Raw genomic sequence first — 56,537 nt, forward strand, 5'->3', positions numbered from 1 at the left:
TGGCCTACCACATCCTGCACATCATTGAACACAAGCTGCGCCTGTGTGGCGACCATCGTTCATGGCTCACTGTCCGAGATATCCTCTCGACCCACCAACGCCTGACCATCGAGTTCAATGTCAAAGAACAGGATACGGTCCAGCGCAAGCATCTGCGCCTCTGTAGCAGCGCTGAACCCGAACATCAGGAAATCTATCAGCACCTCGGGCTAAAGGAGGTCCCCATGCCGAAAAAAATCGCGACCGTAAAATGAGTAGTGACCATAAAATCGACTAACATACTGAAATATCAGCTTTCGGTAAAAAAAATGGCAAACTTGGGATAGGCATTCTGCCTTACGTGCTCTGGGGAGGGCCCTTCACCTTGACCGATGCCTGGTTCGAGAGCGTCTCCGGATTTACGACGACAGGTTCCACCATCCTTGAAGATATCGAATCCCTGCCCGGCGGTCTGCTCTTCTGGCGCGCCACCACCCATTGGATCGGCGGCATAGGCATCATCGTGTTCACGCTTTCGGTCATTCCTTCCATAGGCCGGGCAGGCATGGTCCTCTACCGGAGCGAAATGTCCAGCCTGGCAGCTGAGTCCTTCCGCTACAGGACGAAAAAGACGCTGCAGATCATCGTCATGACCTATGTCAGTCTCACACTTGCCGAAACCGTCGCACTTTGTTTTTGTGGTCTGACCCTCTTCGATGCCGTGACCCACGCGTTTGCAACCATTGCGACAGGCGGTTTTTCAACCAAGAATCTCAGCGTCGCTGCATTTCAAAATCCAGCGGCGGAGGCAGTGATCCTGCTCTTCATGCTCCTATCCGGGCTTCACTTCGGGCTTCTCTTCGCCGCCTTAAAGGGGCAGCCCTGTGAACTCTGGAGGTCGCCTGTCGCGCGGTACTACCTATCAGCCATGGTCATTGGGGTCGCCCTCGTCACATCGGTGGTGCACGGCACCGTTTTCCCGGGCTGGGGGGAATCACTACGCCATGGGGCCTTTCAATTGATTTCTCTTGGGACCTCCACCGGCTTTGCCACTGCGGACTCCGCCAACTGGCCGGGCTTCGCCCAATTGATCATGGTCTTTTTCACCCTGCAGTGCGCCTGTGCCGGCTCGACTTCCGGAGGAATCAAGACCGACCGCATCCTCATCTTCTGGAAAGGGATCCTCAAGCGCGTAAAACTGACACGTCATCCCCATGCAGTCATCACGACAAAAATAGGCGGAACCACCATAGAAGATGACGTCCTGGAATCCGTCCTCCTCTATATCGGCCTTTACCTGGCGATCGTTTTCCTGTCCACCCTGCTCCTTTCGGCCATGGGTGTAGACGTGCTCTCTGCCTTCTCCGGATCAGCCGCAGCTATGGGTAATGTAGGGCCAGGTTTTGGGACGGTCAGCTCTTTAGGAAATTTTGCCGGCATGCCCCAGGCGGGCAAATGGGTCCTCAGCTTCGCCATGCTGATGGGGCGTCTGGAGATCTTCGGGGTGATCCTTTTTGTCAGCGCATGGTCTAAACGATGAATCCTTCTCCCCCCTTGAACTAATCAAAATCCCATCAGTCTTTCCGAGACCGTGATTTTCAGAGAATGACCTCCTCCCGCCGGAACGTATCGACCTCCTCCCTGCTGCAGACTTCCCCCAGCAGGATCTCGTCGGTGTGCTGCCCCGGACCTGGGTCGGCGCGCGTACAGTACGCTTGCATGGAGCCCGAAAAACAAAAAAAGGGGCTACGGCTTGTGACCGTAACCCCTTGATTTTCCTGGTAGCGGGGGCCGGATTCGAACCAGCGACCTTCGGGTTATGAGCCCGACGAGCTACCTGACTGCTCCACCCCGCGGCAATCCTTAATTTATAACATCACTAATCCTTCCAGTCAAACAAAAAATCCAAAAGGCCCTTGCCGGCGGATTTGGTCGTGCGATGGGGCGCCTTCACGCCCCCGGCAGAAAAATAGAGAAGGTGGTACCCTGACCGGAATGGCTGAACACCGAAATGTCTCCACCATGGGCCTCCACCAGTTTGAAGCAGATGGACAGCCCCAGCCCCAGGCCCTTGTGCCTGGTGGTGTAGAAAGGTTCGAAGATCCTCTCGAGGTCACCTTCCGGAATCCCACGCCCCGTGTCGCTGATCTCTATCCGTGCTCCTCGTCTCTCACGCCGGGCCGAGAGCTTGAGGGTTCCCCCTTCTCCCATGGCCTCCAGACCGTTTCCTACGATATTCAACAAGACCTGCTTCACCTTGTCAGGGTCGCAAAGGATCGTGAGCGGCTCCGCGCCCCCCTCGAGAACGAATCGAAATTTTCCCGGCGGATGCAGGGCGGACATCACTCCTGTGACCTCCTTCAGCAAGCTGTTGATGTCCGTCGGTTTTTTTACCAACCGGTACTGCTTGGTAAAATCCCCCAGGTCTGCGACGAGCCGCTCCAACCGGCCGATCTCTTCAAAGATCAGATCCAGCTTGCGGACCGCCTTTTCGTCGGAGAGCGTCTCGCGGATCTGGCGGGAAAACCCGCCGATGATCATCAAAGGATTCTTGATCTCGTGGGCCACCTGCGCAACCGTCTGCCCGACCGCAGCCAACCGTTCATTCTGAAGAAGCTTTTTCTCCATCTGCCTCTTTTCGGAGATATCGCGGAGGATTGCCGTATAGGTCGGTTCGCTCTCTATCAACTGATAGGAAATCCCCATCTCGACGGGAAAGGATTCGCCTCCTTTTCGAAGGGCCGAGAGGGACAAAGGCCTCCGCAGGTGCTTCGGCCTCTTCGCCGAAAGAAACCGTTTCAGTTCGTGGTAATCTTCCGCCTGCTGCGGGGGAATGAACAGGCCGATTTCTTTTCCGAGCACCTCCCGGCGGCTGTACCCGAAAAGCCGGCAGGCGGCGTCGTTGAAGTGGATGATCCGCTGATCGGCATCAAGGCTGAGGATCGCATCGGTCGCCGTCTCGAGGATGATGCGGAATTTTCTCTGGGATGCCTTGACCCTTCGGACCAACTGGCGGCGTGCGGTTTCATCCCGAGTAATCTGCACAAAATACCGGGAGGCATCGCCCTGGCCGCGCACGGGATAAACGAGGCGGACGATCTCACGCATCCTCTCACGCCGCCTGTCGAACACCCGGTTGACGATCTCGACCCGCTGGTCCGACTTGCGGGCACGCTCCAAATGACAGACATCCGTCCGGCACGCCTGTTCGCTGCAAAACCCCGAAGCGACCTCGTAGCACTTGCGGCCGATCACCTGCTCTTTCGGCAAACGCAAACGTCTCAGGAAGCTCGGATTCGCGTCACGGATCACAAGATCCGCGTCCACCACCATGATCTCTTCCTGAATCCCTTCAAACAAGGTTTTCAGAACCAGATCACTGACCCCGGCGCCCTCCATGTCGGCGGCTTCATCACCGGGAAGGCGCTCCGGCATCTCGGTTGCGGATGAAAAAACTTTATCATTTTCATCACTCATGATGCATCGGCCCCACTCTCGGGCAGTAAAAAACATACCGCCGGCCGAGGATGTCAAACATGGTATCGGTGCCCTCACGAATCCGCTGGTAAAGTTCCTTCATGGTGGCGGCGCGATTCAGGGCCGCCCGATAAACAGATGCATCGTGCAAAACACGGTCGATGGGCAACAGCACTTGATCGAGCGGCCCATACCAATGGAACTGCAGCAGATCCTTCAACTCGAAGACCTTGCGGTACAGATCCCTCAGGATGTCGGTTCGCAGGATGGGGTTCACCTGGTTGATCAGGCAATCCAGAAGGCCGACAAGATAATAGGCCTCCCGCATCCTCCCCTCCTCTCCCCGGAGGCCGCACATCCCCCGGATCGTATATCCCACACCTCCCTTCAGGGTGAAATGGGGCGGCAAATCGCCAACACTGCGGCCCTCCGCGAGATCAGGAAACCCCAGTTCATCCTCCCATCGGTCGGCGACCTCCCGCAGCATCTGGACGAAATGAGACGATTCCCAGTGCGCTTTCCGAAACTCCCACGGCTTGGCGACCAGCGCATTGCGGCGGAGCGGAGCCTTGAGGGGCAATTGTATGAGTTCTCCCATTCCTGTCCTTGTCGGCCCGCTGTGGCCCTCGAACATCCAGGCCCCTGGACGGGCCGCTCGGCCGGCGGCGCCTTGACAGCGTATTGAAACATCCATTGTGCGCAGGCCGTTGAAAACAGCCGGGTGCAAAGCTTTGGAAATTCCGTGGAATGATGCGCCAGGATAAGGGCGCAGCAGTCACGGGATGAGCGCAGCGCAGCTGTCGGACGTTTTTCAACGGTCTGCTAAGGCCGCGGATGATGCTTTTCGTGCACGGCCTTCAGCCGTTCCCGAGTGACATGGGTATAGATCTGGGTGGTCGAGATATCCGCATGCCCCAGCATGATCTGCACCGATCTCAAATCCGCTCCCCCTTCGAGCAGGTGGCTGGCGAAGGAATGACGCAGCACATGGGGAGTGATCTCCTTCTTGATTCCAGCCTGTCGCCCATACTGTTTGATGAGCTTCCAGAAGCCCTGCCGCGACATCCGCCCCCCCCGCATATTGAGGAAGAGATACGGGCTGTTCGGGCCCTTCCGGAGGCTGGGGCGGCCGCCTTGCAGGTAGCCTCGAACAGCCTCGACGGCGCGCACGCCCAAGGGGACGAGCCTTTCCTTGGAGCCCTTGCCCATGGTCCGCAGAAAACCACCCTCGAGGTCCACCAGAAAAGTGCGCAGCTGGATCAACTCTGAGACCCGCAGGCCGGCGGCATAGAGGACCTCGAGCATCGCACGGTCGCGCAGCCCCTTCGGCGAGCGCCCGTCCGGCGCGGCAAGGAGCTTGTCCACTTCGTCAAGGCTCAAGATCTCCGGGAGTTTGCGCCGCATTTTGGGCAGATCCAAGAGCCTTGCCGGATTGCCGGATATCACGCCATGCCGCACCAGATACTTCAGAAAGACCCGGATGGCTGAAACATGGCGGGCGACACTGCGAAAAGAGAGGCCGCGGCCAAGATCGACAAGGTACGCGTTCAGATCATCCTGGGTCAAGCCGCCAAGGTCGAGGCCCCGGCCCCTCAGATACAGGTTGAAACGGCCGAGATCGCGGGCATAAGCCTGAATGGTGTGGTTGGATAGACCCCGCTCGAGCTCCATTTGCATCAGAAACCGGTCAATCCACTGCTCCGCGTCCATACCCGTCACCTTTCGCAGGGGTCCTGATCAAAACTGCCCCAAAAACCGCCTGGTCATCCCTCTTGGATTGCACTCGGTTCCAGGCCGAAAAGATCCTGAATGGCGCCTGACCGGGTCCCTTTCGCCCTCTGCCGTTCAGGGCTCTGCCCCAGCTACCCCCGAAAATCGTAGTAATGCGACTCCGGGGTCAGAATCCTGGCGCCCCCGGCCTCTATCAGCACCATTTCCTCCAGGCGGACACCCCCCTTTCCCGGTAGATAGATCCCCGGTTCGACCGTCACGACCATGCCCTCTTCAAGGGTGACCGGACGCAAGGGGCTGAGCCGGGGGCCCTCGTGGGTGGCCAAACCCACTCCATGGCCCAGGGCATGGCCAAAGAAAGGCCCATAGCCCGCATCGGCGATGATCCGCCGCGCCGCCGCATCGGGAAGATCGCTCCGCACACCCGGCCGGACCTCCTTCAAACCCGCCAGCTGCGCCTCGCGGACGATGGAGTAGACCTTGCGGAATTCCGGCTCGGCCTCGCCGAGAAAAACCGTCCGCGTCATATCCGAGCAATACCCGTTCAGGCGCACGCCCATGTCCAGCACGATCGGTTCGCCCGGCTGCAGCCGCCGGTCGGCAGGGACGGCATGGGGCAACGCGCCGTTCGACCCCGAGGCGACGATCGGCGGGAAAGCGACCCCGTCGGCGCCGGCCTCCGCCGCCATTCCCTCCATCGTCCATGCCACCTTCCGCTCGGTCAGCCCCGGCTTGAGATTTTCGATCAATTCGGTTACGATGGACGCTATCAGTTTGCCGGAAGCTTCCATGGCCGCGATTTCATCTGAATCCTTGACCTCGCGCATGGCCTCGACCAGGCCTCCCAAAGGGGACAGCCCCCCGGATACCTTGCCGTCAAGGGCTTGACTGACCTTATGGTGGAGGCCCCACGTCACCTGGTCCTCTTCGAATCCGAGAAGTCCGGCTCCCATCTCCAGCAGCAGGGACGGGAGAAGGTTGTGAACACCGTTCTTGACCTCGATGATCTCGAAATCGGGCGCTTCGTCCTGCGCCTGCAGGACATATCGGGAGTCGGTCAGGAGCAGGCAGCGGGTCGCGTCGATCAGGAGCGAACCGGAGGATTCGTTGATCTGCGGGTCATCGGCCCTGAAACCCGAGAGGTAACGGCGGTTGTGGGGCTCGGAGATCCAGGCCGCATCGCAAGGGGTCTTTTCACGAAGGCGGCTGCGAAAAATATCCAGGCGTTTTTTGTAAGGGCTGTCAGTCATGGGTGCCTTCAAGGCGCAGGAAGGGTTCGCAGTGGATCTGCACGGTCAAGATTCAAGATAACAAAGAAAAGAGACCAATGCAACGACGGACCTGGAAAGGTCGGAAACCCAAGGCTGAACGTCCTCGTTCCGGACCCGGCGCACGACCTTTGCCCGTATCCGTTTCCGGCCGGCAAAAAAAGACGGACATGCCAGGAATCAGAATTTAACCTTTGAAAGTGCGTCCCAAAGCGAACAAATTAAAGGTTTGAGTGAAACCACCTATCTTGGAAACGATGACACCCTGAGCCAGGACTGAGGCCTTGAAATGCAGGAGTTGAAGATTATTTTGTAAATCCAAGCCTCTGACTCCCATCTGCCCGGAAAGGGGCAGCCAGCAGCATCATTTTCCCCATTTAAGAGCGAGCCTTTTTCCGCATTCGGGAAATCGAGCGTTCGGCTGGAGGCGCCCCTTAAGGCACCCACCAGGCAGAGAGCACCTTGACTCCCGGATCGGCAAAGAAGACCCTTTCCGGATGGGACCGAATCCTAAAACCTTTTCAGCCCTACACGGACTTAACCACTTATGCACGAAGGTCAGATCATCGAATATATCGACCAGGGGAAATTCGTCTGCACGCTGTGTTTACAGGACCGCGGCAGCCGCCTCCATCTCCTGACCGCCTACAACCGCGAAGTCAACCTTTCCCACAAACGGACCCTTCTGGTCTCGAACCGCAGCATCGATCCGTCCCGGCCCCGCGAGGAACTGCTGGATATCCTGAAGCGAACGGAAGAAACCCGCGACAGGCTCAAGCAGGAGATAGACGTCAAATACCTTTGGGAACTGGTCAAAGACGAGGAGGAAAGCTTCAGCCACGGGTATCTGGCGGAGTTGATCTTCGGGGAGGACGTGCGGGACGACCACGTCTCGGCCCTTATGCGCGCCCTCTTCGACGACCACATCTATTTCAAATACAAGGACGGCCGTTTTCTGCCGCAAAGCGAGGAGCGGGTCGAACTGATCATCCGGCAGATGGAGGAGGAGGCGCTGAAGGAAGAGCGCCTTTCCGAGGGCAGTGTCTGGCTGAAGAAAGTCCTTTCAGGGGAACCGGCCGCCCCGCCCGATTGCAGCGGTTTCCTGGTGAATCTTCTCGAGCAGGTGGCGCTTTGGGGTGAGGAGGCGCAGGACCTCAAGTATGCGAAAGAACTGCTCGCCAGGGCCGACATCAGAGACATCCGCCAGGCCCGCAGCATATTGCGGCAAATCGGCATCTGGGAGGAGCACGAAAATCTGGATCTCCTGCGCTCGAGCATCAGGACCGGTTTCAGCGCGGAAGAACTGGCCGCCGCCTCGGAGCTGGCACAGGGGGATTTCGACACCCAAGACCGCGAAGATCTGACCGGCCTCCACACCCTGACCATAGACGGCGCGTCCACTGAGGATTACGACGATGCCCTGAGCCTCGAAAAGGTGGACGGCTTCTACGAGCTGGGCATCCACATCGCCGACGTCGCGGCCATGATCCCCCCGGATACGCTGCTCGATCGGACGGCTGCCGAGAGGGCGTCGTCCCTTTACCTTCCCCGCCGGCAGGTTCCGATGCTGCCTCCCGGCCTCTCACAGGACACCCTGAGCCTCAAAGCGGGATGCGACCGCCCTGCCCTCTCACTGCTCGCGCGGTTCGACGCCGAGGGGAGCCTGGCCGGTTTCACTCTCAAGCCGAGCATCATCCGGGTGAGGGACCAGTTGACCTATGAAAGCGTCAACGCGCAGCTGGAAGGGGACCCCCGCCTGCAGGACCTGCTCCGTCTGAGCCGGCGTTTCCGGGAGGTCCGCCACTCCCAGGGGGCGCTCAACATCTCCCTGCCCGAGGTCGACATCGTCTTCGGCGAGGCAGGAGAGGTCCAGCTCTCGCTCATCGATCAGGACACGCCATCACGCATGATCGTGGCCGAAATCATGATCCTCTACAACTGGCTCACGGCCCGCTTCTGTGTGGAGCACCAGATCCCGACGCTTTTCAGGACCCAGCCGGAGCCGAGCGAGAAGGTTCCCCTGGAAGAGAAAGATTATCTTTTCTACGTCTTTCAGCAGCGCCGCAAACTCGCCCCGCTGCAGATCCAGACCGCGCCCAAGCCGCACTGCGGATTGGGGGTGGACGCCTACATCCAGGCCAGTTCCCCCATCCGAAGGTATCTCGATCTGGTGGTGCAGCGTCAGATCTCGGCATTTCTTCTGGAGCGGGCCTTTCCCTACGACGCCAAAAAGCTGGAAGAAATCCGCCTCTTCACCGATCCGCTGGTCCGGGAGATCGGGAAAATCAAGCGCAACCGCCTCCGCTACTGGATCCTGACCTTCTTCTCGCTCCGCCGCGGGAAAACCTACCGCGCCGTCGTCCTTGACGAACTGAAGAGCAAATACCGCGTCGTCCTGCGGGACACCCAGCTGATCGCCGAGATCAGGAAGGCGGATGGAAAGATCTTCCAAGCGGGCCAGGAGATTCTGGTGACCGTCGGCAAGGCCGACCCCTGGGAGGACATCCTGGAACTCAAAGTGGCCGACAATCAGTGAGCCGGCTGGAGCCTGCCTTGCGCTCAGGGCCTTCCGAACACGCGCTCGAAAATCGTGTCCACATGCTTCAGGTGGTAGTTCAGATCGAAAAGCCCCTCGATCTCCTCCCGTGAAAGGACCTTCAAGATGTCCGGGTCCTCGAGCAGCAGCGATTTGAAATCCTGACCCGTTTCCCAGACCTTCATCGCGTTGCGCTGCACGAGGACATAGGCGGCCTGCCTTTCAAGACCCCTTTCGGCCAACTCGACAAGGACCTGCTGCGAAAAGATGAGCCCTCTCGTCTTGTGCAGATTCTCGAGCATCCGATCCGGATGAACCACCAGCCTGTCGAGGATACCCTTCAGGCGATGGAGCATGTAGTCGATCAGGATCGTGCTGTCCGGGCCGATGACCCGTTCGACGGAGGAATGGCTGATGTCCCTTTCATGCCAAAGCGCCATGCTCTCCAGGGCCGCCAGGGCGTTGGTCCGCACCAGGCGCGCCAAACCGGAGATGTTTTCACAACCGATCGGATTCTTCTTATGGGGCATCGCCGAGGAGCCCTTCTGCCCCTTCGCGAACGGCTCCTCGGCCTCCAGCACCTCGGTCCGCTGAAGGTGGCGGATCTCCACCGCGATCTTCTCGAGCGTCCCGGCCAAAACCGCGAGCGCCGTAAAGTACTGGGCATGCCGGTCCCGCTGGACGATCTGGGTGGAGACCTCGGCCGGCTCGAGGCCGAGCAGTCGACAGGCCCTGGCCTCGACGGACGGCGAAACGTTGGCGAAGGTTCCCACCGCCCCGGAGAACTTCCCGCAGGAAATCACCTTGCGGGCCTGTTCCAGGCGCAGCCGGTTCCGCCGCATCTCCGTGTACCACACACAGAGCTTCAGCCCGAAGGTGATCGGCTCGGCGTGAACCCCGTGGGAGCGCCCGATCATGACGGTCTGCTTATGCTCGCGGGCCCGCCGCTCGATGACCACAGCCAGTTCGTCGACCCCGGCAAGGATGCGATCCATGGCCTCGCGCAGGAGCAGGGCCAGGCTGGTGTCGAGGACATCCGACGAAGTCAGGCCCAGATGGATGAAGCGTGAATCAGGCCCGACGTGCTCGGCCACGTTCGTCAAGAAGGCGATCACGTCGTGCCGGGTCTCCTCTTCGATCTCGAGGATGCGCTGCACGGAGAACCCCGCCTTGCGGCGGATGGTTTCGAGGGCCTCACGCGGGACGATCCCCTCGTCGCTCATGGCCTCACAGGCGGCCAGCTCGACATCCAGCCACTTCGCGTAACGATTCTCGTCCTCCCAGATGCGCCCCATCTCAGGGCGGGTATACCGGCTGATCATGGTGTCGTTCCTCCCCTGTCCAAATTTTCCTTCATGCGGGTTTCATCAATCATCGGCGGGCCAGCCATCCAGCGGACACGCGGCGCAGTTCGGCCGTTTGCCGCAGCTGGTCTTGGCCGTCCGCACGATGAGGGCATGAAACTCATTGTAAAGTGCGGCATCCTGCGGCAGATGGTCCATGAAGCAGGACTGCGTCTCGTCATAGGTCGCCTCCTCGGAAATCAGCCCGTGCCTCCCAAGGATCCGGTGCGTGTAGGCATCCACCACGAAAACAGGCCGTCCGGCCGCGTAAAGCAGGATGCTGTCTGCGGTTTCAGGTCCGACCCCCTTGATGCCCAGCAGCGCCTCCCGAAGCGCCGGGGTCTCCTCGCCGAAAAGCACATCCAGGTCGCCCGCGGCGCGCTGCACGATGAACTCCGCAAGGTTCTTCAGCCGCCGCGCCTTGATATTGTAGTAACCTGCGGGCCGGATCACCTGCGCCAGTTCCTCGAAAGGGACCCGGCAGAGCGCCCCCGCGTCGATCAGCCTCCTCGACTTCAACCCCTCGATGGCCTTTTCGACATTCCGCCAACTCGTGTTCTGCGTCAACACGGCCCCGACCATCATCTCCAGGGGCCCCTCAGCGGGCCACCAGTGCTGAGGCCCGAAGGATTCGGACATCTTCTCGTACATCCGCATCAGGATCGCTTCCATATCCAAATTCCCCGAACCTCCTCGGAGCATTGCTTTCTGGTCAAGCGACTCCAGCCGCCGCGGCCGGCGTCCCCAAAAACGCTGCATCTCAGAAAGCCTGGAAAAATTCTCCTTAAAACGCGTTGGGCCCGCTGGCCGGCCAATCCGGAGCCGCTCGCCAGCATCTTGACAGTCGGGTGAAGATACCGTATTTTAAATGGTTATGTCAACGTCGCCAGGGGACGCCTTTTCCGGCATGCCCCTTACAGCTCACAGGCTTGTAAACACAGCGCCCGGCCATGACGGCCCTTTTTTACGCGAACCCTCGTAAACGTTTTTGCACACAGGATCCGAATTCATGCCGATCGCCCAGCATCTGAACACCACACGCAACATCGGGATCATCGCCCACATCGACGCCGGCAAAACGACCGTGACCGAACGGGTGCTTTTCTACACAGGCCGCCTCCACAAGATGGGGGAGGTCCACGACGGCGAAGCCACCATGGACTGGATGCTCGAGGAGAGGGAGCGCGGCATCACCATCACCTCCGCGGTCACCTCCTGTCTCTGGCACAGCCACACCATCAATGTCATCGACACCCCCGGCCACGTGGATTTTACGGTCGAAGTCGAGCGGGCCCTCCGGGTGCTCGACGGCGCCATCGGCGTATTCTGCGCCGTCGGCGGCGTGGAGCCGCAGTCCGAGACCGTCTGGCATCAGGCCGACCGCTACAAGGTCCCGAAGATCGCCTTCGTGAACAAGATGGACCGGGTCGGAGCCGACTTCAACCGCGTCGTCCGCATGGTTCGAGAGCGGTTGGGCGCCGCCCCGCTCGTGCTGCAAATGCCCTGGGGTGCAGAAGACCGCTTTCGGGGCATCATCGACCTGGTGCGGATGAAATCTGTCATTTGGGAGAACGAAGGCCTCGGAGCGCAATACATTGAAGGCCCCATCCCGCCGGAGCTCGAGGAGGAGGCGCGGGCTCGGCATGAAGAACTGCTGGAGACGCTGGCGGACAAAGACGACGCCGTCATGGAAAAGTACCTGGCCGAGGAGGAGATCCCCGAGGCCGACCTCAAGCAGGCCATCCGCAAGGCTACGATCCAGTTGCAGCTCGTCCCCGTTTTCTGCGGCGCGGCCCTGCGAAACAAAGGCATTCAGCTTCTGCTCGACGGCATCGTCGATTTTCTGCCCTCCCCGCTCGACATCCCGCCGGTCGAAGGCATCGTCCCGGCCACCGGGGAGACTATTCAGTGCCCGCCCAAAGCGAAGGCGCCTGTGTGCGCTCTGCTCTTCAAGGTCATGATGGACCAGGGCCGCAAGATGAGCTACCTTCGGATCTATTCGGGGACGCTCTCGGCAGGCGACACGGTTTTCAACTCGACCCGGAACACCCGTGAAAAGGTCGCCCGCCTGCTCCGGATGCATGCCAACAAGCGCGAGCGGATCGACAGCGCGTCGGCCGGGGACATCGTCGCTGCAATGGGACTCAAGCTGTCGACCACCGGCGACACCCTCTGCGGCGAAAACCACCCTGTGCTGCTCGAATCCATCCGCTTCAACACCCCGGTCATCAGCATCGCCATCGAGCCCAAGAGGGTCCAGGATCAGGACCGGGTGATGGACGGCCTCGCCAAACTGGCCGACGAAGACCCCACGTTCCGCTACCATGTCGATGAAGAAACAGGCCAGACGATCGTCTCGGGCATGGGCGAGCTGCACCTCGAGATCATCCTCGGAAGGCTCAAACGGGAGTTCCTGGCCGAGACGAACCAGGGCAAGCCGCAGGTGGTGTACCGGGAGACCATCACCGAGACCCTCACCCACCGGGAGGTCTTCCACCGCGAACTGGCCGGCCAGGCGTATTACGCGGGCGTCACCCTCGAGATCTCGCCGCTGCCCCGCGGGACCGGGAACCGCTTCGTGGACCGGTGCGATCACCCGGGCTTGACCGACGTCTTCCTGGAGGCGATCCGGCAGGGCGTCGCCGAGGCAGAGGAAAGCGGGGTTCTGATGGGTTATCCGGTCATCGATGTGCAGACGGCAGTCCTCGAAATCGAAATCAAGGAAAACGTCTCGGATGCCATGGCCTTCAAGGTCGCCGCGTCCATGGCCTTCCGTAACGCCTGCAGCCAGGCGGGCCCGCTCAAGCTCGAGCCGATCATGAAGGTGGAAATCCTTGTGCCGGATGAATTTGTGGGAGAGGTCATCAGCGATCTGAACACCCGTCAGGGAAGGATCGAACAGATTCTGAGCGAGGGGGCCGTCCAGGTGTTGACCGCACGCGCACCTCTTTCGAGGATGTTCGGCTATTCAACGGCCTTACGGTCGGTGTCGCAGGGGCGGGCCAACTTCACCATGCAGTTCAGCCACTACGACAAGGCCTGACCAGCCAAGCCGACCGGAGGGGAAAAGCAGGGCCCCTTGCGGGCTAGACCGGCTGAAAACGGGGTTTGCGCTTTTCCAGAAAGGCCCCTACGCCTTCATGACCGTTCGGATGGTCTCCGCATCGGGCAAGCATTTCGCGTTCACGCTCCAGCTGAAGCTCGAAAGGGTTGCCGAAAGACTCGAGCAGAAGCTGCTTCGACGCTGCAAACGAACTCGAAGAACGGGACAGGATATCCTCCATGACCTCCAGCGCACGGGCGACGCTTCGCCCCTGCTCCACGACCTCGGTGACCAGCCCCCATTCCAGGGCCTTGGCGGCATCGATCGGCGCATCGAACGTGACGACCTCCATGGCCCTCGCCAGGCCCACGATGCGTGGCAGGGTGAAGGTCCCGCCGCCGTCCAGACTCAGGCCGTTGCTCGTGTAGGCCTGCCGCAGCACCGCGGATCGGTCCATGATACGGAAATCGCAGGCCAGCGCGAGCGAGAACCCGCCGCCTGCAGCCAGTCCGTTCAGTGCGGCGATCACGGGTTTGGGCATCCGCCGCATCTCGAGGATCGCCTGGTGAAAGCGGGCCGCCAGTTCGTGGAAGGCGGCGCCGTACCGTCCATTGTACCCGGCGATCCAACGCAGGTCCCCTCCGGCGCAGAAGGCCTTTCCATGACCGGTGACGATGAGCCCGCGGACGTCTTCCCTGCCGGCCAGTGCGACCAGTTCGTCTGCGAGGCGTTGAACCATGGGCAGGTCGAAGGCGTTATAGGCCTTCGGGCGGTTCAACTCCAGAATACCGACGCCGTTTTGCACCTCCAGCATCACATCAGCCGCTGATGTCCCCATAGATTCGGAATGTGCGTCTTCATTCACGATTCCCGTCTCCTTCCTCAAACATAGACTCGTTTCCATCCGGAAATGGTCATTTTTGCCAATCTCGGCGTTAATCTGGACGTTTGCTTGTGCGGCGACCTACAGGTCGCCTCAGCACAAACGCTTGATTTCCTTGATATTGGCGAAAAATCCTCATTTCCGGACTGGAAACTGGGTTGTACCGGGAAATCATTTCCGGATGGGGAGTAGCCTCATACCGCAGAAGCGAGCACATCCGCGGCATTCCCTCCGGTAATCCGCTGCAGGGCCTCATCCGAAAGCCCGGCCGCCTTCATCTCCGCCAGATATCGGGGTGGTTTCAGCAGGGGGTAATCGCTGCCGAGCAGGATCCGATCGTAGCCGATGATCTCCCCGGCGATCCGGTAGATGGCCGGCTCATACAGATAAGGCGAGGCCGCCGTGTCGAACCAGACGTTGGCCAACCGCTCCCGGACCTCCTTTTTCATGAGGGCGTAGAAAAAGATCCCCCCGCCCCAGTGCGCCAGAACGATTCGGTTTTCCGGATAGGCCGCGAGGAAGGCATAAACCTCCGCCAGGGTCATCGGCGCCTTTCCGGGATAGGAGTGGCCGACAGGCTCGTTGACGTGCATAAGCAGCGGGGCGTCGTGTACACGGCAGATCTCCATAACCTCCGACAAACCGTGGGTCACCGCCCTGGTCAGACCTCCTCCGTAGACGGCCAGTTCGCCGATCCCCCTCAGCCCGGCGGCAAGACACCTCTCCGCCTCGCGGGCCGCCCCCGGGGCCGTCGGAGAAAAGCAAGCGAAGCCGATCAAACGGTCTGGATAACGCTCTACGGCCTCCATGATGTAATCATTGTGGGCCTTGTAAAACGCTTCCCTTTCCCAGGGAAATCCGAAGACCACCGATTTCCGGATCCCTCCTTCATCCATGGCCTGGATGATCTCTTCGGCCCCGACCAGCCTGGCGTTCGGTGATGCGTAAAGGGTTCGAAATCCATCCTCGCCTTCGAAAAGCGGGGTCCGGTCCCGCGCGAACTCCGGAGGAAACAGATGTGTATGGAAATCGATCATGGTTCCAGCAGCGGTTTGAGCGCCCTCCGCAGGGCCTCGGGGTTGTAGCCGACCACCTTGTCCCGGATCCTGCCGTTCCGGTCGATGACGAACATCGTCGGGATCGCCGGGTTGTCTTCCGTGAAATAGGCCTCGATCACCCGGTCGTTGTAGCGGACGATCGGGTAGTTGATCTTGTGTTTTTCGCTGAAAGCCTTGAGATAGGCGTCCTTGAACTGGCGCTTGTCGTCCACGGAAACGCCCAGGATCACCAGACCGTCCTCCTGGTGGTCCCGCTGCAACTTCACGAGTTCAGGGATCGAAATACGGCACGGAGGGCACCAGGTCGCCCAAAAATCCAGGAGCACGATCTTGCCGCGGTACTGCTCCAGAGTCACCTCTTTTCCATTTAGATCCGGCAGAGAAAAAGAGGGCGCCGCGATATCCGCCCCGGCTTCGGATTGAAACGGAACACCGAGCAGGCAAAGCACCAGTATACCCAGCAGCACCCTGAACGTTTCGACCTTTTTCAACATGAATCCCCCTTTTTAACGGGCCTGATCCTGGCCCCCAGTCTGTTTCGGTCATTTGCCATGCCAGGCGGCCTTCGGGGACACCCGCCAGACACATGAAGCATCGCTCAATCGCGTTATTTTAGGCATCCCGCTTCCATAAAGCAACCTTTCAAGAACATCTCGAAGGGCTCGCGGCCCTGCCTCAACCGCGCCGAAAGCGTCCCCGGCCTTTGCCTCCCTTGGAGAGAATTTCCCCATCATATAAAGCTTGATCCGCCCAAAAGGTTTCAGACCCGGAAATCAACCCCTCTCATGCCTTCCAAAAAATCCCCGGACCAGACAGCCCATGCAAAGGTCTCTTCCTCCCGGAAAATCTCCGTACCAGTCAGCCAACGCAAACGCCCCTTCCTCCCGGAAAATCTCCGTACCAGAAATGAGGATTTTTTGCCGAGATCAAGGAAATCAAGCGTTTGCGCGGAGGCGACCTATAGGTCGCCGCACAAGCAAACGTGCAGATTGACGCAGAGATCGACAAAAAAGACCATTTCTGGTGCGGAGGCGACCTATAGGTCGCAGACAAGCAAACGTGCAGATTGACGCAGAGATCGGCAAAAAAACCCATTTCTGGCGCGCAAGTTAGAGCATTTGATAGGGGTCGACATCCACGGCCACCTGCACCCCGGCCGGCGGCGTCCTCACCGCTTCGCCCATGCTTTCGAGCAGATGCTTCAAGGCTGCGATCTTACGGCCCTTCAGAAGAATCTGCCAGCGGTAGCGGTCCTTGATGCGCGCTATGGGGGCCTCCACCGGTCCCATCACCTGAACGGCCTCTTTCCGCCCCGCGATCCCGCTCAGCATACGCCGGAAACCCGCTCCCAACTCCTCCGCGCAGGCCAACGTTTTCGCCCGGTCCTTGCCTTGCACCCGGATGCAGACCAGGTGGGCGAAAGGCGGGTAGCCAAGCCCGGACCTCAGCGCGGCCTCACGCTCGAAGAAGCCTTTGAAATCATGGGCCATCGCCGCCTGCAAGGCATAGTGGCCGACATTGAAGGCCTGGATGATGACCTTCCCCGGCCGGTCCCCGCGACCCGCCCGCCCGGCCACCTGGCTCAGGACCTGGAACGTGCGCTCGGCCGCCCGGAAATCCGGAAAGTTCAGGAGGAGGTCCGCCGCGATCACGCCGACCAGCGTCACCCGAGGGAAATCGTAGCCTTTTGTCACCATCTGGGTGCCGACCAGGATGTCAATGGCCTGTTCTTTGAACTGCTTGAGAATCTCGAAGGACACCCCCTTCGCCCGGGTGTTGTCGGTGTCCATGCGCGCCACCCGGGCCGAAGGGAAGAGACTCCGCAGCTCGAGTTCGAGTTTCTGGGTGCCGAACCCGTAAGTTTTGATCGCCTCGCGGCCGCATTCCGGACACGCTTGCGGAACGGGCCCCTTAAAGCCGCAATAATGGCAACGAAGTTCACGCCCGCCCAGATGGTGGGTCAAGGCCACGTCGCAGTGCGGGCAATGAAGGGAGCGCCCGCAGGCGCTGCAGACATGCAGCCGGTGAAACCCCCGCCGATTGAGAAAGAGGATCGCCTGGGACTCCTCCTCCAGGGTCGCCTTCAGCGCCTCCCGGAGCTCTCGGCTGAGCATGGCGCCGGCGGGATCGGAGGCCGAACTCCGCGTCATATCCACCATCTCGACTCTGGGCAAGGCCCTTTTTTCCACGCGTTCCGGCATCGAGAGCATCCGGTAGCGGCCCCCGCAGGCATTGCGGAAAGACTGCACCGAGGGCGTCCCAGACCCCATGAGCACGGTCGCCTGCTCCATCTTTGCGCGCATGACGGCGGTGTCCCGGGCCTGGTAACGGACCCGATCGTCCTGTTTGTAGGCGGCATCATGCTCCTCATCGACGATGATCAGACCGAGGCGCGGCACAGGCGCAAAAAGGGCCGAGCGGGCGCCGATCACCAGATCCACCTCCCCCGCCGACATCTGCAGCCACGCGTCGAAACGCTCCCCCCTGCTGAGCCCGCTGTGGTAAACCGCGACGCGATCGCCAAGCCGCAGTCTGAAAACACCCTCCAGATAGGCCGCCAGCGCTATCTCCGGAACCATGACGATCACCTGCCGGCCGAGACTAATCGCCTTTTCCGCCGCACGGACGTAGACCTCGGTCTTCCCGCTGCCGGTCACACCGTAGAGGAGCGCGGGGGCGAACACACCCGATTCGATGCTCGCTTCCAACCATGCCAGCACCGCTTTCTGGTCCTCGTTCAGCGCAAAGGGCCCCGCCGGCACCAGTGCGGTCCCGCCGCCGGGACTTCGAAAAACCGGGGCGGTAAAGGTCTCGAGCACCCCTTTCCGAACCCACTTTCGAACGAGGTAGTCTCCGTTGGGAAAAAGCGCACAGATCCGGCTGAGCGCGGCATCGCCCCGGTCCAGGAAGATCCGCAGGAACTCCTGCTCGTTCGCGGCGCGCGCGCTGCGGGCGCACACGGCAGCTGCGGCCTCCAGACCGGCATGATCCTTCACGCAAACAAAACGCTGCAAGAGCCGGCGCGCGCGCCCGGACCTCCGCCCCGTCCCCAGGCTCACCCAGCCTTTTCGCACCAGGGGATCGACCTGCTTGGCAGACCAGGGCAGTTTCGCGCCCGGATTTCCGCCGATCCACCCCAAGGTCTCTCGTGCGGGGTCTTCAAGCGGCAGACGCTTCAAAGCGCGCTCGCCCTCTTTGGTCAACACGGCGCATCGAAATGGGTTTACGTTGAGGCCGGCCGGCAGCACGCTCTCGATGACCTGTCCGGGCGGATGAACATAGTAGTCCGCCATCCACTCGAACAGGGGCACCATTGCGGAACCGAACAGGGGGGGATCGTCGAAGATCCGCTGGATCTCTTTGAGCTCCATGCCCGATTCGTTCCCGTCCTCGGACAGGATGAACCCGGTCACCGTACGGTTCCCGAAAGGGACCAGGACGCGGCGCCCCACCTCGGCCCGGGCGTCCGACGACGGGGGCACGCGGTACGTGTATATCCCCCACACGGGGGCGCACACGGCGATCTTGACGCATCGAGCGGCCATTGGTGATCTCTCAAGGCCTCGAAAAAGAAAAAAGACCGACTCAGACCGGGTGGTTCGAGGCGGTCGGGGGAATACGCTGCAGATCTGACGTTGACGTGCGCGACAGCTGACTTGAAGCCGCCGCTTCAACAATTCACGATGGGTGCCCGGCAGATTCCCTGTGCGGGGAAATCAATTTGTCGATGGCCAGCCACACGTCCATTTCCAGTTTTTGAATATCGCGCTTGCCGTAATCCGCCAGGGAAATAGGGGCTCCGATCCTCATCTCGATTGTTCCCCGATTCACGCGGAGGCTGCCTTTGGGAACGATCGCGTGGCTGCCGCTGATGCCGATCGGAACGATGTCGCATCCTGATTTGACCGCCAGATTGAACCCGCCGCGCTTGAACCCCTGGAGGCTCCCGTCGATGCTTCGCGTCCCTTCAGGGAAGATCAGCACCGACGCGCCATCGCGGATGCGCTGTGCAGCCTTGTTCATGCTTTCGACGGCCTTGCGCGGGTCGTCCCGGACAATGCCGATATACCCTGCCCGGCGCACAGCGAACCCGAAGAGCGGAATACGCATCAACTCCTGCTTCATGATGAACTTGAAGTTGACCGGGAGGTATGCCAGAAGGGCGAAGATGTCGAAAAAGCTCTGATGGTTGCTCATGTAGATGCGCGGCTTCGAGCCGTCCACGCCCTCAGCCCCTACCACGCGCACCTTGACGCCGCAGCCCCAGAGGATGCTTTTCCCCCAGGGGCGCGCCACCCAGGCATGGATCGTGTCCCCGGTGCGATCGAAGATCGCGAGAATGGCAGTCCACAGACAGAACAAAATCGTATCGATGGCAATATAGGCATTCAACAGGATGAATCGCATAAACCTCCCCTCTCAGGGCCGGCGCTTAAAAACCGATTCCGACAACCCTCAATTCGCCGAACGTACCTGTCGGCCTTTGCCCCCCCGCGGTTTCGGCAGAACCACCGGCAATTCTATCCGCAACAGGATGCGCCCTTCGACCTCGCGCTGAACGGTGACCTTGCCCCCGTGCCGGTGTATGATGACCTTCGCCAGAGGCAGGTCCTTGATATCCGACCCGGTCTTTCCCGTTATGCGCGGGAAGAAGAACTGCTCCAGATCCTCATCCCCGAGGCCCTCCGCGCGGTGGCTGATCTTCACCACGCAGGTGCCGTTCCGCTTTTCGGTGGTGACGAGCAGCGAATCGTTGCGCGGCGAGGAGACTACTGCATGCTTCAGCAGGCACTCGAAGGCCCGGTGGAGCAGATCGGAATCCCCATCGATCGCATCCAGCGCCGGATCGAAGATCGTCTCTAAATGAATTTGCCTCACCTGGATCGATTCTTCCAGCCCGTCGAGGCAGTGCTGCAGGCTTTTGTTCAGGTCTACGCGGGAGACCGTCAAGGTAAACGGCTCGATGGATGAAAGGATGATCTGGAGGATGTCCTCCAGGCGGGCGACCTCCTCTACGATGATCTGGGCGAACTTGTAGTGGGGGTCATCCTGAGACATGGCGTTGCAGAGGCGCCGGGCGAACCCCCCCGCAATGGCCAGCGGATTGCGGATCTCGTGGGCGAAACGGGCCGAAATCTCACCGAGCACACGGATCTCTTCCGTCTGCAGGGTCCGCTCCTGCAGGAGCTTCAGCTCGGTGATATCGACCATCGTGCCGTCCACCCACTTGACATTGCCGTGCTCGTCCAGGGCCGGGATGGCGTGATCGATAAAAATGAGTTCTTCACCTTTTCTGGATTTGATGATCCGCTCGACGCGCAGCTCCGCCCCGTTCTCCCAGCAGTGCCGGACCATGTCGTCTTCCGGCCCGCCGGTGTATCCGCAGACTTTCTCCCACCAGAAGCGCTTGTTGCCGACCGCCTCCTCGATGGAATACCCCAGCTTTTCTGTAAAGTAGGGGTTCAGGAACTCGGTCGTCCCGTCATCGAGCAGACGATAGACGATCAAGGGGATGTTCTCCACCAGCGTGCGGTATTTCTCCTCGGAGGAGACCAGGTCGGCGGTGCGTTCCTGCACCTTGCGCTCGAGCGTGCGGGCGTAGTTGGCGATCTCGCGCCGCCGCGCCTGGAGCGAATCGAGCATGGTGTTCAGGGAGATCGTGAGCCTGCCCATCTCGTCGGCGGGCCTGATCTTGAGGCGTTTCTCCCGTCTGCCCCGGGCGATCTCGTCGGCGTCGTGGACGATCTCGACGATCGGCCGGACGAAGAGATAGGCCACCAGCCACGTCAGGGCGAACGAGAGGATGATGCCGACGCCCCCGACCAGAAACATCAGGTTGCGTGTCTTCTCGAGGCGCCGCATAATGGCGGAGCGGTCGACCTCGATCTGCACCAGGGCCACCATCTCACCGTAAAAATCACTGACAGTCCCGAGAAGCACCGACCTGTCGGGCGCGCCGGCGGGGGAAATCAGCATCCGGGGCCACCCCGAGGACAAATCCCCATTCAGGGGGAACGGGTCATAGAATGCGTACCCCTTGACCGTGGTCGCCAAAAGGATGTAGTTGTCCTCCCCGCGCTTTTCATAAACCGTGAGATCGGTTTGCCACTGGCCCTTCAGCTGTTCGAGAAACGGGGCGTCGAAAGGGAATCCGATTTCCACGGTCCCGGCCAGCTCGCCGGCATAGTAAACCGGCGCCACGCCCCGGATCCCGAGCCCGGTCAGGCCCCACTCCAGCCCGGAGACAGCCTTGCCCGATTTCATGGCATCGATGACCTCACGCCGGTAGGAGATCATCTCCCCGGACTCCTCCGGCATGTGCAGCCGCAGAAAGGATTTTGCGGGCGGGATATGAAAGTGGAACTGCCCGATGCCGAAGTTCTTGCGAAGTTCATCGTAAAGGGGGACGAAGGAGCGGTAGAGCCCCTCCCGGTCCCTGAGGGCCAAAGCGGCCTCGGCTATGGGGTTGACAGCGACCATCGTGGCAAGGGAAAGCGCCTGCGTCTCACGGTGATCGATGACCGTCAGGAAGATCTGATAGACCCTCGCCAGCTCTTTCAACTCCTCGTTCTTGATCAGCTTCTCTTGAGACCTGAGCCCGATGTAGACCAGCACGGTCGTGCCGATGAAAGAAAGGATGAGAAAGGGAAGCAATAGCTTCCATTTCAGGCTCATCCTCAGTATCCAGTCGGTAATCTGCGAGATCATCGTCCATTCACCAGCGGCATCAATGCCATGTCTTTTCGGATGCGCTCGATGCGCCGAACGACATCATGGTTCGGCTTGACGGGAGACCATCGGTGCGGGTTGGGCAGAACAGCTGCCATCGCTGCGGCCTGGGAAGGCGTCAGGCCGGCGGCTGATTGGTTGAAATATCCCCTGGCTGCGCTCTCCGCTCCAATATACCCCCGGCCCCAGTCGACCATATTGAGGTAAACCTCCAGAATTCTCTCCTTGCTCCAGAGGGCCTCCATCACAACCGTGTAGTAGGCCTCCAGAAATTTCCTGAGCCAGCTTCGTTCGGGCCAGAGAAACACCGTCCTGGCAGCCTGCATGGATATCGTGCTGGCGCCCCTGATTCCCCGGTCCGCGGCCATGTCCTTCAACACGATCGAAAGCTCCCTCCAATCGAAGCCGCGGTGCATCAGAAAACGCTGATCCTCCCCTGCCAGGACGGCGCGTCGCAGATGCGGGGATATCTCATCGAGGGGCACCCAGCCCGCCTGCCTCCACCGCTTGAGGACGACACCGCTGTGCTTGAAATAGTCCCACAGCATGATCGAATTGAACGGCGGATTGACGAATCGAAAGGCCGCCACCTGCAAGACCGTAAACAGGAAAAACCCGCAAAGGCCTATCAGAGCCCATTTGAGAGGCTTCCTCAGAACGCTTTTCTTCCTCCGAGGCAACCCGGATCACGCCCTTTCCTTCCGAATGCCCTGCCAGACCTCCGCCTTCCTTCCCCTCGGAACGGCATCGAGATCCAGACCTTGGCTCTTGAAACGGCTTTCCACCCGCTCCACATCCTCCTTAAACCTCTGATTGGACAAGCGCAGGAGGTCTTCCGCATGGCCCCCCCTTACCCTCGCCAGAGCGGCCAGCGTGAACAGCAGATCGCCCATCACCTGATCGAACCCGCCGCCATCGGCCACCGCCCGCTCCAGAGACCGGAAATCCTTCCGGGCCTCATCCAGCAAGGCATCGACGTCCCCCGATTCCAGGCCGTATTTGGAGGCGCGCTCCGTCATGCGATGAGCCCTCATGAGAGCCGGAAGGTGCACGGGCACGCTGTCGAGCAGGGAGGCGGCCGAATCGGCCCCGTGGTTCTCATGCTTCTTGATCTCCGCCCAGTTCCGGGCGACCTCTTCGGCATTCTCCACTTGCGCTTCGCCGAAGACATGAGGGTGCCGGCGGATCATCTTCTCGATGATCCGGTCGAGCACATCCAGCACGTCATAGGCCCCTGTCTCCGACTCGATCCGGGCCATGAAAACAATCTGAAAGAGCAGATCCCCCAATTCCCCGCAGACATCCTGCGGATCGCCCTTCTCGACGGAATCCACCACCTCGTAAGCCTCTTCGAGGAGATACCGCTTGATGCTTTCCACCGTTTGTTTCGCATCCCACGGGCACCCGCCGGGCGAGCGCAGCCGGTCCACCAGCCGGCAGAGTTCGATGAAACGCTTTCCAATGCTGTCCCAATCCATATTTAGTTCGATTCGGACCGGTCCGGCTTTCCGGATTCGCCGCCGGTCCACCTCTCCCCCCGGAACTTTCTCTTCCACTGTTCATAAGTCTCCGGCGGTATCTGCCCTGCCACGAACTGGGAAGACCGGACGACCCAGGGATACAGCTTCGACTGGGCTACGACCGGCGAAGCCGCCGGGACGAAAAAATTGATGATTACCATGCCAAGATAAAGCACCACCATTCCCTTGACAAAGGCCACGGCCACTCCGAGAGTACGGTCGAGCCAGCCGAGGAAAACCTTCTTGAATGCCGTTTTGAGAGCCAGGCTGAGCACATTGCAGGCAACCATGATCACCAGCATGATCAGGGCGAAACTCAGCAGAGAGAGAAAAGGCCAGTCCGGAAGAAACCCCTTGAGAAGACCCGTCAGATTCGCCTCATATCGAAAAGCGGCAAGGAGCCCGAGCACGACCCCCGCGAGTGATCCGACCTCGCGGAAGAAACCGCGGAAAAGCCCCCTGACCAACAGAAAGGCCATCAACGCTATGATCAGAATGTCCAGCCAATTCATAAGCTTCCAACCACTGGACCGTGTCCCGGGATAGCGGAGCGCCGCGTCCGGTCTGCACTTGACGCTCCTCGAGCCGCACCTGTTTCCAGTCCGGGAGGATCCCCCTCTCCGAAAATCATTCTCAGACAGGCTGCATCCGCATCCTTTCAAGTTTTCATTATAGGAGAGTATCCATCCTCAGTCCAGAAGCGAATGCCGGGGGCAACCGCAGGCTCAGACCCGCGTTGAGACAGAACCACCTTCGGGGCAAAAACACCGGACGCCCCCTGCTCGAGAGCAAGCAGCCGTTCGGGGCAGCATACGAAAAAAGTGGCTTGAAGACAATCGATGATTCCTATAAACTGCTGTCAGAATCGGGAAAAATCAACGCAACATCTTGATGTGCGACCCCTTTTTAAAGCAGGGCTTTTCCATTCCGACCGGAATGGGCAAAGGTCTTCCGGCCTTGGCGGCATGCTGGACAAACCAGCTGTTCACAGGCCGGGGAACGACGCTCAGGTCCAAGGCCTGCGCCCCCCAGGAATCAGGCGCACTCGCAAGCGCGCCGCAATGGGGGCGGAACGAGCGACACGCGGGAGGCGGGCATTTGACAACGGCCTGCCAACCAATCGAAAAGGCTCCTGTGGAGCCCATCCGATCCGGGAGAATATTCCATGAACGAACAGGAAAAAATCGTATTCGACGCTATGGTCAAGGCCGGCGCTCCGGTTCGCCCTGGAGACATCGCCAAAAGCATCGGCATCGACGGCAAGGAGGTCTCCAAAATCATCAACTCGCTAAAAAAACAAGGCAAGGTATTTTCCCCCAAACGCTGCTTTTATGCTCCGGGCTCCGAGTAAACACCGGAAAACGGCCGCCCCCGGGAACGGACCCGTTAAGGAGGACGAACCATGCTCGAATTGACGGTATGGAAAAACCAGCAACTCGACGACCTGAGAAGAGACATCGACCGCCTCTTCGACCGGATATGGGGGGATTTCGGGATCTCTCTCCTGCCCGGTGAATTCATCCGCGGACCTGCTGTACACATAGCCGAAAACGCCACCACTCTGATCGTTCAGGTCGAATTGCCAGGCGCCGATCCGGATTCGCTGCGGTTGACCGTATTTAAAAACGTACTGCTTGTCCAAGGCGAAAAACCAGCTCCTTTCGCCCGCGGCGCGGATAGGCATCGAGCCATTGAAAACGGCTTCACGCCGTTTGCCAGGCGCATCCAATTGCCCTGCCGCGTCATCGAGGATGAGGTCGAGGCCACCTTCGCAGACGGAATCCTACGGGTCGTTTTGCCCAAACAGCTCCAAGCGCGCTCATCCAGCATACGTATAACCGTCGCTTGATCTCCTCTCCACCCCCCTGTCAACGCCCTGGATGAAACAAGGAGGACATCGATGCCCAGAAAGAAAAAGACCCCTGAAGTCCCTTTAGAGCAGTTGCGCTGGCGTCTCGACCCGGCTGCCTTCGAATTCGAAACAACCAACGACCTCGATCCGCTCAAAGAGATCGTCGGCCAGGATCGCGGGGTGGAGGCCTTTCGATTCGGGATGGGCATGGACAAACAGGGGTACAACATCTTCGTGACCGGGATTGCCGGCACAGGCCGAATGTCCACCGTCCAGAAGCTTCTGGAGGAAATGCGCCGGACAGACAAAAAGCCGCCGGATCTTTGCTATGTCGCCAACTTCGAGAATCCTGAAGCCCCTGCCCTGATCCAACTCGACCAGGGAAAGGGGGCCGAGTTCAAAAAGGACGTCCACGAGCTCGTGGAAACCCTGAAAAAGGAGATCCCTCAGCTCTTTGAAAGCCAGGAATACATCAGCCTGAAAAAAGAGATCATGGAGACCTACGAACAGAAGGGCAAGAGCTTCTTCAAGGGCCTGGATCAGAAGGTCAAGGAAGAGGGGTTCGCCCTCGTAGACATCCAGATGGGGCAGATCAAGCGGCCGGAGGTCATGCCGGTCGTGGACGACAATCCGATGCACATCGATCAGCTGGAAGCCATGGTCGAAAAGGGGCGCTTTCCGAGAGAGGAATTCGAGGTCCTCAAGGCGAAGCAGGCGAAGCTGCGCGAACAGATCGACCAGATCTTCCTCGAACTGCGGGATCTGCAGAAAGAAGTCCAGCAGAAGATCGAAAAGATGGACCGGGTCGTTTTCATGAAGAACGCCTCGGAGCTGACCGACCCCCTCTCCGCCAAGTTCAAGAACGAAAAAGTTACGGCCTACCTGAGCTCCATGCTGAACGACATGGCCGACCACCTTCAGATCTTCCGAACCCCGCAGCACCAAATCCCGCCGGAAATGGCAGGGATCCTCCCGGAGTCGGACCCCTTCCAGCCCTATCAGGTCAACCTGCTGGTCGACAACAGCAAGCAGGAGGGCCAGCCGGTCATCGTCGAAAATTACCCGACCTATCGGAACATCTTCGGCGCCATCGAGCGTATTGTCGACCGCCACGGGCTGTGGCGCACCGATTTCAGCAAGATCAAGGCCGGCTCCTTCATCAAAGCGAACGGCGGCTATCTGGTTATCAACCTCCTCGATGCCATTGTCGAGCCCGGGGTCTGGCAGGCCCTCAAGCGGGCGCTCAAGAGCCGGAAGCTCGAGATCCAGACCTACGACCCCTTCTACCTTTTCACCACCAGCGGCCTCAAGCCCGAACCCATCGAGATCGACACGAAGGTGGTGCTGACCGCGGACGCTTATGTTTACTATCTGCTCCTCGCCTATGACGAAGACGTCCAGAAGGTGTTCAAGGTTCGGGCGGACTTCGACACAAGCATGAAGAAGACGGACGAAAGCATCCTGCAGGTCGCCCGTTTCGTGAAGCGCACGACCGAAGAGGAGAGCCTGAAGCCCCTCGACCGCAGTGCAGTGGCCGCACTCGTCGAAGAAGCTGTGCGAATGACCGGACGGCAGGAAAAGATAACGACCTCCTTCCCCCAGATCGCCGACCTGGTCCGCGAAGCCAATTTCTGGTCCAGTGAAGACGGGCAGGACATCGTTACCGCCGCACACATGGAAAAGGCCATCGAGGCCCGCATCTACCGCGCCAACTTGATCGAAGAGCGCATCCAGGAGATGATCGACCGCGGCACCCTCATGATCGACGCCGACGGCGAGGTGGTCGGCCAGGTCAACGGACTTGCGGTTTACAGCCTCGGGGACTACATGTTCGGCAAGCCCTCGCGGATCACCGCGTCCACCTCCATGGGGCGTGCAGGGATCATCAACATCGAGCGGGAAGCGGACCTTTCGGGCAGCACGCACAACAAGGGCATGCTGATCCTGGCCGGGTACCTTCGCAAGAAATACGCCCAGGACAAGCCTCTGACGATAAGCGCCAGCATCGCCTTCGAGCAGTCCTACGGCGGAGTGGACGGCGACAGCGCCTCCTCGACCGAGATCTACGCCCTGCTCTCGAGCCTCTCCGGGGTGCCGATCAAGCAGACCCTGGCGGTCACCGGCTCCGTCAATCAGAAAGGCGAGGTGCAGGCGATCGGAGGAGTGAATCAGAAGATCGAGGGGTGGTTCGATTGCTGCCGCCTGCGGGGACTGACGGGCGATCAGGGCGTTTTGATCCCGGCAAGCAACGTCCAGGACCTCATGCTCCGTAAGGACATCGTGGAAAGCGTCGCCGGCGGCCGTTTCCACATCTACCCGGTCAGCACCATCGATGAGGGAATCGAGATCCTCACCGGCGTCCCCGGCGGCGAGCGCAAGGCCGACGGCACCTACCCGAAAGGATCCATCAACCAGTTGGTGGACCTCAAACTGCGCAGTCTGGCCGAGGGGCTGAAGGAATTTGCGGGAGAAGAATCGTCCAGCGATTCCGCACCCGGAAAATCAGGCAAAAAACACTGCGGTCATCCGCGGCTGAACTGATGTTCCGCCCGCCGCCCCCGCTTTCAGGCTCCATCGAGGACCGCATCGAGTGGGCTGATGCCTGCTGCGAGGCCGCTGAAGGGAAGCTGCGCTCCGACAAGGATGCAGCGGCGCTGCTCTCCCGCTTCAGACGGGCCGCAGCGGGCTCCCGCGAAGCCCTGCAGTCGACCGGGATCGTCGAGATCTGCCGCCGCTGCGATGCATTGGAGGGCGGCTCATGCTGCGGGGCCGGCCTCGAAAAACACTATGACGCGGTGCTGCTCCTGATCAACCGGCTCCTCGGGGCCGCCCTCCCCAAGCGGCGCCAAGATCCCCGCTCCTGCTTCTTCCTCGGCCCAAAGGGCTGCCTCCTCACCGCAAGGCATGTCCTGTGCGTCAACTATGTCTGCCGCAAGATCACCGACCGCATCCGCCCCGAAGGCCTCGCCCGATTGCGTAACAGGGAAGGCGAGGAACTCGAGGCGCTGTTTCTCCTCCACGAGCGCATCAAGAAGGTGCTGAAGTCATGAAGCCCGATCATCCGGCAGACCTTTCACCCAGCAGCATGCGCCCCCGAAGCGGACCGCCGGAGGGCGTTCTGCCGCACCGGCGGACCCTGGAAGCCGTCGCCGGCTTCTATGACGAGCGCAAGGTCGGGGACGTGGGGGCGCTCGGCTTCCGGCGCTCCACCGACCTGCTGGTCCTCCTTCAATGTCTTGAAACCCTCGTGCAGGAAGGCTGGCTGATACCTGGCCAGTCGCGTTTTCTCGATCTCGGGTGCGCAGACGGCCGGGTCAATGTTCTCATGAGCTACCTGACACACGTCTCGGCCGGCATCGAACTGGATGAATGGACACTGGACGAATACGCCCCGCTCAGGCAGTCCCTCGAGGCACGCCTCCAACAGGAAGGATGCCCTCCGCCTCCCCGGAACATCCATCTTTTCCACGGCGATTCGACCGCACCGGATGTCCACGATGCCTTGAGGAAAGCCACAGGCATCCCCTTCGAGGACTTTGACCTCTTTTACACTTACCTCATCATGCACGAGGAGTTCAGCGAACTGATCCGCCGGCGCGCCCGGTCCGGGGCGCGCTTCCTGGTCTACGGCCTCAGCAGCATCATGCCCCGCTACCCGGGCATGCGCCTCCTTACCGATCCCCGTCCCCTGGGAGGCATCCTGGCCGTGTACGAGAAACGCTAGCCCTTCCGCAGCGGGCCGCAGCGCACGGCAAGACTCAGATAACGATCGTCCTCGTTGAACATGAGGCGCTTTTCGACCATCATCCGGAGGAAGGGAAGCGCATGCTCCTCTCCAAGGCCGGAAAAACGGGTGAGGATCGCCCGCAGACTCCGCTGGACGTCGCAAAAGAGGTAAAGATCGCGCGAGAGGCCTTTCAAACGGTGGGTTTTTTGGAAGGCCCCCGGCTGGCGCTCCCGGATGATCATGAAATCGCGCCCGTCGAGGTAGGAAAGGATGGGTTCGCAGGCCATGGAGCCGCCCTCACCGCCTCCATGCAGGGTCTGGTAGGATCGATGCCACGCCTTGATTTTCTCCCGCACGGGGCGCCAGAGACGCCTCTGCCGGAGCACCCCGCCGCTGTATCCCTGGACCATCAGTTTAAGGTCCTGCAAAACGGCCGAGGGGAAAAGACGCGCGTAGAAGGGGTGGTTGCGGACCCTGCCGATCCCGTAGCGCTCCGGATCGGCATGAACCGGACTTCCGTACCCGAGCCAGAAGGAGATCCCCCGGAGCGGTCTGAAAGGCAGGGCGAAGTCCAGGTTCATGAGGGTTTCCGCCACCTCTGCCTCCCCGCTCGACGGGAACTCCAATATGAGGTTGGCGGCAAGATCCGGGTACCCGCAGGCCTCGCAGTGCTTCATGATCTCCAGGTTGTCGATAGCCCTCGTGCCTTTGTGCATGCGCTCGAGCAGCCGGGTGCTCAGGCTCTCGATCCCGACCTGCACCTCCCGCACCCCCGCCATGCCCATCGCCCGCAGGGCCTTCAAGGGCGTCCTGGCCCGGATCTCGCCGAAGAGGCGGAAATCCCGGCCCAATCCTTGAATCCCATCGAAGATCTCCGCCAGTTCCCGCGCCGGAAGCAGGTTGTCCATGAAAGAGACCGACAGGTCCTGGTATGCGCCGGTGAGGGCATCGAGCTCGTCCAGGATCCTCTGACGGCTCTTCGCGCGGTATCCCCACCACTGGAGGTTCAGATTGCAGAAGGCGCACCCGGAAGACCGGGCTGCGCGCCCCGCTCCGCGCCACCAGCATCCCCTCGAGATCTCCATCGGCAGGCGCGGGAAAAACCGTCTGGACGGCGGCAAGGCACCCAGTTCCTTGAAATAGTCTGCGAAATCCGGATAGGGCAAGTCATCGAGCGAATCGACCTGGAAGGTCTCCGAAGCGGATTGGCTCGCCTTGCACCCGATCAAACCCTGGCAGGGCGGGACCGCGTCGGGAGCCGCCCCGCCGCCGAGATGCTGCGCCAGGTGGACGAGCGGCCTCTCGCCTTCCCCCTGAACGACGAAATCGATCTCCGGAAAGGCCCGCAGGAGACTTGACCCCATATCTCCGGCGCACGAGGACCCGCCGGCCGTGATCAATACGTTGGGGCTTTTCCGCTTGATTTCCCGGATGAAAAACAGACTGCTCGTAAGCTGCCCCAGACAGATCGAAAACCCGGCCAGGCTCAAGCGATCCCATTCAATCCCGTCCATGAAGCGGGCGGATGACCGATCGAGGGCGCCGAGGAGTTCCTCGAAAGAGAGGCGCCGCAGGATAGGGACGTGTCGGACCTGCCGCTGCCAAAACTTCTGCAGGCCGGCGCGCCGGTCAGGATAAAGCAGTGCGGCGTAAAGCGATTCGGCGGGCCACGTTCGATCCGCGATTTCGCGATACACATCGTAGCCGAGTGCGGCCGCAATGGCCAGATAGGGATGGAAGGCATCGACTTCGAGATTCGGCACTTCCCGGCAAAGGAAGGCCTTGAGGGCGCCCAGTTGGATGGAAGGTCGATTGAAAAGCGGCCAGGGGGTCGATACCAGGGCGATTCGGGTCACCTTGCCCATCGTGGTTCCCCTTGACAATCGCCCGGGCGATCCGGCGATCGAAGCGTTGAGGGAAAAAACAGGAGGATCGGGAAAACGCTAACGCCTCCCCGATCCCTTGAAAAAAAGGGGGCAAAGCCTGCCCCCACAGCAGCAAACGGTTTATCTGGCACCCGCCATCCCTAAATCGAAGGCCTTGATGTTGGACTCGAGGAACGCCTTCTTGGTGGACGCAGCGATGGTCTTCTTCATGTCTTCAGGGGTGATCGGGACGGCGCCCGATCCGATCAAGGCGCCGAGCATAACCATATTGAGCGAAAGCGGGTTGCCGGCCTCCGCCGCCAGTGCGCTCCCGTTCAAGGCAATGACCTTTTTCTTGACCTTCTTCTGAATCAGTTCCAGGGCCTCCTCCACTTTCGGATACTTGCCCTGCCCGATAGAAACCGTAAACGGGGGCAGCGGGCTCAGGTTGGTGATCACCAGGCTGTCCGCACTGCACTTCCCCATGGCCCGCAGGGTCTCGATCGGCTCGAAGCCGATCAGGACATCCGCCTCAGCCCCTGACACGATGGGGCTGGTGACGTTCCCCATCAACACAGCCGATTCTACGATCCCGCCTCTTTGGGCCATACCGTGAATCTCACTGACCACAACAGGGATGCCGGCGGCAAGAGCCGCTTCCCCCAACAGACGCGAGGCTAAAAGATTTCCCTGGCCACCGACGCCGACAAATACCAATCGTTTCGTTTCCATTAAAGCCTCCCTTTCCTCATTTCACGGGCACGATGGCGTTTTCGGGACAGACCTGGGCGCAGACCGAGCAGCCGATACACATATTCTCGTCGATCCGGACCTTCTCCTCCTCTACAAACATGGCCGGGCAGGCCAGCTTGTTGATGCAGTCCCTGTGGTTCTTGCACTTTTCCTGATTGACGGTGAAGACCTTCCCCCGTTTGAACTGTTTGGTCGCTTTCGCGAACAGGGGGCAGAACTCATCGGAGATCACCACGGAAAGGCCATCGTAGTCCCTGGCGGCCTGCAAGGCTTCGATCGTCTTCTTGATCTTGAAAGGCTTTACGACATGCACGTCCTGCACGCCGCAGCCCCTTACGACGTTTTCGATCGAGACCCGCGTCCGGTCCAGGCCCATCAGGTTCGCCTGGACCCCCGGATGGGGCTGATGGCCGGTCATGGCCGTCGTGCCGTTGTCGAGGATGACGAGGGTGAACTTGTGGTTGTTGTGCACAGCGTTGACCAGGCCGGTGATACCGGAGTGGAAAAAGGTCGAGTCGCCGATGAAGGAGACGGTTTTCTGATCGGTCCCCTCGGCGAAACCGCAGCCGCTGCTGACCGAAGATCCCATGCAGATCAGGTAATCAGCCATGGAAATAGGCGGAAGGACGCCCAGGGTGTAGCAGCCGATATCCGTCGGGTACACCGCCTCGTTGCCGAACACCTGCTTCACCGCATAGAAAGTAGCGCGGTGCGGGCAGCCTGCACACAGGTTAGGCGGCCTGCCGGGCAGCGGAGGCAGGTCGGACATTTCGACCATCGCCGGGGCTTTGTAATCGATCCCGAAATACTCCGCGACTGATTTGCGGACCAGACCCGGATCGTATTCGAAAAGACGCGATAGGCCGCCGACCCCTTTGCCCTTGATCGGGATCGTGATCCCGTTTTCCTGTGCGAGGGCCTTCAGCTCGTTTTCCATGATCGGCTCCAGTTCCTCGACCACCAGAACCTTGTCCACCTGCTTGAGGAACCGCGTCATGAGCGCCTTCGGAAGCGGCCATGAGAAGCCGAGTTTGAGGAGTGTGACCTTGTCCGCAATGCCGAGATCGACGACGGCGTCGCGTACGTAGTTGACGCTCACACCGTTGGCGACGATGCCCCACTTGCCTTTCCCCGTCAACTGGTTGTAAGGCCACTGCTCGGACTTTTCGAGCGCGCGGTCGTACTTTTCGAGCAGCACCTGGTGCAATTTGCGCGAGACCGCGGGGACTGTCACCAGATTGAACGGGTCTTTTTTGAAGGTCCCTTTGGTTTTTCTGGGAGGCAGCTTGCCGAGTTCCACCCCTCCGCGGATGTGGTTCAGGCGCGTCGTGGTTCGCAGGATGACCGGAAGTCCGAGTTCCTCGGACAGGTCGAAGGCTGCAACCGTGGCGTCCTTCATCTCCTGGACGGTGGTCGGCTCCAGCATCGGAAGCCCTGAAAGACGGGCGTAATACCGGTTGTCCTGCTCGTTCTGGCTCGAGAAAAGCGATGGGTCGTCGGCGTTCACGATCACCATCCCGCCTTTCACCCCGACATAGGCGAGTGTCATCAGCGGATCTGCGGCCACATTGAGCCCCACGTGCTTCATCGTCACCATGGTCCTCAACCCGCAGGCCGCCGCCCCGGCCCCCACCTCCAGGGCAACCTTTTCGTTCGTCGAGTATTCGAAGTAAAGATCGGTTTCCTGGCTGATATGGAGGAACTGCTCAGGAATCTCCGAAGAAGGCGTTCCCGGATAGCAGGTGGCGAAAGACAACCCCGCCTCCAGGGCTCCCCTGGCAATGGCCTCATTGCCCAACAAGAGCATCTTTTTACCTGGTGCATCTGTCAATAATTTGTGCATCTTCTCCCCCGACTTCCATGGTTGGTTGTTTGGTCTCTCCCCCTCGGGCCCGGAGGGCCCGAAACACTGAAGAGCTGGGTCTGCATAAACAGGATGGCACTGCATCGTCGACCATCAGGCAGCCACGGAGCGACGGAGGCCGCCTGGTGCAAGGCTGGTCATATTGCAGCTATATTCTAGCTATCTTTTCATACTGAACGTTTGGAAACATGTCAAGCAAAAAGACCTTTTCTCCTGATATCCGGCAGGCTTCCCTCCCATTTGCAGCTGCACCGTCCATGCGGCGGCCGGCGACCCCCGCGAAGATGCGCTGCAGGTAAAAAGATCAAGGGTTGATCTTGAAGGTCTCGGCCGCACCGGCATATTTCTTGCGCAATTTAGGCTTCTCGATCTTGCCGGTGGGATTGCGCGGGACATCGTCGAAGAACACCCGGCGGGGCCGTTTATAGCGCGGCAGGCCTTCGCAATACTGGAAGAAAGCGGCATCGTCCATCTCTGCGCCCTCCTTCAGCTTTACAATCGCCGTCACGACCTCCCCGAGCCGCTCATCGGGCAGACCGATCACCGCGGCATCCTGAATGAGTCGATTTTCCATCAGAAAATCTTCGATTTCGACCGGGAAGATATTCTCTCCGCCGGTGATGATCACATCCTTCTTCCGATCCACCAGCCAGATGAAACCGTCTTCGTCGACGCGGGCCATGTCCCCGGTGAGCAGCCACCCGTCGAAAAGCGTATCCCGGGTCGCCTGCGGGTTCTTGTAATACTCCTTCATGACGCACGGCCCCTTGACCATCAACTCGCCTGGTTCGCCCGGGGCAACAGGCTTCCGCTCGAAATCGACGATCTTGAACTCCCAGTCGAAGCCCGGGACACCGATGGCGCCGACCTTGTGGGTGTTCTCGATGCCCAGGTGCACGCATCCGGGGCCGGTGGTTTCACTCAATCCGTAGTTCGTGTCGTACTGGTGATGCGGGAAAACCTTCTTCCAGTTCCTGATCAGGCTCGGCGGAACGGGCTGCGCCCCGATGTGCATGAGACGCCATTGGTCCAGGTGATAATCTTCGAGTTTGACCTCCCCCCGCTCGATCGCGATGAGGATATCCTGCGCCCAGGGTACGAGGAGCCAGACGATGGTCGCCCTCTCCTCGGACACCGCCTCCAGGATCCACTGCGGTTTGACCCCCTTCAGAATGACGGCCTTCGCCCCCACGATAAAATTTCCGAACCAGTGCATCTTGGCGCCGGTGTGGTATAGCGGCGGGATGCAGAGGAAATTGTCGGCGTGGGTCTGATAGTGGTGGCGGTTTTCGACAACGCAGGAAAATTCGAGGTTGCGGTGGGTCAAAAGGATCGGCTTAGGGGTCCCGGTGGTTCCGGACGTAAAATAGAGCGCCGCCTCGTCGAGGACATCGATCGGGACACGCGGCTCATCCGCCGCAGCCCCCGCCATGAAAGCGTTGAGATCTTCCGCGTACTCGGGCCGGAGATCCGGGGGACCCGAAAAGATGAAATGCTCGATTGTCCCGAGTTCATCCTTGATGGGCGCCAACCGGTCGATGAACTCCTCGCCGAAGATCATGACCTTCGCCTCGGCGATCTCTGCGCAGTAGCGGATGTCCGATGAGGAGAAGCGGAAATTGAGCGGCACGGCCCATGCCCCGGTCCGGAGGATGCCGAAGTAGGCGGGAAGCCATTCGAGGCAGTTCATCATCAAATGAATGACCTTGTCCCCCTTCTTCACTCCCTTCACGATCAGGCCGTTGGCGATCCGGTTCGCCGCCTCGTCGAAGGCCTCCCAGGTCATCTCCAGCCGTTTCCCCTTGGCCGGGTCCCTCTCGATCAAAGCGATTTCCTTCCCGTACATCCTGGCGTTGCGGGCCAGAATTTCACCGATCAGCATAGCATTCCTCCTCGAAAAGAATGAATCCGCAGGGCCGGGCAAAAAACGACGTGGGTACTTTTCCCGGGCGCGGCTGAACCGGCCCGCCGATGACATCAGAGCCGGGCTTCCGCCATCGGTTTAAACATGGAGTTAGGATAGGTTTCCACGAATTCCTTGAAAAGGGCCTCGGCCTTGTCCTCCTGACCGGCCAAATCATACAGACGCGCCAGTTGGTAAACGGCCGACTCTTTGAATGGGCTCTCTTCCTCGGCCACCACCGGGGCAAGCTCCGCAGCGGCCCTGTCAAATTCCCCCTTGTCTTCATAGATGGAAGCGATCGCCAACGCGCTCAGCGCAGGATACGGCGGCTTGTGCGAAACGGCGTCGTTGAACTTGCGGTAGGCCTCGATGGCCTCGTCGTACTGCCCGTCGAGGGCGTAAAGATGCGCCAATTGGGGCAGTGCGAGATCGGCCGCCTTCGACAGCCCGTAATCATCGATCACTTCTGCGAACAGGTCTTTCGCCCGCTTGAGCGCCTCGACGTCGGGATCCGGCCCGAGGTTGTCGCTGACGATCTCGTACGCCTCATTGAAGGCCGTCTGGCCGGCCTTGTTGACATGCTTGAGATACCCCCACCCGGCCAGATACGCGGCGAACACAACGGCCAACCCGATCACGGCGATTTTCACCTGCCGGGTGTGCTCGCTCAGATAGCGCAGGACCTTCTCGGAGAGGGTCAGGAACTCGTCCGGAGACTTCAACAATTCCTTGCGTTTCAATTTTTCTTTTGCCATGGCCTCTGTTTTCTCCTCGCTCGATGAATCGGTCCCGCCCTGCCCGCAAGGCGGAACGGAAATGATTTCCCCGTAGAACCCCTTTTCCAATCCGGATATGAGGATTATTCTTCACACGCTGCGCGTGCTCAGACCCACCCCTCCGGGGTGGGTCACGGTTTCTTCACACCCTTCGGGTGCTCCGTCCCACCCCTTCGCGGCGGGTCCCGGTTTGGCCAACATCAAGGAAATCAAGCGTTTGCGCGGAGGCGACCTGCACGCCGCCGCACAAGCAAACCTGCAGATGGACGCCGAGATGGGCCAAAAAAACCATGTCCGGATGAAATCTAGCTAACAAAAGGCACGCGGGCAGTCAAGGCAAAAAGAGGGCTTGTCTTTTGACGCCCGCCCGCCAATAATGTCCTCGATCGGCGCTTTCCCACAGCCGGCGATCGGCGGGGCCGCCTTCAGGGCCTCGCCCGGTTCCGGAAAACACCTCGAGGAGTCCCCCTGTTGAATCACCTTGACCAGTTTCTCCATTGGATCGGAGACTTGCCCGAAGGAATGATCTATGCGTTGCTCGGGTTCTGCGCCTTTCTGGAAAACCTCTTTCCGCCCATCCCCGGAGACACGATCACCGCCTTCGGCGCCTTCCTGGTCGGGTCCGGAAAGCTGGGTTTCGCCGGCGTCTATGCAGTCACGACCATTGGAAGCCTGGCAGGGTTCCTGGCGCTCTTTCAGGCGGGCAGCTACTTCGGCCGGCATTTCTTCATCGAAAGGGATTTCTGGTTCCTGAAGGCATGCGACATCATCCGCGCCGAGATCTGGTTTCATCGCTACGGCTACGGACTGATCCTGATGAACCGTTTTTTCCCGGGGATCCGTTCGGCAATCGCTCTCTTCGGAGGGTTTTCCCGCCTCAGGCTCCCGGTCGTGGCTCTGCTTTCGATGGTAAGCGCCGCCGTCTGGAACCTCATCTGGATCTCCATGGGCTACGCCCTCGGCAGCAACTGGGATCACGTGCGTGAAAGCATCGACCGCATCCTCTACCGTTATAATGTCGGGCTCGTCATCCTCTTCGCCCTGGCCTGCGGATTCCTGCTCGTCGTCCGTTACCGGCGCCGTCGAAGACCATGAGAGCAGGCCCGTGAGAGGGCCTTCTCTTCGCCTGCCGGCTCCCGCCGGGAGCCCATCCACGAATTGGGATTGGCCTGGCCCGTTTTACCGAAGCGGCGAACAGCGCCGCGCACGAACTGGAGGCAGCTGCTCCGGGCGCCTGCCGGCGAGCGTTCAACGCCTGTGTACTGGTGGCCGGAGGTCTCCAACTGCTCCGGGCGCCTGCCGGCGAGCGAATACAATCCAGTACGTTCGAAGGCGCAGCAAATCTCCCCGATCACCCGGTCACGCCCCAGGCGCCCGCTCGTCCCCCGAGGCCGTTTCACGATCGATCCACTCCAGAAAGGGTTGATATCCGCCCGCTATCGGGATGCTCACAATACAGGGGCACTCATAGCTGTGCATGAATTTCACCGCCTCCACCACACGCGGGACCAGGTCCGACCGCGTCTTGGCCACCAGCACCACCTCACGGTCTTCCTGAACCGCCCCCTCCCACCAGTAGAAGGACTGCATCCCTTCGAAGATGTTCACACAGGCAGCCAAACGCTCCACGACAAGATGCCTGCCGATCCGCCGCGCTTCATCGACGCTGGCGGCCGTCACATAGATCAAATTTCGATCCACCATTCCTCCTCCCTCGGCTTTCCGATCTTGCTGCCATCCAGGCATAAACGCTTCCTTTTCTTCACCGCCTTCGGCCGCTCAGTCCCACCCCTTCGGGCCGGCGGTCAGAGAAACTCTTTGCAAACCAGAGCAAAATGATTTGAATTCCCAAATCAGATGTGCTATTGACCCTTCGGTGGTGCATAAGATTTTTTTCACAAGCCCATCGATTATTCCATTTTTTTAAAGAAAAGTCAGGAAAGGAGATTCGGAATGACCGCCAAATTAATCAAGGGGACCGAAATCAGGGAGCAAATCCTCAAGGAAATCGAGGAAGAGGTCAAACAGATCAAGGAGAAGCATGGCGTCGTACCGGGGCTCGTGACTATCCTGGTGGGTGAAAACCCGGCTTCTATTTCCTATGTCACGCTCAAGATCCAGACGGCCCATCGCGTGGGGTTCAAAGAGGTCCAGGACAGCCAGCCGGTGGACATTTCCGAAGCCGACCTGCTCGCCCTCATCGACAAGTACAACAAGGACGATTCGATCAACGGCATCCTGGTGCAGCTGCCCCTTCCCAAACACATCAACGAGAAGAAGGTCCTCAACGCCATCGACCCTGACAAGGATGTGGACGGCTTCCACCCTGTCAACGTCGGCCGGCTCATGATCGGCGGCAGCGAAGTCAAGTTCCCGCCCTGCACCCCGGCAGGCATTCAGGAGATGATCGTCCGGGCGGGTGTCGAAACCAGCGGCGCCGAGGTCGTGGTGGTCGGCCGCTCCAACATCGTCGGCAAGCCCATCGCCAACATGATGCTCCAGAAAGGCCCCGGGGCCAACTCCACGGTAACGATCGTTCACACACGCACCAAAGACATCGCGTCCCACTGCAAGCGGGCGGATATCCTGATCGTGGCTGCCGGCGTCCCCGGCCTGGTCAAACCCGAGTGGATCAAGCCCGGATCCTGTGTCATTGACGTGGGCGTCAACCGGGTCGGCGAGACCATCAGTGAAAAAACCGGCAAAAAGGTGGCCATCCTGCGCGGCGACGTCGATTTCGACAAGGCGAAGGAGATCGCGGGCTACATCACCCCCGTCCCGGGCGGCGTCGGCCCCATGACCATTACGATGCTGATGAAAAACACCCTGAAATCCCTGAAGTTCCAGCTCGGCATCGCCTGATCCCCTCATCCTGAGCTGTCACCGATAAACAAGGGGCATCGAACCATGGTTCGATGCCCCTTTCTTGTGCAAAACCTTTCAATTCTCAGTCGGCCGGAATGGATCGGCCGAGATGGACAGGCGTCACTCCACCTTCCAGGCGGTGCATTCTCCTGCACCCTGGCCGCCTTTTCTCCGGCTCGGTTTCCTATGCGTATTCGCCTTCCTTCTTCCGCGGAAATTTCCCGCCCATGATGGAGCCGGCCAAAATCGCCATGACAATCACCCAGCCCCAAACGACGAACCAGGAGTGCGTCCAGCTGTACAAAAGGCCTCCTCCCACAAAAGAAGGGACCATCATCACGATTCCGACACCGATTTTTCTCCAGAGATCCATAAAACCCCTCCCTCCCGGATTTTCCGCCGCAAAGCGTTCCTCCTCCGGAACTCGCGGCCGCTTTCCCGGGGCACTCTATATCAAATGCCGGGCACCGGTCAAGCTCTTAAAGAAAAAACGGCTTGATTTCACCCCCTCCCTGGGCTACATTTACGCCATCTCCAACCCACGGGGCGTGGCGCAGTCTGGCAGCGCACTTGCTTTGGGAGCAAGGTGTCGCAGGTTCAAATCCTGCCGCCCCGACCAGGAGAATTTCAGGGTTACGGCCGCAAGCCATAGCCTTTTTTGTGATGGAGCGTCTCAGTAGAGCGCTTTTTATAAAAATGAGACACTTTTTTTGACGGTTCATTGGGCGATGCGCCCTTCTCATCCTCTTGCATGTCGATGAACGCACCGCATTCCGGGCATTGAAGACAGTAAAAGCTGAGCTTCTGCTCGGCTCAGAATGCCGGATGCTCAAGGCACTAGCCGCCCGTGCCCTGATCAGCTTTGTCCAACACAACACTCGATCCGCTCATCTATACCTGCTTCTCTCCCTTGGGCCTGTCCTCCGGACGGCATATGCGCCACTCTGTAAGGTTGTTGTCACCTGAGCCGTCCTTAGGCGGCAAATAATCATTCATGTCGACCTTCACTATCTTTCCGCTGGTTGAGCCTTACAAGTTGGACCGGTTGCCAATCGCGGGTTGGCCTTGACCACCGATTTGGACAGTGGCGGCGTGCAGCCTGGTAGAGTGCGTGCCTTTTCGCCAAGACCTGCGGCCCCCGATCGTAATGACGATCATCAGGAGGAACGAACTCGACGGCGCTGATTTCATGGTCCGTCGTCTGATCCGCTGAGACGGTTTTTTTCGGCTTCCTCGATGCGGCCTGAATACACAAGTAGGTGGACAGAAGTCCGCGGGGCAACTCATCAGAAAAGCAATTCTCACAAAATTGTGAACATTGCGTTTTTTCCTTGACTGCTAAGCAACTAAAGTCTTAGGTGGAAATGACCGTGTGGCGAGCCTCAAAATTTACAAGCTTTACATGATGATAAGCCGGCAGGATGTAAATCAACTCCCAGACATTACTTTAATTTGACTTGAATTCGCGCAGAATGGGAAACAAATAAGACATAAAATACCACATTATCCGCAACTGATTCCCAGCGTGAAAAGGATCATTTAGAGTAATTAAAATTGTGATGTCGAAATATTCAGATACAACTGCATTGTATGAAGTTATTTAAACGCAATAATAAAGAAAAATAAAGACTGCCGTTTAGAAATGTGATAAAAAATATATTATCACTTGGGTCTATCAGAGTGATTTTTGCACTCATGTAATTTCTCCGGATTGTCCATCATGTAACAACAATAAATTGAATCGTCTATATCAGCATAAATGCGTAATTGAATCCAGTGGTCAATGAACGCAAATCTAATCGCTGCAAACAGTTTTTCTGGCTTATTGAAGGGGGAAATTATGAAATGCGTTGCGATGAAGAGAGTGTTTTTTCTTTTTCTTATGGTTTTCTTTACCCATTTTTTTCCTGGTGAGACATGCGCTGAGATTTCTCTGCTGACAAAGGCAGCGGTTCTAAAAGAAAACCTGCTGAACAGCGGTTATCAGGTGTTGGGAGACCTGAATTATGAAAACTATGTAGAGCTCAATTTCATGAAGCTCTATTGCGAGGGGCTCATCGACTCTTGCAACGGCAATAACGTCACCAATCGTTACCTCGCAGCCCTGGTTCCGCCCCTGCCGGGGCAAGCCCCGACATTCTTGCCCGTTATATTTCGCCTTCGGAGGAACGAGGCGGTCGTCCTCATCGGGCCGACGCCTCCCCCGTGCGACTACTTCAGCTACGCCACCTTTCTATTCTCCCGCTACGAGGAGGGATGGGGCCCGGCGGACAGCCACAAGATCTTCTCGAGCTTCGGAGATCCCATTAATCGATTCACCATTAAGACGTTCGGGGGAGAATTCAGCAGCAATATCGTCCTGATCTTCACCGCCGACAGGAAAACGAACGAGGCCATCCGTGCCGCAGCCATCCGCGCAGGCTTCCTCGGCCGGGTCAACACTTCTGTCATCCCGTCGAGTCTTCTCAAGACCAATGATGCCCTGGATGAGACCACCGATGAGATCATCATCGGTCAGCGGACGGCCTTGTGGAAGGACGGCACAAGCGATGGTGGAGGCTACCTCGAAAACCCGGGTGTCGTGGTGTTCCGCGTCACACCCCCGAATCTTTCTCACGATCCATTCCCCACCCCACCCCAAATGGTCCGGGGCACCGGCCAAACGGAATTCGACCTCGCTCCGGCAGTGGACGGGCTCCGAAGGGCCATCCTGGACACATACCCAGGCCGATCCGCTCAGGAGCTGACGACCGATCAATGGATCATGCAAAGCCCCGTCGCGCTCCAAACGTTGACAAACACCTTGGGGGACAGCAGTGATGCCGCCTATTTGATGACTCAGGAATTCTTCAAGCTCTCGGAGGACCCTGATGACTTTCTCATTATTTACGGCGTCAACCATCAAAAGAGCGGCAAGGCCACCTACCATAACTTCAGTATTTACCAGGCATATAAGTACTGCGGGATAGCAACAGGATTCGATCATTGTTATTCGCCGGACTGTTTCAGCTTCGCAGGCAGTGCCAGTTCTTATCTTCCATATGGGCCCCCCAGTGAAGTCGATAAACTGTACGCCATCAAAGTAGCACGCCACTGCGACGGTGAACCTTACTGTATGGAGGTCCCCATCGCTGGATGCGGCGAGGGTACGGAACTCGATGATGAGATGTTTGTCGCGTTCAGGGCGTATGTAGAACCCAGCACAAAGACCGGCCCGAGCTACACGGAACTGCTGTTTGACCGGGCGATCCATTTTACGGCAACTCCGCCTTCGCTGGAGCTGCTTTCCACGACTGTCGAGAGCGATTACCCTGAACCTGCAGAAGTCTCGTTCTGGGTCTCTTCCGGAGCACCGGTTCGCTGGGAAGCATCGATCGAATACCCGGATGATGTCAGCGGCGCGACGATAGAACCGAACCAGGGAGAGATCTCCGCCGTAGACGAGAAGGTTTCCTTCTACGTCACGGGAGCTCACCCGGGCTCCTACCACATAAAGATCAACGTAAAGGACGGGCAGAACAGGTTCGCAGCCAATGAAGTAATCGTCGTCCTGAATCAACCCTAACCTAGCCTGTCCCCTGCGCCGGTGGCCTTGGGGGCAGGGGGCAAGCCTCTTTTTCGCTGGATGGCTGCTATTGAAAGCCTCTCAAGGGGCGGGTCTGTACTAAGGAAAATTATCACACGGAAAGCTTCAAACTTCTTGTCCATTTCACGCAAAAGGAGGGGATTCACCCGAATTCATTTAAATTGACACACTGGGGTTCCATATCGTAGGTTCCCATCGTTGGGCAAGCAACGCTGCGTCACCCTGTCCGCTCGCGATGGATTCAGGCGGAGCGACCGAAAGGCGCACGTCCTGAAAAGACTGTTGAAACCGCTCCCTGAGGATGTGATGCCGTGAAACGCCTCCTGCTTCCTCTGCTTCTCTCGCTGCTGTGCCAAGGCTGTTCGGAGGACCCCCAGGCCCCGTCGGCGGCCCCCCCTCCCGTTCCCGTCACCGTGTCAATCTCGACTAAAAAGGAAATGCCTCTCGTACTGGACGCCCCCGGTCAAGTGGAGCCGGTCAGGACCGTCTCCATTCTCAGCCGGGTCACGGGGCAGCTCGAAAAAATCGGGTTCGGTGAGGGACAGAACGTCGCAAAAGACGAAGTCCTTTTTACGATCGACTCGAAGCCTTTTGTCGAGAAGATCCGCGAGGCCGAGTCGCGGCTCGCCATGCACCGCGCGAACCTCGAATTCCAACGCGCCGAGGCGCGGCGTTATGCCGGCATGGTCGGCGAAGGCACGGTTTCGGAATCCGACATCGAAAAGACCCGCGCCGATGCCATGGCCACCGAGGCCCTGATCCGGGCCGATGGCGCATGCCTGGCGCAGGCCAGGCTCGATTTGTCCTACTGCACCATCCGGGCGCCTTTTGCGGGCCGGACCGGCAGCCGGCTCGTGCACGAAGGGGCTATCGTGGAAGCCAACACGACCGTCCTGACGGTGATCAACCAGATGACCCCTATCCATGTTCGATTCGCGGTGCCCGAGAGGCACCTCACCACCATTCGGCACTATATGACGCAGCACCCGCTCGAGGTCCTGGCCTTCACAGACGGGGGGGCGAAAACGCCCCTTTCCGGCCGGCTCGTTTTCATCGACAACGCCATCGACGCGGCAACCGGGATGATCGCCCTGAAGGCGGAGTTCGAAAATGCGGACCAGATCCTCTGGCCGGGTCAATACGTTCAGGCGCGCCTCATTCTGGATCTTCAGAAAGACGCCTTGACGGTGCCGCTGAACGCGGTCATGACCGGCCAGCAAGGGTTCTACCTGTTTGTGGTGCGCCAGGACAACACCGCAGCAGTGCGGGCGGTGGACGTGGACCGACGGATCGGCGGCGAGGCGGTCATATCCAGTGGGCTCGAAGGCGGTGAAACGGTTGTCCTGACCGGCCAGAACAAGCTGCAGGAAGGCTTCAAGGTCAGGATCCTCGAAGCGCTTCAGCGCTAAGGGGCCGGCGACCGGCGGGCATCGAGGGGGAGGCCGCTTTATGAACATCTCCGAGATCTGGATCAGAAGGCCCGTCATGACCATCATGGTTATGGCGGGGCTCCTGTTTCTGGGAATCCTCTCCTACAAAAAGCTGCCCATCGGCAACCTCCCCAACGTGGATTTCCCGACCATCAGCGTCACCGCCTCCCTTCCAGGAGCCGACCCCGAAACCATGGCGGCCACTGTGGCCACCCCCCTCGAGAAGAAGTTCTCCTCCATCGCCGGGATCGACTCCATGGCCTCCCAGAGCGTGCTCGGACAAACCACCATCAACATCCAGTTCAATCTCGAACGCGACATAGACGCCGCCGCCCTGGATGTGAACGCGGCCATCGCCGCCGCGATGGGCGTGCTGCCCGAGAGCATGCCCAATCCGCCCGTCTACAACAAAGTCAACCCGGCCGATATGCCCATCATCTTTCTGGCCTTGAGCGCGGACGACCTGCCCGTGAGCGACCTGCAGGATTTCGGGGAGAATGTCATGATCCCGCGCCTTTCCGCCATCAACGGGATTGCAGAGGTGGACATACTCCCGGCGCAGCGTTACGCCGTCCGGATCCAGATCAACCCGAAGGCCTTGGCGAGCCGCGGGATCGGCATCGATGAAGTGTCGGCGGGCGTGAGCGCGGGCAACGTGAACCTCCCGGGCGGGACGCTCGACGGAGCGCGGATCAGCTACACCATGCAGAGCAACGGGCAGCTCATGCGGGCGGAGGATTACGAAGGCCTGATCGTTTGCTATCAGAACGGCTACCCCGTGCGGATCGAAGACATCGGCAGGGCCGTGGCGAGCGTCGAAAACGAGCGGAACACTGCCTGGTTCATGAAGGATGGGGAAAAGCGCAAGGCCGTATTCGCCCGGGTCCGGAAGCAGGTCGGCACCAACACGGTTTTTCTGGCCGAGCAGGTCAAAGCGAAACTCCCCGCGATCGCCAAGGCCATGCCCGGAGCCATGAGCCTCGACATCCTCTACGACCAGTCCTTCTTCATCAAGGAGTCGATCCGCGACGTCCAGTACACGATGATCCTGACCATCTGCCTCGTCCTGGTGGTCATGTTCCTCTTCATCCGGGCCATCAGGCCCACGCTGATCCCGAGCGTCGTCATCCCGCTCTCTCTGGTGGCGACTTTTCCCGTCATGGCGCTCTACGGCTACACCCTCGACAACCTCTCCCTCATGGCCATGACCCTGGCCATCGGCTTTGTCGTCGATGACGCCATCGTGGTGGTGGAAAACATCATCCGGCGGATCGAACTCGGGGAGCAGGCCCTCGAGGCATCGCTGCGCGGTTCCCGGGAAATCGGTTTCACCATCCTCTCGATGACCATCTCGCTCGTGGCGGTCTTCATCCCCATCATGTTCATGGGCGGGATCATCGGCCGGCTCTTCAGGGAATTCGCCGTGGTCATCACGACCGCCATCCTGGCCTCCGGCTTCATTTCCCTCACGCTGACGCCCATGCTGAGCAGCCGTTTTCTCAAGGGCATGTCCGGCCGATCATCCGTCCACAGCCGTTTCTACAAGTCATCTGAGAGGGTTTTCGAAGGGGCCGCCTCCGTCTATGGGAAGACCCTGACTTTCTGCCTCGAGCACCGCTTCTGGATGCTGATCTTGACCGTCATCGTCATGGGTGGAATGGTTTTTCTGTATCAGCGCATCCCGAAAGGGTTCATCCCCAATCAGGACCAGAACTTCTTCCGCATCTTTTCCCAGGCGGAGGACAGGACATCCTACCACGAGATGTTCCGCATCCAGGACACGCTCAACAGCCTCCTCCTTCAGGACCCGGACTGCGCGGAGGCGTCCATGGGCTCCGTCGCCGGGTTCTCAGGGGACTGCAGCGGCATCGTCTTCATAAGCCTGAAGGAACGGGCGGAACGCACCGCCTCGGTGGACGAGATCATCGCACGGCTGAGGCCCCGGCTGAACCAGATCCCGGGGGTGTTCGTCGCCCTGACCAATCCGCCTTTGATCACCATCGGGTCCCGCCTCGCCACCACCCAGTGGCAGTTCACCCTACAGAGCACGGACCTCGACGATCTTTACGAATACGGCACGCTCATGGAAGAGAAGCTGCGGAGCATCCCTCAACTTATCGATGTCAAATCGGATCTTCAGTTCCGGAAGCCCACCCTCGACATCGACGTCGACCGCGACATGGCCTCCTATTACGGTCTGACCCTGGACCAGATCCAAAACGCCTTTTACTCCGGCTATGCCTCCCGCCAGATCTCCACGATCTACACCTCGAGCAACTTCTATTACGTGTACCTGGAATTCCTGCCCGAATACCGGGGAAACCCGGAGGCGGTGGAATCCCTTTATGTTCGGTCTTCAAACGGGACCCTGGTGCCCATCAAGCAGGTGGCGCGGTTCAGAGAGTCTGTTTCAGCCCTGAGCGTCAACCACTCGGGCCAGATCCCCGCCGCCAACATCGCCTTCAACCTGAAGCCGGGAGCCTCCATCGGCGTCGTCATGCCCGAGATCGAGAAGTTCGCCGAGGAAAAGCTCCCCGCCACCATGAGCACCGGATTCCAGGGATCGGCCCAGGCCTTCAAATCCTCCTTTGCCAGCATGGGATTCCTTCTGCTCGTGACCGTGGTCGTCATCTACATGATCCTCGGCATTCTCTACGAGAGTTTCATCCACCCGGTCACCATCCTGACCGCCCTACCGCTCGCCGGGTTCGGAGCCCTGGCCGCGCTCTCGCTGTTTGGCAAGGAGCTGGATCTTTACGCTTACGTTGGTCTTATCATGCTGGTGGGCATCGTGAAGAAAAACGGCATCATGATGGTAGACTTCGCCATCGAAGCCGAACGTAGGGAAAGGCTCACCTCGCTGGCGGCGATCCACCAGGCCTGCCTCATCCGCTTCAGGCCGATCATGATGACGACCCTGGCCGCTCTGATCGGCGCGCTCCCCATCGCACTCGGGCTCGGCGCCGGGGGCGATGCCCGGCAGTCCCTGGGCATCTCGGTGGTGGGGGGGCTGCTTTTTTCGCAGCTCATGACCCTGTACATCACCCCTGTCTTCTATGTTTACCTGGACGGGCTCAGCAACCGGCTGCAGCGCCGCAAGGGCGCTCCCGTGCCATAAGGGGATTTGCTATGAGTTTCGGGCTCTTCAGCGACACCTTCCCGTTTTACAGGCTCTTCCAGGAGCAGTGGGCCGTCCTGAATCGGGGAACGATCCTGCTTGCAGCCTTGTTGAAGGATCTGCAGGACCTCCCCGGCCGATGCAGCGCCATCCACGAACTCGAAAAGGAACAAATCCGTCTCTTCCGGGAGATCTTCAAGGAACTGTCTCTGACATTCATCCAGCCCCTGGAGCGGGGCGACGTGCACGAACTGAACCGCAGCTTCGACGAGGCCATGCGGGCGATCAAAGCGGTTTCTACGCGCCTCGGCCTCTACGGCTTCGGCCGGCCAAGGGCGGCCGCCTCCGAGATCGCAGCCAACCTGGTTGAAATCAACTCCGAAACCGGATCGATGCTCCAGCACCTGCGCACCGCGACCATTGCTTCTCTGCCTATCGGTAAGATGGACGACATTAGGGAGGAAACGCGGATGCTCTTCCTGGTGGGCGTCGGCGAGCTTTACGAGGGAAAGGTGGAAAACGCTTCCGATCTGCTGGAAATCATCAAGTGGACACAGATCTACGACCGCCTCGAAGAGGCTTTCGACCGGATGTTGGAAACGTCGCGGGCCTTGGCTGCGGTGATTCTCAAGAACCTCTGATCCCCGGCTTCCTTTTGCTTCTTCTCGCCCCGTCTCCTTCCGCCTGTTTCGAATAGATCGAACCACCTTTTCGCTTCGTTAAAAGCAAACGGCTCAATACGAATTCGTTTTCATCCGGAAATGGCCTTCTTGGCCAATCTCGGCGTCAATCTGCACGTTTACTTGTGCGGCGATCTGCAGGTCGCCTCCGCGCAAACGCTTGATTTCCTTGATATTGGCCAAAAATCCCCATTTCCGGATTGGAAACCGGTTTCTACCGGGAAATCTTTTCCGGATGGAAACGAATTTATCGGGTGAAGGGTTCTCTGTTTCCATCCTATCAGCAGCCCCAGCCCCTGACCGAGGGTCCGCCGCGTCGCCTTTCATCGCAAAGATTTCATTTGCATTGACATGATGCGGATTACTCTGATAACGATTTAAAGCGATAGGTACTTTTTACACTCTGTCCCGGAATGATCCCGGCATGGCAAGAGGAGAAACCACATGAAAAAGACGATAGTGAGGAAAGGCGTTCAAATCGGGGCGGCCGTTTTGCTGTTCGCGGCCGGGTGGTTCTGCGGAAACGTTACTCAGCCCAATGCAGAGGCGCAGTTGGATGACATCAAGAAATCGATCATGCAGAAGGCCACCGACCAGGGTGGAACGATCGGCACTGCGGCAAAACTGGGAACCACGATCAACGACATCCAGACGCACCTGGACGCCCTTCAGGAAAACGTCGACACGCTGAATTCGATCAAATCAATGATCGGCGGCTGAGAAGTCCGCTGCCCACCTTCCCCTCGGTCCCCCGCACATCGTCGGCGGCTGAGGGGCAGGAAACCTTGTTTAACCTACGTCGCCTGCCGTGAACTGGGGGTGTCGACCTTTTCGAAAGATGCCCTTCAAGTTTCTCTTCCCCAGGGGTGCCAGGCTCATTCGCGCACAACAAGAAGAATCATTCATTCTCCAAAGACGCGATAAAGGCATCGGCCTGCGCGACGGAGACCTCAATCTCGTTTACCAGTTCGTCTACGTTCGTCTCGACGCTGATCAATTCCCGGCTAAGGCCGGCAATCGCCATGGCGTTGAGGTTGTGCTTCATGAACAGGACCTGATCACGCAGCGGGACCAGGGCCGGCTCCAGCCTCGATTCGGCCCTTTTCATAGCCGTGATCAGTTCTGCGTATTTCTGCTTCGTAAGGTCGTATTTCTGCTGGCTCGACCGCCGCAACGTGTCGCTGGTGTAATGTTTGATCTCCGACCGCCATTCGCTGAACAAGGCCTCGGAGACATCCTCGACCGAGCGGATGCGGGCACGGACTTCTCCCGCCTTGGCTTCGCTCCGCTGCAGCGTCGCGTTGAGCCTGTCGTATTCCTTTTCGAGATCACCCCCTTGGAAGTTGACTACCCGCTTGTATTGCCCCATCGCCGTCAGGAACTGCTCTTTAGCCTCATTCTGGGTGTCGCGCGCCGCCTTGACACGGTCGACCATGATCTCGCGCTTGTGCACCCCCAGCTTTTCCATGGTCCCATAGTACATGCTGCTGCAGCCGCTCAAGCCGAAAATGACAGCAGCGAGAATGAAGGGGCGTATTTTCATACTCATGCTCCTTTGTCCCATTTGCTTTTAAACAATCCAGCTCGACTTACCATGGCCGTCAAACATTACGGCAGAGAATGATGTTTATGCCGTCACAGCGCATTACAACATCCCCCTCCTGATTGATCACTTCCACGAGAGATCGAACGATGCCTCGATCCGGTTTGGAATCGGATTTCCTGGTCTCCAAGACGGTGACCCTCACAGTGAGCGAATCGCCGGGCCGGACGGGTTTTAACCACCAAAGCTCTTTCAGACCGGGCGAACCGACACTCGACACCGGGGATAAATAACGTTCGACCAGCAGGCGCATGGCCATTGCGGCGGTGTGCCACCCGCTTGCCACCAGGCCGCCGAAAGCCGTCTCGCGGGCCTTTACCGGATCCGTGTGAAAAACCTGGGGATCGTAACGCCTGCCGAACTCGATGATTTCTTCCTCCGTCACCGAGACGGTCCCAAGATGGTGGACTGATCCGGGCAGGTAATCCTCGAAGAACCTTTCTTGAACCGGCACGTTCACACCCATGTTCTGCACGTTGATGCTCCTTTTCCTCTCCTAAATGCCCCGCGGAGCGAAACCCGAACCGTAAATGTGGAAAACCCTCCACAGACGCCTGACAAGGCAGAGACAGGACCAAGCCCGAAACGCACCGGCCATGTTGCCCCTTCCTGAACAAGAGCTCTATATATCATATTTATTCTGTCTCTTGGAAGCGTTGGATTCACTTTTACGCACCAACGCGGCCGATATTACACCATCACTTGCGTCTATCGAATCACTCTCCGAGAAAACTTTTGAAACATTTATTCATCCCATGAAGATGCTGATTCGACAAAACCTCAATGATTATGCACTTTGCAACATCGAAAATGCCTTCCCTAAAGATGCGTTGGCTAAACAAATGATTTTTTCATCTGCAGTCACAAACATCCATTCTCATCAAGCGCAAATTATGCTTCCTAGAACAGCATGCCGATGCTAAAATGCGATCGGCTTTCGATTTCATCACATTCTCCATTTGGCGGATATCCTTGGCAACACGTCTTTTAAAAATCCTTTTTGTATCATGAAAAACGCTCACCCGAAAGCAGGAGGAGAATGAGCATGGAAAATGAAAAGCATCCTGGTGACTCCTTTTTTAAAGACAAGGTGGCTATCATCACAGGCGCATCTACAGGCATAGGACTCGGTTTGAGCCGTGGTCTGCTTGCGCGTGGGGCTGAGGTGTACATGTGCAGCCGAACGCCCAAAAACATCGCGGCGGCGGCGGAATCCCTTCGGAAACACGGCGGGCGCGTCCACGCGCAGGTGTTGGACGTGCGCGACGAAGATGCAGTCAACGCCTATATCGAATACGTAGGGAGCAGAGGTCCTATCGACTACATATTCTGCAACGCAGGCGTAGGCTTCGGCCAGGCGTTCACCGTGACCAAAAGAGAGGACTGGAATACGGTTTTCGACGTCAATCTGTTCGGTGTCGTGAACTGCGTTCACGCGGTCTTGCCCATCATGATCAAACAAGGATACGGGCATATCGTGAACACCGCTTCCGTATGCGGGATCGTGCCTCTGCCCTATCAGACCGTCTACGCGGCGTCGAAATATGCCGTTGTGGGGTTCAGCGAGGACCTGCGCTACGAAATGTCCTTCCACAATATCAAGGTGACGACGGTCTGTCCCGGGGCGGTGGATACGATGATCTTCTATCGCACCCTCGATTACAAACTCCACATGGATATGCCGAAGCCGCCCGAGGCGATCAGCATCGACCAGGCAGCCGACGAGATCCTCGAAGGCGTTGAAGCGGGTCGCAATATTATACCCGTTCAGGACTTCGCGCGCAGGATGCACCACGCCATCGGCGCCAACCCGTCGGAGGTCGAAGAAACGATGTGGGCATTGGCGAACCAAAGGCGCGGGGAACCGCAATACCAGGCGGACAAGTTGCCGGGGGAGTGATGCCGATTGCGAACGGCCAGTATCCCAGCACCCGGCCCCGCGCGAACCGTTTCATCCGTGAGGGCTCTTTTCCGGCAATCGCGCGGCGTACGCGTCCGACCGTATAGGCGGCCCTGTGCCGCCGTGGCATAAGCGGCCGGTTTTCTTGATCTCGGGGCAACGTCCTCATTTCCGGATTGGAGCCCCGCTTGCTTTGGACGATCGTTTCCGCAAGGACACGAGCCGGCTGATTTCCACCTCGCATAAACTGCGTGCCCCGGAGGCCGCCCGTCGCGGTGCTGGCTGCAGGAACACCCCGTGGCGGCATCCACCAGGAGGGGCACCCTTTCCTCTGCGATCACCACGGGTATGGAGGTCTCAATGAACCGCCGCTCCTTCAAGAGACAGCTCTATTTGATATGGTTCTCTTCGCTTATCCTTGCCCTCCCATGCGCTGGACAAGCGGCCACCCTTCTGGAAGATCGAACCCCGGAGGCCGGGGGAATTGCCTTGAACCCCCAGACGGTCTACACTTTTCTAGGTTGGGATCAACTGGGCCGCGCCCTGGGTCTGAAAGATGAATGGGGGGTTCGTGTGGGAGGATTCCTCATCCCCGAATTCAACCGGATTGCCTCGGGCGGAGCCGATCCGCACTCGAGTCATGCGAGCCTCGCCGTGGGCATTCACACGTCCGTCGATCTTCAAACGGCCTTCGGCATCCGCGGGGGGACCCTGGGCGTCGAATTCCTCGGGTTTACTGGAGACCCCATCACCCATGCGGCCGGCTGCATCCAGATGTTCAGCAATATGGACGGGTCGCCCCCCAGAGACCGTGTGGAGATGATGCAGGCATGGTGGCATCAGCGTTTGTTCGAAGACAAGCTCACCTTTCATATCGGGAAGATGAACGCGGCCGGCCACTTCGGCACGGTTACGAAACCGGTCATCATCACCGAAACGCACCTTCAGGATCGAAGCAGTGATATCAGCAGCCTGATCTGGGTCCCTGTAGGCCTCAATCCGACCTTGCTGACCATCCTCCCGGCCTATTACAACACGGCGTACGGGGCCACGGTCCACTTTGCCCCTACCCGGGAGTTCTATGCTTCCTACGGGTTTTTCGACGGTAATTTAGCCCGGGGCGTACAAACGGGCCTCAAGTGGAAGCCCCATTTCAACAGCTATACCCTTCACATTGGAGAGATGGGATATTCCTGGCGGGTGGGAGAGCATCGCAAGCCGGGGCGGTTGGGGGTCGGGGCATGGGCGCAGACAGGAGACTTCTACACCCCCGCCCTGACCCTGGAGGATGGGGCGGAAGGGTATTATCTGTTTGCCAACCAGCGGCTGTGGTACATGCGGCCGAACATCAACAACGCCGGAATCATAAGCTATTTTCAATACGCGCACACCGGCGCCGATTCGTTGATGGTCAATGATTATGTAGGCGCAGGCCTCAGCGGGGTAGGTCTGGTGCCCGGGCGTCCATACGACACCATCAGTGCAGGGATGGCCTGGTCGGGACTGAACGATCTCCCGGGCGCAGGAGCGTTCTTCTGCCCCGAGACTCCGTCCTCGTCGAACGACCTCCGGGGGCACGAGCTGATGCTGCAGGCCGCATATTTGACCACTCTTGTTTTCGAGACCTCCAAGGCCTTCTGGACGCTCACCCCGCAGTTGGCCTACACCTATATCCCCACTCCAGGACGGCGTCCAGACCTCGATGCGGCCCATGTATTCACGCTACGATTCGTTGTATTGTTTTGAGACGGCTGTCCCTCCGCGGCGGTCCAAGACGCCGCGGAGGAGTTTCCTATGCAACCCTTCTGTTTACGCATCGATCGATGCACACCTGCAGGACTATATCGATGTAAAGTCCCCGGCCTTTCTGGCCCGGGCCACTCCCAGCAGATAGGTATCCAAGAATGCATCCGTGCTCGGCATATAGGCCGCTCCCAGGGCCATGTTGACGCACCCGCTCCGGTCGTCCTCGGTGACAAAGATGACGCGCTTGTTCTCCGCCGCACCCTTGAGCACCGCCGCCGCGCACTCCTCCGGCGTGATCGCGTTGGTTGGAGCCCCGCCGGCCCCTTCCCAAATAGCGGTGGCCACAGTGCCTGGAATAACCGTTGAAAAGCGGACGCCGTCATCCCAATACTCATAGCGCAGCGAGTTGGTCATGCCCAGGAGCGCCGCTTTGGTAGCGGCATACATGCTCTGCAGGGGGAAATTCACGAAGGCGATGCCGGAGGCGGTATTACAGATGTGGCCGCTCTTCGCCTTCTTCATGTAAGGCAGCGCCGCCCGGATCCCGTAGAGCGCACCGTAGAAGTTGATGGCGAAGGCCTTGGCCCAGTCGTCATTCCCAAGGTCGTCGAAGGCGCCGCTGAGGCCGAGGCCGGCGTTGTTGAACAGCAGGTCCAGCCGGCCGCCGCCGAAGGCCGCCGCCCCATCCACCATGGCTTTGACGCTCTCCTCACGGGTCACGTCGGTCCTTACGCCCTGCACCTTGCCAGGATAACGCCCGCTCAGGCGCTCCACGTGTTTCTTCAGATTGGCTTCGTTGATATCGGCCATGGTCACGGCCCTGGCGCCCATCTCCAGCATCGCCTCCACCAGCGCCAGCCCGATTCCCGAGGCGCCGCCGGTCACGGCGGCTACTTTGTCTACAAAGTATTCTTTCATTTTTTTCCTCCTCATCTTTCGACGTCGCCGACCATCCACCCGTCATATCCGTTGAAAATATGCGGCATCAACCGCTGCGTTTCTTCCGGCCTGTATTCATAGCAGATGGAAGAAGTTGTCTGATAGTTGTCGTTATTGTTCAAAAATGCGCCAAGCAAACGCTTCGGGGCGAGTTGGTTGGGCATCCCCGCGCCGTGGCCGTTCATGACGCGCGTAATTTCGATAATGATAAGACCTGTGCCTCCCTTTGCCCTCTCCTCGTAGAAGGCGATGATGTCGTCGCTTAGGCCTCCTCCGGGCGCCGCGAGGTTCGTTCCCATGGCGGTCATGGCGACCCGGTTCTTGAGCGTCAATCGTCCTATGTGGATGGGGCTGTTCAATATTTCATACATTTTCCGACCCCTTCCATCGCCTTTGTCTTCCGGTTATAGCGAGACTGAACCTGCGCGCAGCCAGTGCATGTCGAGGCTGCGCTGAACCCCAGCCGCCGACGGATGTTCTGCCGAAGATGCAGCCTGGACAACCACTTCCTCCTAACAGACTGTCAAAAAATGGTCTTTTGCCCAGTTACTGTCCATCCCGTGTCACACCGGCATCTCGCGCCTTTGAACCTTCCTCAAGGTTTCGAGTTGGTAGAGCAGGTAAAGCAGGACACATCCATTGGCAGCGAGGATCGCCCCAAGGATCAGCCCCGGGATCAGGTTGGAGACAAGCATCGTCGTGCCGAAGAGAATAGTCAGGATGTTCATGAGAAGGAGCGCGGAGTCGATCTTGATACGGATCGGCGGGATCGGCCCGCCGGACTTTCTCTCCTTCAGCAGGGGAAGGCTGACCTTTGCGATGGTGACAATCCCCCCGGCTATGTTGAGCACGCCAACCATGAAGGTCAGCGCTACGACCAGGATACCGGGGATGATGCAGGAGACGATTCCAAGACCCCCGAAGACGAACCCCAGCAGAATGACGAGCCAGCTTCTCTCGAAAGCCCCGATCGGCGTACTGCCGACTGCCAGCATCTGGATGCCGAACAGGACCATCAGAAGACCGAGCTGAGCGCTGGGAGAAAACGGGATCAAACCGAGGTTCACCGGCAGGAGCAGAAGCCCTAGAAGCAGCATGAAAACGCCCATCATCAGCAGCATGGCATTGTCCAGGGAAAGGCCCGTCGCGCTGTCGGAGGCTTGACCGGCCGGGGGATGGCGCCGGCTGATTTTCTGCACAACGCAGGCCAGGTAGACGAGTGCAAGACCATAGAGAAGGGCGGCGGAAGCGACCAGGGAACCCGGCACGAGGTTTGGTTTGAAGATCAGCACCGCAATCAGGATCTGTACGAGGTAGACCGTACAGCATGCGACGATGAGGTAGTTGAAGATGCCGCCGTAGGTTCTCCAGAGCCGCGCTTTGTCTTTGGCAAGGACCATCTGCAGCAGAAGGAAAAGACCGCCCACCCCGAACAACAAGGTGAGGAGCATGCGGGGGACATTTCCAAGCAGGTCCGGGATGAAGCAGGTGACAATCCCGACTGCCGCCACAGTTATCCCGCAGAACATGACGGGCCCGTTGCGCTTGAAATCGCCGAACGGTGTTTTTCCCATGGCGACGATCTGGAAGGCGAATATGACGAGGAGAAGCCCGAACAGGCCGTTTTCGTAGTATGGGAGGACCCCTGCGTAAACGGGGAAAAGCAGAATGCCCAGTATAAGCATGGCCATCCCTCCGAAAAGAAGGATGACGACCTCCATGGAAAGATCGGCTGCCTGAAAAAGCTTGGATTCCACCATCCGTTCCTTATCCGTCCGGCCAGAAGGTCATACGGCGGATGCCCTGGTTGGAGGTGTTTCTATATGGAATCTGACGTTAATCAAACAACAGTTCTTATACCATTGAACCGATTTCGCCAAGATTTTCGCAGAGTCGCTTGATAATAGCATCAATGTCATTGACTTAAGAGAACACTACCCATGTTTTTGCTTGCGAATATAGTAAGTTATGCTATTATTCCCTCAGTAGAAAAGGGGTCGTATAGTACTTTTCAAGGAGGCGACATATGTTTACAGAAAAATTTCATGAAAATACTGCGGTTGGCACAGAAAGTGCTTTCCATAATTTGTGCCAAACTTGTCGGATTTCTCAATAAATATCTTCATTCCCCTGAATTTTTTCACCAACATCGTTTGTCTGAAAAATATTTTTCCCGCAATCGTAAACTCCCCTTCAGCACTGTAATACTTTTCCTCATGAATTTCGTCCGCTGCTCCTTACAAAAGGAACTTGACGGGTTCTTTCAACTTTTTCTATCTTCCGATCGCTCCGAAAGAAAGGTTACCGCTAGCGCGTTCTGTCGAGCCAGACGCAAAATTTCTTTCGAGGCTTTTGTTGACCTG

The 56,537-nt window shown here is 59.0% G+C and carries 47 protein-coding genes, 2 tRNA genes and 2 pseudogenes; 21 read left to right on the forward strand and 30 right to left on the reverse strand.

The window, feature by feature from the left end:
* A pseudogene (locus H567_RS29040) lies at positions 1-254 on the forward strand (IS1634 family transposase); the annotation flags it as partial.
* 86 nt (positions 255-340) lie between these two features.
* The gene (locus H567_RS25235; RefSeq protein ID WP_337833087.1) at positions 341-1,519 is read left to right on the forward strand and encodes a TrkH family potassium uptake protein; all 1,179 of its coding nucleotides are present in this window, start codon (positions 341-343) and stop codon (positions 1,517-1,519) included.
* Between the two features lie 239 nt (positions 1,520-1,758).
* Here H567_RS25235 and H567_RS0115110 read toward each other — a convergent pair.
* The 5 genes from H567_RS0115110 to H567_RS0115130 all read right to left on the reverse strand — a co-directional run bounded on the left by H567_RS0115110 (position 1,759) and on the right by H567_RS0115130 (position 6,437).
* Positions 1,759-1,835: transfer RNA gene (locus H567_RS0115110), tRNA-Met, on the reverse strand.
* A gap of 94 nt (positions 1,836-1,929) precedes the next feature.
* Positions 1,930-3,456 (reverse strand): ATP-binding protein, encoded by a 1,527-nt coding sequence (locus H567_RS0115115; RefSeq protein WP_035254665.1) that lies wholly within the window; start codon positions 3,454-3,456, stop codon positions 1,930-1,932.
* Positions 3,449-4,054, reverse strand: coding sequence for a hypothetical protein (locus tag H567_RS0115120; protein WP_035254667.1), 606 nt, complete (start codon positions 4,052-4,054; stop codon positions 3,449-3,451). The genes H567_RS0115115 and H567_RS0115120 overlap by 8 nt, the downstream gene beginning before the upstream one ends.
* A 224-nt stretch (positions 4,055-4,278) precedes the next feature.
* Positions 4,279-5,166: a site-specific tyrosine recombinase XerD gene (gene xerD, locus H567_RS0115125; protein ID WP_028322047.1), complete on the reverse strand. Its 888-nt coding sequence runs from the start codon at positions 5,164-5,166 to the stop codon at positions 4,279-4,281.
* A gap of 152 nt (positions 5,167-5,318) precedes the next feature.
* Positions 5,319-6,437 carry a M24 family metallopeptidase gene (locus H567_RS0115130; protein ID WP_028322048.1) on the reverse strand — a complete coding sequence of 373 codons (1,119 nt, stop codon included), beginning with the start codon at positions 6,435-6,437 and terminating at the stop codon, positions 5,319-5,321.
* Positions 6,438-7,002: 565 nt separating this feature from the next.
* On the opposite strand from H567_RS0115130, the gene H567_RS0115135 reads away from it, so the two are divergent.
* Entirely contained in the window at positions 7,003-8,991 is a 1,989-nt protein-coding gene (locus H567_RS0115135; RefSeq protein ID WP_028322049.1) for a ribonuclease catalytic domain-containing protein, read from the forward strand.
* 23 nt (positions 8,992-9,014) lie between these two features.
* Here H567_RS0115135 and purB read toward each other — a convergent pair whose 3' ends face one another.
* Complete coding sequence (purB, locus tag H567_RS0115140; protein WP_028322050.1) at positions 9,015-10,313, reverse strand: adenylosuccinate lyase; 1,299 nt, start codon at positions 10,311-10,313, stop codon at positions 9,015-9,017.
* A gap of 45 nt (positions 10,314-10,358) precedes the next feature.
* Positions 10,359-11,006, reverse strand: a complete 648-nt coding sequence (locus tag H567_RS0115145; protein ID WP_028322051.1) for an endonuclease III domain-containing protein — start codon at positions 11,004-11,006, stop codon at positions 10,359-10,361.
* Between the two features lie 337 nt (positions 11,007-11,343).
* On the opposite strand from H567_RS0115145, the gene fusA reads away from it, so the two are divergent.
* Positions 11,344-13,377, forward strand: a complete 2,034-nt coding sequence (gene fusA, locus H567_RS0115150; protein WP_028322052.1) for an elongation factor G — start codon at positions 11,344-11,346, stop codon at positions 13,375-13,377.
* Between the two features lie 43 nt (positions 13,378-13,420).
* Here fusA and H567_RS0115155 read toward each other — a convergent pair whose 3' ends face one another.
* From H567_RS0115155 to H567_RS0115200, 9 genes are all read right to left on the reverse strand, one after another.
* On the reverse strand, positions 13,421-14,242 hold the full coding sequence (locus H567_RS0115155) for an enoyl-CoA hydratase/isomerase family protein (RefSeq protein ID WP_244155488.1): 822 nt from the start codon (positions 14,240-14,242) through the stop codon (positions 13,421-13,423).
* Between the two features lie 212 nt (positions 14,243-14,454).
* Positions 14,455-15,297 (reverse strand): amidohydrolase family protein, encoded by an 843-nt coding sequence (locus H567_RS0115160; RefSeq protein ID WP_028322054.1) that lies wholly within the window; start codon positions 15,295-15,297, stop codon positions 14,455-14,457.
* Positions 15,294-15,812 (reverse strand): peroxiredoxin family protein, encoded by a 519-nt coding sequence (locus H567_RS25245; protein WP_051184965.1) that lies wholly within the window; start codon positions 15,810-15,812, stop codon positions 15,294-15,296. Before H567_RS25245 ends, H567_RS0115160 begins: the two co-directional genes overlap by 4 nt.
* Positions 15,813-16,427: 615 nt before the next feature.
* A complete protein-coding gene (gene priA, locus H567_RS0115175) occupies positions 16,428-18,863 on the reverse strand; it encodes a replication restart helicase PriA (protein ID WP_028322055.1) in 2,436 nt (811 codons plus the stop codon).
* A 133-nt stretch (positions 18,864-18,996) separates the two neighbouring features.
* On the reverse strand, positions 18,997-19,725 hold the full coding sequence (locus tag H567_RS25250; RefSeq protein ID WP_051184967.1) for a lysophospholipid acyltransferase family protein: 729 nt from the start codon (positions 19,723-19,725) through the stop codon (positions 18,997-18,999).
* 48 nt (positions 19,726-19,773) lie between these two features.
* Positions 19,774-22,026: a cache domain-containing protein gene (locus H567_RS0115185; protein ID WP_028322056.1), complete on the reverse strand. Its 2,253-nt coding sequence runs from the start codon at positions 22,024-22,026 to the stop codon at positions 19,774-19,776.
* Positions 22,023-22,727 carry a monofunctional biosynthetic peptidoglycan transglycosylase gene (gene mtgA / locus H567_RS25255; RefSeq protein WP_244155489.1) on the reverse strand — a complete coding sequence of 235 codons (705 nt, stop codon included), beginning with the start codon at positions 22,725-22,727 and terminating at the stop codon, positions 22,023-22,025. Before mtgA ends, H567_RS0115185 begins: the two co-directional genes overlap by 4 nt.
* Positions 22,728-22,733: 6 nt before the next feature.
* Positions 22,734-23,603 (reverse strand): nucleoside triphosphate pyrophosphohydrolase, encoded by an 870-nt coding sequence (mazG, locus tag H567_RS0115195; protein ID WP_161626634.1) that lies wholly within the window; start codon positions 23,601-23,603, stop codon positions 22,734-22,736.
* Positions 23,528-24,079: a CvpA family protein gene (locus tag H567_RS0115200; protein WP_028322058.1), complete on the reverse strand. Its 552-nt coding sequence runs from the start codon at positions 24,077-24,079 to the stop codon at positions 23,528-23,530. The genes mazG and H567_RS0115200 overlap by 76 nt, the downstream gene beginning before the upstream one ends.
* A 653-nt stretch (positions 24,080-24,732) precedes the next feature.
* Between H567_RS0115200 and H567_RS0115210 the strand changes: the two genes are divergently transcribed.
* Genes H567_RS0115210 through H567_RS0115230 form a run of 5 tightly spaced genes read left to right on the forward strand, consistent with a single transcriptional unit; the run spans position 24,733 to position 29,143 of the window.
* Positions 24,733-24,918 (forward strand): transcriptional regulator, encoded by a 186-nt coding sequence (locus H567_RS0115210; RefSeq protein WP_028322059.1) that lies wholly within the window; start codon positions 24,733-24,735, stop codon positions 24,916-24,918.
* 51 nt (positions 24,919-24,969) lie between these two features.
* Positions 24,970-25,416 (forward strand): Hsp20/alpha crystallin family protein, encoded by a 447-nt coding sequence (locus H567_RS0115215; protein WP_028322060.1) that lies wholly within the window; start codon positions 24,970-24,972, stop codon positions 25,414-25,416.
* Positions 25,417-25,467: 51 nt separating this feature from the next.
* Positions 25,468-27,960 carry a Lon protease family protein gene (locus tag H567_RS0115220; RefSeq protein ID WP_028322061.1) on the forward strand — a complete coding sequence of 831 codons (2,493 nt, stop codon included), beginning with the start codon at positions 25,468-25,470 and terminating at the stop codon, positions 27,958-27,960.
* Complete coding sequence (locus H567_RS0115225; RefSeq protein WP_028322062.1) at positions 27,960-28,469, forward strand: hypothetical protein; 510 nt, start codon at positions 27,960-27,962, stop codon at positions 28,467-28,469. Before H567_RS0115220 ends, H567_RS0115225 begins: the two co-directional genes overlap by 1 nt.
* Complete coding sequence (locus tag H567_RS0115230; protein WP_028322063.1) at positions 28,466-29,143, forward strand: hypothetical protein; 678 nt, start codon at positions 28,466-28,468, stop codon at positions 29,141-29,143. Before H567_RS0115225 ends, H567_RS0115230 begins: the two co-directional genes overlap by 4 nt.
* On the opposite strand, the gene H567_RS0115235 is transcribed toward H567_RS0115230, so the two are convergent.
* The 5 genes from H567_RS0115235 to H567_RS0115255 all read right to left on the reverse strand — a co-directional run bounded on the left by H567_RS0115235 (position 29,140) and on the right by H567_RS0115255 (position 36,286).
* Positions 29,140-31,011, reverse strand: coding sequence for a RiPP maturation radical SAM C-methyltransferase (locus H567_RS0115235; RefSeq protein ID WP_028322064.1), 1,872 nt, complete (start codon positions 31,009-31,011; stop codon positions 29,140-29,142). The genes H567_RS0115230 and H567_RS0115235 overlap by 4 nt on opposite strands.
* 141 nt (positions 31,012-31,152) lie before the next feature.
* The gene (locus H567_RS0115240) at positions 31,153-31,743 is read right to left on the reverse strand and encodes an indolepyruvate oxidoreductase subunit beta (RefSeq protein ID WP_028322065.1); all 591 of its coding nucleotides are present in this window, start codon (positions 31,741-31,743) and stop codon (positions 31,153-31,155) included.
* A 16-nt stretch (positions 31,744-31,759) separates the two neighbouring features.
* Positions 31,760-33,607 (reverse strand): indolepyruvate ferredoxin oxidoreductase subunit alpha, encoded by a 1,848-nt coding sequence (iorA, locus tag H567_RS0115245; protein WP_028322066.1) that lies wholly within the window; start codon positions 33,605-33,607, stop codon positions 31,760-31,762.
* A 325-nt stretch (positions 33,608-33,932) separates the two neighbouring features.
* The gene (locus tag H567_RS0115250; protein ID WP_028322067.1) at positions 33,933-35,510 is read right to left on the reverse strand and encodes a class I adenylate-forming enzyme family protein; all 1,578 of its coding nucleotides are present in this window, start codon (positions 35,508-35,510) and stop codon (positions 33,933-33,935) included.
* A gap of 95 nt (positions 35,511-35,605) precedes the next feature.
* A complete protein-coding gene (locus H567_RS0115255; protein WP_153306213.1) occupies positions 35,606-36,286 on the reverse strand; it encodes a tetratricopeptide repeat protein in 681 nt (226 codons plus the stop codon).
* A 211-nt stretch (positions 36,287-36,497) separates the two neighbouring features.
* Here H567_RS0115255 and H567_RS29885 point away from each other — a divergent pair, with 211 nt between their 5' ends.
* Positions 36,498-36,620 (forward strand): hypothetical protein, encoded by a 123-nt coding sequence (locus tag H567_RS29885; RefSeq protein ID WP_279614996.1) that lies wholly within the window; start codon positions 36,498-36,500, stop codon positions 36,618-36,620.
* A 158-nt stretch (positions 36,621-36,778) separates the two neighbouring features.
* Complete coding sequence (locus H567_RS25260; protein ID WP_153306214.1) at positions 36,779-37,402, forward strand: DedA family protein; 624 nt, start codon at positions 36,779-36,781, stop codon at positions 37,400-37,402.
* On the opposite strand, the gene H567_RS28625 is transcribed toward H567_RS25260, so the two are convergent.
* On the reverse strand, positions 37,378-37,707 hold the full coding sequence (locus H567_RS28625; RefSeq protein ID WP_153306215.1) for a hypothetical protein: 330 nt from the start codon (positions 37,705-37,707) through the stop codon (positions 37,378-37,380). The two genes, H567_RS25260 and H567_RS28625, sit on opposite strands and share 25 nt — an antisense overlap.
* Positions 37,667-38,011 carry a divalent-cation tolerance protein CutA gene (gene cutA, locus H567_RS0115275; protein WP_035254694.1) on the reverse strand — a complete coding sequence of 115 codons (345 nt, stop codon included), beginning with the start codon at positions 38,009-38,011 and terminating at the stop codon, positions 37,667-37,669. The genes H567_RS28625 and cutA overlap by 41 nt, the downstream gene beginning before the upstream one ends.
* A 249-nt stretch (positions 38,012-38,260) precedes the next feature.
* Between cutA and folD the strand changes: the two genes are divergently transcribed.
* Positions 38,261-39,169 carry a bifunctional methylenetetrahydrofolate dehydrogenase/methenyltetrahydrofolate cyclohydrolase FolD gene (gene folD / locus H567_RS0115280; protein ID WP_028322071.1) on the forward strand — a complete coding sequence of 303 codons (909 nt, stop codon included), beginning with the start codon at positions 38,261-38,263 and terminating at the stop codon, positions 39,167-39,169.
* Between the two features lie 187 nt (positions 39,170-39,356).
* On the opposite strand, the gene H567_RS0115285 is transcribed toward folD, so the two are convergent.
* A complete protein-coding gene (locus H567_RS0115285; RefSeq protein ID WP_028322072.1) occupies positions 39,357-39,545 on the reverse strand; it encodes a hypothetical protein in 189 nt (62 codons plus the stop codon).
* A 169-nt stretch (positions 39,546-39,714) separates the two neighbouring features.
* Here H567_RS0115285 and H567_RS0115290 point away from each other — a divergent pair.
* The 5 genes from H567_RS0115290 (at position 39,715) to H567_RS0115310 (ending at position 47,947) form a co-directional block, all read left to right on the forward strand.
* Positions 39,715-39,791, forward strand: a tRNA-Pro gene (locus H567_RS0115290).
* 1,236 nt (positions 39,792-41,027) lie between these two features.
* Positions 41,028-42,737: a hypothetical protein gene (locus tag H567_RS0115295; protein ID WP_028322073.1), complete on the forward strand. Its 1,710-nt coding sequence runs from the start codon at positions 41,028-41,030 to the stop codon at positions 42,735-42,737.
* A gap of 332 nt (positions 42,738-43,069) precedes the next feature.
* Positions 43,070-44,167, forward strand: a complete 1,098-nt coding sequence (locus tag H567_RS25265; RefSeq protein WP_035254673.1) for an efflux RND transporter periplasmic adaptor subunit — start codon at positions 43,070-43,072, stop codon at positions 44,165-44,167.
* Between the two features lie 40 nt (positions 44,168-44,207).
* Positions 44,208-47,306 (forward strand): efflux RND transporter permease subunit, encoded by a 3,099-nt coding sequence (locus H567_RS25270; protein WP_035254675.1) that lies wholly within the window; start codon positions 44,208-44,210, stop codon positions 47,304-47,306.
* A gap of 11 nt (positions 47,307-47,317) precedes the next feature.
* Positions 47,318-47,947, forward strand: coding sequence for a DUF47 domain-containing protein (locus tag H567_RS0115310; protein WP_028322074.1), 630 nt, complete (start codon positions 47,318-47,320; stop codon positions 47,945-47,947).
* A gap of 93 nt (positions 47,948-48,040) precedes the next feature.
* Here H567_RS0115310 and H567_RS29890 read toward each other — a convergent pair whose 3' ends face one another.
* Positions 48,041-48,169, reverse strand: a complete 129-nt coding sequence (locus H567_RS29890) for a hypothetical protein (protein WP_279614997.1) — start codon at positions 48,167-48,169, stop codon at positions 48,041-48,043.
* 261 nt (positions 48,170-48,430) lie between these two features.
* Between H567_RS29890 and H567_RS0115320 the strand changes: the two genes are divergently transcribed.
* A complete protein-coding gene (locus H567_RS0115320; RefSeq protein ID WP_028322076.1) occupies positions 48,431-48,706 on the forward strand; it encodes a hypothetical protein in 276 nt (91 codons plus the stop codon).
* A gap of 178 nt (positions 48,707-48,884) precedes the next feature.
* Here the strand turns inward: H567_RS0115320 and H567_RS0115325 are convergent, their stop codons facing one another.
* Together H567_RS0115325 and H567_RS0115330 are read right to left on the reverse strand one after the other, a co-directional pair.
* Positions 48,885-49,529, reverse strand: coding sequence for a DUF2959 domain-containing protein (locus H567_RS0115325; RefSeq protein ID WP_028322077.1), 645 nt, complete (start codon positions 49,527-49,529; stop codon positions 48,885-48,887).
* A gap of 58 nt (positions 49,530-49,587) precedes the next feature.
* The gene (locus H567_RS0115330; RefSeq protein ID WP_028322078.1) at positions 49,588-50,055 is read right to left on the reverse strand and encodes a MaoC family dehydratase; all 468 of its coding nucleotides are present in this window, start codon (positions 50,053-50,055) and stop codon (positions 49,588-49,590) included.
* A 579-nt stretch (positions 50,056-50,634) separates the two neighbouring features.
* Between H567_RS0115330 and H567_RS25275 the strand changes: the two genes are divergently transcribed.
* Both H567_RS25275 and H567_RS0115340 read left to right on the forward strand, forming a co-directional pair.
* Entirely contained in the window at positions 50,635-51,489 is an 855-nt protein-coding gene (locus H567_RS25275) for an SDR family NAD(P)-dependent oxidoreductase (RefSeq protein ID WP_051184974.1), read from the forward strand.
* 360 nt (positions 51,490-51,849) lie between these two features.
* Positions 51,850-53,235, forward strand: a complete 1,386-nt coding sequence (locus H567_RS0115340; RefSeq protein WP_028322079.1) for a carbohydrate porin — start codon at positions 51,850-51,852, stop codon at positions 53,233-53,235.
* A gap of 93 nt (positions 53,236-53,328) precedes the next feature.
* Here H567_RS0115340 and H567_RS0115345 read toward each other — a convergent pair whose 3' ends face one another.
* The 3 genes from H567_RS0115345 to H567_RS0115355 form a co-directional block, all read right to left on the reverse strand.
* A complete protein-coding gene (locus H567_RS0115345) occupies positions 53,329-54,153 on the reverse strand; it encodes an SDR family NAD(P)-dependent oxidoreductase (RefSeq protein WP_028322080.1) in 825 nt (274 codons plus the stop codon).
* Positions 54,154-54,164: 11 nt separating this feature from the next.
* Positions 54,165-54,545 carry an oxidoreductase gene (locus tag H567_RS0115350; RefSeq protein WP_028322081.1) on the reverse strand — a complete coding sequence of 127 codons (381 nt, stop codon included), beginning with the start codon at positions 54,543-54,545 and terminating at the stop codon, positions 54,165-54,167.
* Between the two features lie 192 nt (positions 54,546-54,737).
* A complete protein-coding gene (locus H567_RS0115355) occupies positions 54,738-55,934 on the reverse strand; it encodes a hypothetical protein (RefSeq protein ID WP_028322082.1) in 1,197 nt (398 codons plus the stop codon).
* A 285-nt stretch (positions 55,935-56,219) separates the two neighbouring features.
* On the opposite strand from H567_RS0115355, the pseudogene H567_RS29375 reads away from it, so the two are divergent.
* Positions 56,220-56,537 (forward strand): annotated as a pseudogene (locus H567_RS29375) (IS4 family transposase); the annotation flags it as partial.

Origin of the sequence: Desulfatiglans anilini DSM 4660 (genome assembly GCF_000422285.1) — a bacterium.
GTDB lineage: Bacteria > Desulfobacterota > DSM-4660 > Desulfatiglandales > Desulfatiglandaceae > Desulfatiglans > Desulfatiglans anilini.

Coding starts and splice junctions, on each gene's coding strand:
- H567_RS0115330 (WP_028322078.1), bottom strand. CDS start 50,055: ATGGGTGTGAACGTGCCGGTTCAAGAAAGGTTCTTCGAGGATTACCTG.
- H567_RS0115115 (WP_035254665.1), bottom strand. CDS start 3,456: ATGAGTGATGAAAATGATAAAGTTTTTTCATCCGCAACCGAGATGCCG.
- H567_RS0115320 (WP_028322076.1), top strand. CDS start 48,431: ATGAAAAAGACGATAGTGAGGAAAGGCGTTCAAATCGGGGCGGCCGTT.
- purB (WP_028322050.1), bottom strand. CDS start 10,313: ATGATCAGCCGGTATACCCGCCCTGAGATGGGGCGCATCTGGGAGGAC.
- H567_RS0115220 (WP_028322061.1), top strand. CDS start 25,468: ATGCCCAGAAAGAAAAAGACCCCTGAAGTCCCTTTAGAGCAGTTGCGC.
- H567_RS0115120 (WP_035254667.1), bottom strand. CDS start 4,054: ATGGGAGAACTCATACAATTGCCCCTCAAGGCTCCGCTCCGCCGCAAT.
- H567_RS0115350 (WP_028322081.1), bottom strand. CDS start 54,545: ATGTATGAAATATTGAACAGCCCCATCCACATAGGACGATTGACGCTC.
- H567_RS0115215 (WP_028322060.1), top strand. CDS start 24,970: ATGCTCGAATTGACGGTATGGAAAAACCAGCAACTCGACGACCTGAGA.
- H567_RS0115355 (WP_028322082.1), bottom strand. CDS start 55,934: ATGGTGGAATCCAAGCTTTTTCAGGCAGCCGATCTTTCCATGGAGGTC.
- H567_RS0115345 (WP_028322080.1), bottom strand. CDS start 54,153: ATGAAAGAATACTTTGTAGACAAAGTAGCCGCCGTGACCGGCGGCGCC.
- H567_RS0115310 (WP_028322074.1), top strand. CDS start 47,318: ATGAGTTTCGGGCTCTTCAGCGACACCTTCCCGTTTTACAGGCTCTTC.
- H567_RS25270 (WP_035254675.1), top strand. CDS start 44,208: ATGAACATCTCCGAGATCTGGATCAGAAGGCCCGTCATGACCATCATG.
- H567_RS0115225 (WP_028322062.1), top strand. CDS start 27,960: ATGTTCCGCCCGCCGCCCCCGCTTTCAGGCTCCATCGAGGACCGCATC.
- H567_RS0115160 (WP_028322054.1), bottom strand. CDS start 15,297: ATGATCGATTTCCATACACATCTGTTTCCTCCGGAGTTCGCGCGGGAC.
- H567_RS0115240 (WP_028322065.1), bottom strand. CDS start 31,743: ATGGAAACGAAACGATTGGTATTTGTCGGCGTCGGTGGCCAGGGAAAT.
- H567_RS0115255 (WP_153306213.1), bottom strand. CDS start 36,286: ATGGCAAAAGAAAAATTGAAACGCAAGGAATTGTTGAAGTCTCCGGAC.
- H567_RS0115130 (WP_028322048.1), bottom strand. CDS start 6,437: ATGACTGACAGCCCTTACAAAAAACGCCTGGATATTTTTCGCAGCCGC.
- H567_RS0115295 (WP_028322073.1), top strand. CDS start 41,028: ATGAAGAGAGTGTTTTTTCTTTTTCTTATGGTTTTCTTTACCCATTTT.
- H567_RS25245 (WP_051184965.1), bottom strand. CDS start 15,812: ATGTTGAAAAAGGTCGAAACGTTCAGGGTGCTGCTGGGTATACTGGTG.
- H567_RS0115325 (WP_028322077.1), bottom strand. CDS start 49,529: ATGAAAATACGCCCCTTCATTCTCGCTGCTGTCATTTTCGGCTTGAGC.
- iorA (WP_028322066.1), bottom strand. CDS start 33,607: ATGCACAAATTATTGACAGATGCACCAGGTAAAAAGATGCTCTTGTTG.
- H567_RS0115340 (WP_028322079.1), top strand. CDS start 51,850: ATGAACCGCCGCTCCTTCAAGAGACAGCTCTATTTGATATGGTTCTCT.
- folD (WP_028322071.1), top strand. CDS start 38,261: ATGACCGCCAAATTAATCAAGGGGACCGAAATCAGGGAGCAAATCCTC.
- cutA (WP_035254694.1), bottom strand. CDS start 38,011: ATGGTGGATCGAAATTTGATCTATGTGACGGCCGCCAGCGTCGATGAA.
- H567_RS0115135 (WP_028322049.1), top strand. CDS start 7,003: ATGCACGAAGGTCAGATCATCGAATATATCGACCAGGGGAAATTCGTC.
- H567_RS0115200 (WP_028322058.1), bottom strand. CDS start 24,079: ATGAATTGGCTGGACATTCTGATCATAGCGTTGATGGCCTTTCTGTTG.
- H567_RS0115230 (WP_028322063.1), top strand. CDS start 28,466: ATGAAGCCCGATCATCCGGCAGACCTTTCACCCAGCAGCATGCGCCCC.
- H567_RS25250 (WP_051184967.1), bottom strand. CDS start 19,725: ATGCGATTCATCCTGTTGAATGCCTATATTGCCATCGATACGATTTTG.
- H567_RS0115285 (WP_028322072.1), bottom strand. CDS start 39,545: ATGGATCTCTGGAGAAAAATCGGTGTCGGAATCGTGATGATGGTCCCT.
- H567_RS25275 (WP_051184974.1), top strand. CDS start 50,635: ATGGAAAATGAAAAGCATCCTGGTGACTCCTTTTTTAAAGACAAGGTG.
- priA (WP_028322055.1), bottom strand. CDS start 18,863: ATGGCCGCTCGATGCGTCAAGATCGCCGTGTGCGCCCCCGTGTGGGGG.
- fusA (WP_028322052.1), top strand. CDS start 11,344: ATGCCGATCGCCCAGCATCTGAACACCACACGCAACATCGGGATCATC.
- H567_RS0115185 (WP_028322056.1), bottom strand. CDS start 22,026: ATGATCTCGCAGATTACCGACTGGATACTGAGGATGAGCCTGAAATGG.
- H567_RS0115145 (WP_028322051.1), bottom strand. CDS start 11,006: ATGGAAGCGATCCTGATGCGGATGTACGAGAAGATGTCCGAATCCTTC.
- xerD (WP_028322047.1), bottom strand. CDS start 5,166: ATGGACGCGGAGCAGTGGATTGACCGGTTTCTGATGCAAATGGAGCTC.
- H567_RS0115250 (WP_028322067.1), bottom strand. CDS start 35,510: ATGCTGATCGGTGAAATTCTGGCCCGCAACGCCAGGATGTACGGGAAG.
- H567_RS0115210 (WP_028322059.1), top strand. CDS start 24,733: ATGAACGAACAGGAAAAAATCGTATTCGACGCTATGGTCAAGGCCGGC.
- H567_RS0115235 (WP_028322064.1), bottom strand. CDS start 31,011: ATGGGCAAGGTGACCCGAATCGCCCTGGTATCGACCCCCTGGCCGCTT.